This window comes from Bradyrhizobium sp. USDA 376, assembly GCF_054063675.1.
This window is the reverse complement of record NZ_JBSSGN010000001.1, coordinates 2,983,388-3,039,973: the sequence shown is the minus strand read 5'-3', so window position 1 is coordinate 3,039,973 and position 56,586 is coordinate 2,983,388. Positions and strand designations below refer to the sequence as shown.

52 protein-coding genes and 1 pseudogene (1 of these 53 running past the window's edge) are annotated in these 56,586 nt (G+C 65.2%); 29 read left to right on the top strand and 24 right to left on the bottom strand.

Features of this window, described 5'->3' with window-relative positions; genetic code table 11:
- Nucleotides 1–42: 42 nt before the first annotated feature.
- The 4 genes from ACVJ19_RS14325 to ACVJ19_RS14310 form a co-directional block, all read right to left on the bottom strand.
- The gene (locus ACVJ19_RS14325; protein ID WP_018644275.1) at nt 43–252 is read right to left on the bottom strand and encodes a hypothetical protein; all 210 of its coding nucleotides are present in this window, start codon (nt 250–252) and stop codon (nt 43–45) included.
- 217 nt (nt 253–469) lie between these two features.
- Complete coding sequence (locus tag ACVJ19_RS14320; RefSeq protein ID WP_453948585.1) at nt 470–727, bottom strand: TackOD1 domain-containing metal-binding protein; 258 nt, start codon at nt 725–727, stop codon at nt 470–472.
- 25 nt (nt 728–752) lie between these two features.
- Nucleotides 753–1,799 (bottom strand): HlyD family secretion protein, encoded by a 1,047-nt coding sequence (locus ACVJ19_RS14315; RefSeq protein ID WP_453948586.1) that lies wholly within the window; start codon nt 1,797–1,799, stop codon nt 753–755.
- The gene (locus ACVJ19_RS14310) at nt 1,796–3,061 is read right to left on the bottom strand and encodes a glycosyltransferase (protein WP_453948587.1); all 1,266 of its coding nucleotides are present in this window, start codon (nt 3,059–3,061) and stop codon (nt 1,796–1,798) included. The genes ACVJ19_RS14315 and ACVJ19_RS14310 overlap by 4 nt, the downstream gene beginning before the upstream one ends.
- A gap of 342 nt (nt 3,062–3,403) precedes the next feature.
- On the opposite strand from ACVJ19_RS14310, the gene ACVJ19_RS14305 reads away from it, so the two are divergent.
- The 5 genes from ACVJ19_RS14305 (at nt 3,404) to ACVJ19_RS14285 (ending at nt 11,282) form a co-directional block, all read left to right on the top strand.
- A complete protein-coding gene (locus ACVJ19_RS14305) occupies nt 3,404–4,534 on the top strand; it encodes a hypothetical protein (RefSeq protein WP_453948588.1) in 1,131 nt (376 codons plus the stop codon).
- Between the two features lie 183 nt (nt 4,535–4,717).
- Complete coding sequence (gene dinB, locus ACVJ19_RS14300; RefSeq protein WP_453948589.1) at nt 4,718–5,818, top strand: DNA polymerase IV; 1,101 nt, start codon at nt 4,718–4,720, stop codon at nt 5,816–5,818.
- Nucleotides 5,819–5,917: 99 nt separating this feature from the next.
- Nucleotides 5,918–7,330, top strand: coding sequence for a sensor histidine kinase (locus ACVJ19_RS14295; RefSeq protein WP_453948590.1), 1,413 nt, complete (start codon nt 5,918–5,920; stop codon nt 7,328–7,330).
- Nucleotides 7,331–7,650: 320 nt separating this feature from the next.
- Nucleotides 7,651–10,365 (top strand): bifunctional diguanylate cyclase/phosphodiesterase, encoded by a 2,715-nt coding sequence (locus tag ACVJ19_RS14290; RefSeq protein WP_453948591.1) that lies wholly within the window; start codon nt 7,651–7,653, stop codon nt 10,363–10,365.
- A complete protein-coding gene (locus ACVJ19_RS14285; protein ID WP_453948592.1) occupies nt 10,362–11,282 on the top strand; it encodes an amino acid ABC transporter substrate-binding protein in 921 nt (306 codons plus the stop codon). Before ACVJ19_RS14290 ends, ACVJ19_RS14285 begins: the two co-directional genes overlap by 4 nt.
- 150 nt (nt 11,283–11,432) lie before the next feature.
- On the opposite strand, the gene ACVJ19_RS14280 is transcribed toward ACVJ19_RS14285, so the two are convergent.
- Together ACVJ19_RS14280 and ACVJ19_RS14275 are read right to left on the bottom strand one after the other, a co-directional pair.
- Complete coding sequence (locus ACVJ19_RS14280; protein ID WP_453948593.1) at nt 11,433–11,726, bottom strand: hypothetical protein; 294 nt, start codon at nt 11,724–11,726, stop codon at nt 11,433–11,435.
- A gap of 228 nt (nt 11,727–11,954) precedes the next feature.
- A complete protein-coding gene (locus tag ACVJ19_RS14275; RefSeq protein WP_453955093.1) occupies nt 11,955–12,641 on the bottom strand; it encodes a DNA-3-methyladenine glycosylase I in 687 nt (228 codons plus the stop codon).
- 211 nt (nt 12,642–12,852) lie between these two features.
- Here ACVJ19_RS14275 and ACVJ19_RS14270 point away from each other — a divergent pair, with 211 nt between their 5' ends.
- Entirely contained in the window at nt 12,853–13,680 is an 828-nt protein-coding gene (locus tag ACVJ19_RS14270) for a metallophosphoesterase family protein (protein WP_453948594.1), read from the top strand.
- Here the strand turns inward: ACVJ19_RS14270 and ACVJ19_RS14265 are convergent.
- The 4 genes from ACVJ19_RS14265 to ACVJ19_RS14250 all read right to left on the bottom strand — a co-directional run bounded on the left by ACVJ19_RS14265 (nt 13,619) and on the right by ACVJ19_RS14250 (nt 16,016).
- Nucleotides 13,619–14,104, bottom strand: a complete 486-nt coding sequence (locus tag ACVJ19_RS14265) for a Crp/Fnr family transcriptional regulator (protein WP_453948595.1) — start codon at nt 14,102–14,104, stop codon at nt 13,619–13,621. The two genes, ACVJ19_RS14270 and ACVJ19_RS14265, sit on opposite strands and share 62 nt — an antisense overlap.
- Nucleotides 14,105–14,268: 164 nt before the next feature.
- Nucleotides 14,269–15,009 carry a di-trans,poly-cis-decaprenylcistransferase gene (locus tag ACVJ19_RS14260; RefSeq protein ID WP_453948596.1) on the bottom strand — a complete coding sequence of 247 codons (741 nt, stop codon included), beginning with the start codon at nt 15,007–15,009 and terminating at the stop codon, nt 14,269–14,271.
- A gap of 28 nt (nt 15,010–15,037) precedes the next feature.
- A complete protein-coding gene (locus ACVJ19_RS14255) occupies nt 15,038–15,412 on the bottom strand; it encodes a winged helix-turn-helix domain-containing protein (RefSeq protein WP_177234870.1) in 375 nt (124 codons plus the stop codon).
- On the bottom strand, nt 15,399–16,016 hold the full coding sequence (locus tag ACVJ19_RS14250) for a hypothetical protein (RefSeq protein WP_453948597.1): 618 nt from the start codon (nt 16,014–16,016) through the stop codon (nt 15,399–15,401). The genes ACVJ19_RS14255 and ACVJ19_RS14250 overlap by 14 nt, the downstream gene beginning before the upstream one ends.
- 199 nt (nt 16,017–16,215) lie before the next feature.
- Between ACVJ19_RS14250 and ACVJ19_RS14245 the strand changes: the two genes are divergently transcribed.
- The gene (locus ACVJ19_RS14245; RefSeq protein ID WP_453948598.1) at nt 16,216–17,460 is read left to right on the top strand and encodes a S1C family serine protease; all 1,245 of its coding nucleotides are present in this window, start codon (nt 16,216–16,218) and stop codon (nt 17,458–17,460) included.
- 180 nt (nt 17,461–17,640) lie between these two features.
- Here ACVJ19_RS14245 and ACVJ19_RS14240 read toward each other — a convergent pair whose 3' ends face one another.
- The 6 genes from ACVJ19_RS14240 to ACVJ19_RS14215 form a co-directional block, all read right to left on the bottom strand.
- Nucleotides 17,641–18,378 carry a DUF899 domain-containing protein gene (locus ACVJ19_RS14240; RefSeq protein WP_453948599.1) on the bottom strand — a complete coding sequence of 246 codons (738 nt, stop codon included), beginning with the start codon at nt 18,376–18,378 and terminating at the stop codon, nt 17,641–17,643.
- An 18-nt stretch (nt 18,379–18,396) separates the two neighbouring features.
- A complete protein-coding gene (locus tag ACVJ19_RS14235) occupies nt 18,397–18,741 on the bottom strand; it encodes an SRPBCC family protein (RefSeq protein WP_453948600.1) in 345 nt (114 codons plus the stop codon).
- A complete protein-coding gene (locus ACVJ19_RS14230; RefSeq protein WP_453948601.1) occupies nt 18,741–19,193 on the bottom strand; it encodes an ArsR/SmtB family transcription factor in 453 nt (150 codons plus the stop codon). The genes ACVJ19_RS14235 and ACVJ19_RS14230 overlap by 1 nt, the downstream gene beginning before the upstream one ends.
- 100 nt (nt 19,194–19,293) lie before the next feature.
- Complete coding sequence (locus ACVJ19_RS14225) at nt 19,294–19,548, bottom strand: DUF3551 domain-containing protein (RefSeq protein WP_453948602.1); 255 nt, start codon at nt 19,546–19,548, stop codon at nt 19,294–19,296.
- Nucleotides 19,549–19,661: 113 nt separating this feature from the next.
- Nucleotides 19,662–19,937 carry a DUF3551 domain-containing protein gene (locus ACVJ19_RS14220; protein WP_453948603.1) on the bottom strand — a complete coding sequence of 92 codons (276 nt, stop codon included), beginning with the start codon at nt 19,935–19,937 and terminating at the stop codon, nt 19,662–19,664.
- Nucleotides 19,938–20,086: 149 nt separating this feature from the next.
- Entirely contained in the window at nt 20,087–21,061 is a 975-nt protein-coding gene (locus ACVJ19_RS14215) for a Bug family tripartite tricarboxylate transporter substrate binding protein (RefSeq protein ID WP_453948604.1), read from the bottom strand.
- A 141-nt stretch (nt 21,062–21,202) separates the two neighbouring features.
- On the opposite strand from ACVJ19_RS14215, the gene ACVJ19_RS14210 reads away from it, so the two are divergent.
- Nucleotides 21,203–21,613 (top strand): VOC family protein, encoded by a 411-nt coding sequence (locus ACVJ19_RS14210; protein WP_453948605.1) that lies wholly within the window; start codon nt 21,203–21,205, stop codon nt 21,611–21,613.
- A gap of 216 nt (nt 21,614–21,829) precedes the next feature.
- A complete protein-coding gene (locus ACVJ19_RS14205; protein WP_453948606.1) occupies nt 21,830–23,410 on the top strand; it encodes an AMP-binding protein in 1,581 nt (526 codons plus the stop codon).
- Nucleotides 23,411–23,534: 124 nt separating this feature from the next.
- Here ACVJ19_RS14205 and ACVJ19_RS14200 read toward each other — a convergent pair whose 3' ends face one another.
- The gene (locus ACVJ19_RS14200) at nt 23,535–24,629 is read right to left on the bottom strand and encodes an HD-GYP domain-containing protein (protein WP_453948607.1); all 1,095 of its coding nucleotides are present in this window, start codon (nt 24,627–24,629) and stop codon (nt 23,535–23,537) included.
- A gap of 288 nt (nt 24,630–24,917) precedes the next feature.
- Here ACVJ19_RS14200 and ACVJ19_RS14195 point away from each other — a divergent pair, with 288 nt between their 5' ends.
- The 4 genes from ACVJ19_RS14195 (at nt 24,918) to ACVJ19_RS14180 (ending at nt 27,605) form a co-directional block, all read left to right on the top strand.
- Nucleotides 24,918–25,682, top strand: coding sequence for an alpha/beta fold hydrolase (locus ACVJ19_RS14195; protein WP_453948608.1), 765 nt, complete (start codon nt 24,918–24,920; stop codon nt 25,680–25,682).
- Nucleotides 25,683–25,705: 23 nt separating this feature from the next.
- Entirely contained in the window at nt 25,706–26,041 is a 336-nt protein-coding gene (locus ACVJ19_RS14190; protein ID WP_453948609.1) for a hypothetical protein, read from the top strand.
- A 163-nt stretch (nt 26,042–26,204) separates the two neighbouring features.
- Entirely contained in the window at nt 26,205–26,879 is a 675-nt protein-coding gene (locus ACVJ19_RS14185) for a dienelactone hydrolase family protein (protein ID WP_453948610.1), read from the top strand.
- A 243-nt stretch (nt 26,880–27,122) separates the two neighbouring features.
- On the top strand, nt 27,123–27,605 hold the full coding sequence (locus ACVJ19_RS14180) for a hypothetical protein (RefSeq protein WP_453948611.1): 483 nt from the start codon (nt 27,123–27,125) through the stop codon (nt 27,603–27,605).
- A gap of 139 nt (nt 27,606–27,744) precedes the next feature.
- Here the strand turns inward: ACVJ19_RS14180 and ACVJ19_RS14175 are convergent, their stop codons facing one another.
- The 3 genes from ACVJ19_RS14175 to ACVJ19_RS14165 all read right to left on the bottom strand — a co-directional run bounded on the left by ACVJ19_RS14175 (nt 27,745) and on the right by ACVJ19_RS14165 (nt 29,915).
- Complete coding sequence (locus ACVJ19_RS14175; RefSeq protein WP_453948612.1) at nt 27,745–28,491, bottom strand: polysaccharide biosynthesis/export family protein; 747 nt, start codon at nt 28,489–28,491, stop codon at nt 27,745–27,747.
- Between the two features lie 272 nt (nt 28,492–28,763).
- The gene (gene msrA, locus ACVJ19_RS14170) at nt 28,764–29,420 is read right to left on the bottom strand and encodes a peptide-methionine (S)-S-oxide reductase MsrA (protein ID WP_453948613.1); all 657 of its coding nucleotides are present in this window, start codon (nt 29,418–29,420) and stop codon (nt 28,764–28,766) included.
- Nucleotides 29,421–29,597: 177 nt separating this feature from the next.
- A complete protein-coding gene (locus tag ACVJ19_RS14165; protein ID WP_453948614.1) occupies nt 29,598–29,915 on the bottom strand; it encodes a hypothetical protein in 318 nt (105 codons plus the stop codon).
- A 372-nt stretch (nt 29,916–30,287) separates the two neighbouring features.
- Between ACVJ19_RS14165 and rpsT the strand changes: the two genes are divergently transcribed.
- From rpsT to ACVJ19_RS14105, 12 genes and pseudogenes are all read left to right on the top strand, one after another.
- Nucleotides 30,288–30,554: a 30S ribosomal protein S20 gene (gene rpsT / locus ACVJ19_RS14160; protein WP_035704405.1), complete on the top strand. Its 267-nt coding sequence runs from the start codon at nt 30,288–30,290 to the stop codon at nt 30,552–30,554.
- Nucleotides 30,555–31,833: 1,279 nt separating this feature from the next.
- On the top strand, nt 31,834–33,246 hold the full coding sequence (gene dnaA / locus ACVJ19_RS14155; RefSeq protein ID WP_211403469.1) for a chromosomal replication initiator protein DnaA: 1,413 nt from the start codon (nt 31,834–31,836) through the stop codon (nt 33,244–33,246).
- Between the two features lie 432 nt (nt 33,247–33,678).
- Nucleotides 33,679–34,797, top strand: a complete 1,119-nt coding sequence (gene dnaN / locus ACVJ19_RS14150; protein ID WP_271582895.1) for a DNA polymerase III subunit beta — start codon at nt 33,679–33,681, stop codon at nt 34,795–34,797.
- Nucleotides 34,798–34,999: 202 nt separating this feature from the next.
- Entirely contained in the window at nt 35,000–36,136 is a 1,137-nt protein-coding gene (recF, locus tag ACVJ19_RS14145; RefSeq protein WP_453948615.1) for a DNA replication/repair protein RecF, read from the top strand.
- Nucleotides 36,137–36,253: 117 nt separating this feature from the next.
- A complete protein-coding gene (locus ACVJ19_RS14140) occupies nt 36,254–36,997 on the top strand; it encodes a hypothetical protein (RefSeq protein WP_453948616.1) in 744 nt (247 codons plus the stop codon).
- Between the two features lie 159 nt (nt 36,998–37,156).
- Nucleotides 37,157–39,315: pseudogene (locus tag ACVJ19_RS14135) on the top strand (hypothetical protein).
- Nucleotides 39,316–39,435: 120 nt separating this feature from the next.
- Nucleotides 39,436–40,119, top strand: a complete 684-nt coding sequence (locus tag ACVJ19_RS14130) for a hypothetical protein (RefSeq protein WP_456739523.1) — start codon at nt 39,436–39,438, stop codon at nt 40,117–40,119.
- Nucleotides 40,120–40,402: 283 nt separating this feature from the next.
- Complete coding sequence (gyrB, locus tag ACVJ19_RS14125) at nt 40,403–42,838, top strand: DNA topoisomerase (ATP-hydrolyzing) subunit B (protein WP_453948618.1); 2,436 nt, start codon at nt 40,403–40,405, stop codon at nt 42,836–42,838.
- 314 nt (nt 42,839–43,152) lie between these two features.
- The gene (locus ACVJ19_RS14120; protein WP_453948619.1) at nt 43,153–43,620 is read left to right on the top strand and encodes a hypothetical protein; all 468 of its coding nucleotides are present in this window, start codon (nt 43,153–43,155) and stop codon (nt 43,618–43,620) included.
- 121 nt (nt 43,621–43,741) lie between these two features.
- On the top strand, nt 43,742–45,037 hold the full coding sequence (murA, locus tag ACVJ19_RS14115) for a UDP-N-acetylglucosamine 1-carboxyvinyltransferase (RefSeq protein WP_453948620.1): 1,296 nt from the start codon (nt 43,742–43,744) through the stop codon (nt 45,035–45,037).
- Between the two features lie 381 nt (nt 45,038–45,418).
- Entirely contained in the window at nt 45,419–46,813 is a 1,395-nt protein-coding gene (locus tag ACVJ19_RS14110; RefSeq protein WP_453948621.1) for an MATE family efflux transporter, read from the top strand.
- Nucleotides 46,810–47,298, top strand: coding sequence for a DUF2867 domain-containing protein (locus ACVJ19_RS14105; RefSeq protein WP_453948622.1), 489 nt, complete (start codon nt 46,810–46,812; stop codon nt 47,296–47,298). The genes ACVJ19_RS14110 and ACVJ19_RS14105 overlap by 4 nt, the downstream gene beginning before the upstream one ends.
- Before the next feature lie 42 nt (nt 47,299–47,340).
- Here the strand turns inward: ACVJ19_RS14105 and ACVJ19_RS14100 are convergent, their stop codons facing one another.
- Nucleotides 47,341–47,739, bottom strand: a complete 399-nt coding sequence (locus ACVJ19_RS14100) for a VOC family protein (protein WP_453948623.1) — start codon at nt 47,737–47,739, stop codon at nt 47,341–47,343.
- Nucleotides 47,740–47,793: 54 nt separating this feature from the next.
- Complete coding sequence (locus tag ACVJ19_RS14095) at nt 47,794–48,909, bottom strand: FUSC family protein (RefSeq protein ID WP_453948624.1); 1,116 nt, start codon at nt 48,907–48,909, stop codon at nt 47,794–47,796.
- A 124-nt stretch (nt 48,910–49,033) separates the two neighbouring features.
- On the opposite strand from ACVJ19_RS14095, the gene ACVJ19_RS14090 reads away from it, so the two are divergent.
- Nucleotides 49,034–50,401 (top strand): MmgE/PrpD family protein, encoded by a 1,368-nt coding sequence (locus ACVJ19_RS14090; RefSeq protein ID WP_453948625.1) that lies wholly within the window; start codon nt 49,034–49,036, stop codon nt 50,399–50,401.
- Between the two features lie 96 nt (nt 50,402–50,497).
- On the opposite strand, the gene ACVJ19_RS14085 is transcribed toward ACVJ19_RS14090, so the two are convergent.
- Both ACVJ19_RS14085 and ACVJ19_RS14080 read right to left on the bottom strand, forming a co-directional pair.
- Entirely contained in the window at nt 50,498–51,967 is a 1,470-nt protein-coding gene (locus ACVJ19_RS14085) for a serine hydrolase domain-containing protein (RefSeq protein ID WP_453948626.1), read from the bottom strand.
- 310 nt (nt 51,968–52,277) lie between these two features.
- Nucleotides 52,278–53,339 carry a helix-turn-helix domain-containing protein gene (locus tag ACVJ19_RS14080; RefSeq protein ID WP_453948627.1) on the bottom strand — a complete coding sequence of 354 codons (1,062 nt, stop codon included), beginning with the start codon at nt 53,337–53,339 and terminating at the stop codon, nt 52,278–52,280.
- A gap of 314 nt (nt 53,340–53,653) precedes the next feature.
- On the opposite strand from ACVJ19_RS14080, the gene ACVJ19_RS14075 reads away from it, so the two are divergent.
- From ACVJ19_RS14075 to ACVJ19_RS14065, 3 genes are all read left to right on the top strand, one after another.
- A complete protein-coding gene (locus ACVJ19_RS14075) occupies nt 53,654–54,571 on the top strand; it encodes a pirin family protein (RefSeq protein ID WP_453948628.1) in 918 nt (305 codons plus the stop codon).
- Nucleotides 54,572–54,634: 63 nt separating this feature from the next.
- On the top strand, nt 54,635–55,549 hold the full coding sequence (locus tag ACVJ19_RS14070; protein ID WP_453948629.1) for a phosphoribosylaminoimidazolesuccinocarboxamide synthase: 915 nt from the start codon (nt 54,635–54,637) through the stop codon (nt 55,547–55,549).
- A gap of 191 nt (nt 55,550–55,740) precedes the next feature.
- A protein-coding gene (locus ACVJ19_RS14065) for an IS110 family RNA-guided transposase (RefSeq protein ID WP_453948226.1) crosses the window boundary here: on the top strand, nt 55,741–56,586 show its 5' portion. The gene runs 195 nt beyond the window's last position; 846 of the gene's 1,041 nt are visible here — the first part of the coding sequence; the start codon lies at nt 55,741–55,743; its stop codon lies off the right edge, out of view.

Genomic DNA, 56,586 nt, shown 5'->3' with positions numbered 1-56,586 from the left:
GTGTCGGGTGCGCCAGTCTTGCCGCCGTCGTCACACAGGCATCTACGTCAGCATCGAGACGATCGCCTGGATCTGGTCGGAGGCGGACGCCACCAGCCCGTCATATGACGTCTGACCATGTGCGGCGGCCTTCAGGATGCATTCGGCGACGGCCGCTTTCAGGCCGAAGACCGACTGATGGGCCGGCACGCTCGCCATCACGGTCTCGAGTGCCTGGCGCATGGTCTGGATGAGCTCGGAGCTGTATTGCATGGGCTGTCCTCCGCAGACCCATATGGGACCACATCCCAGGCCTTGCCACTCACAAGCCTGAGATTGCTCTTTGAACCCGCCGAGGCTGAACGCCAAAATTCGAACGTCAGATGGCCGCATTGAGCAAGCCGGCAAACGCGATCCCGGCAACGACGAACGGCGACACCGGAAGCATTCGGCGTCCGCTCGGCGATGCCGCCTCCCCGCTGTGAGGGTTTCAGATCGAGCCCGCGACCGGCGACACGATCATCTCCTTGCCGCAGGCGCTGCACCGCGCGCTCGTGCCGACGACTTCGCAGGCCGGGTCGCCTGAGGCGATGCTGCGCCGGCATTTCGGACAGACATAGCCGTCCCCAGTCTCGACGAAATCGCTGGACGGCCCGACATAGGCGCAGATCATGTGATGCAGGATCCGGTCGAAGGCGAGGCGATTTCCGCAGACCGGACACATCGTTTCATCCGCGCTGATCTGCACCTTGGTTTCCTTTCGACCGGACGGCCTATTGCAGGCCCAGCAAGCGGACCAAAGCTGCGGCAAAGCGGGACGTCAGGCTCGTGTAGTACATGTGAACGTAAACCGTCGAATTCAGCGGGGGCGGAACGGCATCCTCAACGAAGCGAATGCGCGCGATCTGGGCTGCAGTGCGCTCGCGCGTCAGCGGTTGCCGGCCTGCGGCATACACGACCGAGACCGGGAGGATCTCCGCGATCGTTCCGGCGATGCGGCGGTTGCCGAACACCACGAGCACCTGATTGCCGATCCTGGGCTCGACCAGACGCGCATTCGGAATGTACCAATCGACGAAGATGTCGGTGGGATCGAGGATTTCGGCGATCGCCGTGCCCGCCACGAGCGATTGCCCGACATTGGCGAGATTGGTCGAAACGATACCGGCGACGGGCGCCAGCACCTGGCCGCCGGCGAAGTTGCGCTCCACGTCGTCGAGATGGTCGCGCAGTTGCTGGCCAAAATCGTTCAGGTCCGCCAGCTGGGTGATGGACTCCGCAATCTCGGCCTCCTGCGAAATGACGGACTTGCGCGCGAGGCCGCGCTCACGCAGCAGTTCGAGGCGGAACGCCAGGCTCGCCGCGCTCGACGCTTCGATCTGGTCGACGGCATCTTCCGTCAATGTCCTGTACGCTTTCGCCGCTTCGAGCGTTTCCTGCGCGACGCGCGCCCTGATGCGCAGCTCCGATCGCCGGCTCGCGATGTCGGCCAATGCGCGCATGTAGGTCGCCACGATGTTGTCGCGCTCGGGCGAGCGGATTTGCGCGATCCGGTCCCCGGCCTTGACCGTGGTGCCCGGCGTAACCATGACCTCTGCGACCTGCACCAGATAGGGAAGTGAAACGACGTGCGGTGGGGACGAGACCGTCCCCGGTCCGCTCAGATAGACCAGCGGCGCGCCAAAATAGACGACCAGGAAGGCGAGCACGCCGAAAACGGCCGTCGCATAGGTAAGGCGCACGAGCCGTCCCGCAGCGCTCCGACGGCTTTCGACGGGATCGGGGACATTCGGGTCCAGCCTGTTGATCGCGACATTCATCGGCGCGCTCCTTCCGGACCGGAAAATAGTGCGCGACGTACGCGCGGCGGCACGAAGTCATCGTTCCCAGACGCGGCGAAGATGATCTCGGAGGAGTAGGAGACCAGCCGGGCGCATTTCAGATAGACGCTCTGATAGATCGGGAAGACCAGCGCAGCCCCGAGATCGAGGATGCTCGGCGCGCGCTTGAACAGGGCGAAGGCGAGGCCGAGGTTGAAGAACGAAATCCACGTCAGCAGGACGTAGATCGCGGCGAGAAGCCAGAAGGCGTCGGAGCCGAGCAATGCCACGAGATAGACGAGGTAGAACGGAAAACTGAGCGTGGGGATCAGGTCGAACAGGATGAAATCCAGCCTCTGCAGCGTATCGGGCAGCCGCTCGAAGCGATGGAAGAACCGCAATTCGCCATACATGATGAGGCGGATTCGCAAGGCGTCGCGATCCCACCGCGCGCGCTGGCGCAGCAGACCAAGGCCGCTGGCGGGTCCTGCCGTTTCGGCCCACGCTTCGGGCACGAAGCGAACGAGATAGCCCAGCCGGCGCAGCCGCAGGCTGAACTCCAGATCCTCTCCCGGACCAACGTCGAGCCCGCCATGCCGCATGAAGACATCGCGACGGTACATGGAGCAGGCGCCGGACAGGCAGGCGATCGCATCGACGGTGTCGAGGATGGTCCTGCCGGCGCTGATCGACATCAAATATTCGATGCTTTGAAGCCGCGTCCAGATCGAGCTGGCCTCGTTGCTGATCGCGATGTTGCAGCTCGCGCCCGCGACGCGCGGATCCATGAATGTCGATGCGAGCCCGGCGACGGCCGTCGGTTCGAACAGCGTGTCGGCATCCACCGTCAGGAGCAGCTCGCCGCTGGCGAAGCGGGCGGCGGCGTTGATCGCAGCACTTCGGCCGCAGCGTGTGCCGTGGCAGATGACCATATCCACCAGCCCCGCCGCGCGCGCCCGCTCGGCAATGGCGCGCGTGTCATCGGTGGAGCCGTCATCGACGACGATGATCTCGAGCGGCGCCAGGGTCTGCCGACGCAGCGATTCGATCGAACGAAGCAGGCCGGGCCCGCCGTTGAAAGCGGGCACGATCACGCTGACCGATCCGCCGATCGGTGCTTGCCGTTGCGACAGCGCTCCGGCCAGACCGAGCAGGGAGAGCGACAGCATTGAAAGCGTATAGCGGGGAATATCGAAGATGATGACCGCGAGCGCGAGCTGAATCCAATTCGCGTCGGCGATCAACTGCAATGCCTCGAGCATGCTGACCTACCCTCCCCGGACAGCGAGCCGTGCCAGATCCGCACCTGGACGAAGACAAGCCAGCGACTCGCGCGAGACCGAGGAAATACTGGTGGAGCGCCCTCCTTCGTCTGCGTCAATTCCGAAGACAGGGCCGTCAACTCGGAGTTTAGCATATCCCTTTGCAGCAACCGGGCGAAGGGCTTTGCGAAGAGCGACCGCGCGGGAACCCGATCGGTTAGAATTCGCGAAAAATCCGTAAGGATGTGAAGTCAGGCCACGGCACGCGGCGAGCGCCGCGGCGCATGCGCCAGGTGCGAAATCCAGCTGCAGTTTGGAGAACCGGACAGGAAAGAGGGCTCCATGCAGTCAAGTCGAACGATCGTTGCCGGATTGCTTGGATTGTTGATGGCCGGGACTGCATCTGCCGGTGAACCAACCGAATGCGACCGGCTGGCCGGCTCGCCCACCAACCCAAACCGGGCCGGCGCGGGAATTGGCCTGTACGGGATCGAACCGGCCGAGGCCATCGTGGCTTGCGAAAAGGCATCGGCTGCCGATCCGAACAATCCGCGCCTCCTTTTCAATCTCGGTCGGGCGCATGACGCGAGCAGCCTCGTCGACAAGCGGCCCGACCAAAAGGCGCAGGCCGGACGGAATTTCAAGGCCGCGGCGGACCAGGGTTATCCCGCGGCGCAAGTCGCACTGGCGGCTTTCTATTGGTACGGCTGGGGTGGCTTCCAGCGGGACACGGGACAGGCCATGCGTCTTCTGGCAAAGGCGATGGCGTCGGACGCCAAGGAGGCCAACGCGCAACGCCAGAACCTGTTTGGAGACACGACCTTCAATCCTGACGCCAACGAAGCGCAAATTCGCATCATCAAGGAGGCCGCCGATGCCGGCGATGCCGACGCGCTCTATGCGCTCAGCCTGCCGTTGAACTTAAGCGGGAGCCCAGTCGCGCAAGCAGAACTTGCTCGCCTCCTGCACAAGGCGGCGGCGCACGGCAGCGCCCCCGCGGCTCGCGATCTCGCAAGACTATATTTCCGGGGCAGTCACGGACTGGCGAAGAACCCGGACGAATCCTTACGCCTTTTTCAACAAGCCGTGGCCGGCGACGATCCCGAGGTGTGGGCATCGGTCGCGGTGCTCTATGAACGGGGCAATTTCGGCCTGCCGAAGGACGAAAAGCAGGCAGCCCGGCTCTACGCGCAGGCAAGCAACGAGGGCAATGCATCCGCGCAAAACGACCTCGCGAGGTTCTACGAGGAGGGCAAGGGTGGACTGCCCCGGGATGCGCGTGAAGCGGCGCGCCTCTACCAACTTGCAGCCGATCAGGGCAACAGCGATGCAGTCCTCGCGCTCGCGCGCTACATGGCAGAGGGGCGCGGAGGCTTTGAGGCGAGCAAGGCCCGGGCGGTCGAATATCTGAGGCGTGCCGCACGGTGGAGCACGCGGGCGAAGGACGAATTGGCGAGGATGGGCGCACAATAACCCAGGGCTGCCACTCACAAGGCCGAGATTGCTCCTTGAACCCGTCGAGGCTGAACGCCTCGATTCAAACGTCAGATGGCCGCATTGAGCACGCCGGCAAACGCGACTTCGGCGACGACGAACAACGACAACCGAAGCATCCATCACCTCGCGCTTCGCCTTGCGCGATTGTATCATCTTGGCATGAGCGATTCAGACACGGTGACGGGCGAAGCCTCGCCCGTGCGCAAGATCATCCATATCGACATGGATGCTTTCTATGCGTCCGTGGAACAGCGCGACAATCCGGAGCTGCGCGGCAAGCCGGTCGCGGTCGGAGGCTCCGCGGAACGCGGCGTCGTTGCGGCCGCGAGCTACGAGGCCCGCAGGTTCGGCGTCCGCTCCGCGATGCCCTCGGTCACTGCGAAGCGGCTATGCCCCGATCTGATCTTCGTCAAGCCGCGCTTCGAGGTCTACAAGGCGATCTCCAGGCAGATCCGCGAGATCTTTGCCGAGCACACGCCTGTCATCGAGCCGCTGTCGCTCGACGAGGCCTATCTCGACGTGACCGAAAACCTGCAAGGCATCCCGCTGGCGCGGGACATCGCCTTGCTGATCCGCGGGAAGATCAAGGCCGAGACGGGCCTCAACGCCTCGGCCGGCGTCTCCTACAACAAGTTTCTGGCCAAGCTTGCCTCCGATCATCGCAAGCCCAACGGCCAGTTCGTGATCTCGCCGGAGATGGGACCGGCCTTCGTCGAGACGCTGCCTGTCGGCAAATTCCATGGCATCGGTCCGGCGACGGCTGCGAAGATGAACGCACTCGGCCTGTTCACCGGCCTCGACATCCGCAACCAGACGCTGGAGTTCATGAACGCGAATTTCGGCAAGTCGGGTGCGTATTACTACTGGATCTCGCGCGGCGTCGACGAGCGGCCGGTCCGGGCCAACCGGATCCGCAAGTCGATCGGCGCGGAGACCACGTTCTCGGCCGACCTCGACGCATTCGAGCCGCTGGTCGCCGAGCTCAAGCCTCTCGTCGACAAGGTCTGGCGCCATTGCGAGACGACCGGCAACCGCGGCCGCACCGTCACCCTGAAGATCAAGTTCGCCGACTTCGAGATCATCACGCGCAGCAGGTCGGTCACGGCGGCGGTTGCTGGCCGGGACGAACTGGATCGGCTGGCCTGCGGCCTGCTTGAAGCCGAAATGCCCCTGCCCAAGCGCGTCAGGCTGCTGGGCGTGTCGCTGTCCTCCCTCCAGGACGGGGACGATGCGGAGCCGCAGCTCACTCTGGGCATCTGAGCCAGGCCAGCCCTCGGCAAACGCGACATCTTTATCCGCGACGCGGCTGCCGACCTGTCGTAGAGACACCGGATACGCCTTTTTGCCTTTGATGCTGGAATGCTTGCCTTATTGATACGCTTGGGACTGCGCTTCGAAGACCGGATCGAGGAGCGACGGTTTGTCGACCAATACATCCGCGGCAGCCTCGGATGGACGCAGATCGCGATGCTGCTCGGCGCCGCCACTTATGCCGGCTACACGCTGTGGGATTGGGTGCTCTACCCCGAGGTGGTCCCGACCACGCTCGCCATCCGTGGCGGTACGGCTCTGTTCATTCTGCTGCCGCTGACCGCGCTGCTGTCACGGCGATGGATGAAGCCGTGGGCGGAGCCGATCTTCCTCGTCTATTGCGTCATTCCCGGCTGCATTCTGCCGAGCATCTACCTGGTCCTGCCGTCGGGCTTCACCTTCGCCGCGCCCGGCATGATGATGATCATCCTGTTCGTCTCGACCATGCTGCCATTGCGGATCGGCTCGCTGGCGATCTTCTGCCTGCTGTCCTGGGTGGCACTGATCGTCGCCGAGACGTTCGCGCCGACGCTGCCGATGGGCCTGCGATTCATCAATCACTCCCTCGTCGGCAACGCTTATGCGCTATCGCTCTATGCCGTCGCGGCGCGCGAGTATCGGGCACGAAAGCAGTTCCGGACGTCCGAGGCGCTGCAACGGGAAAAGGAGCGTTCGGAGAAATCGCTGCGCGATCTGCGCGCGACCCAGGAGCACCTCGTGCAGGCCGAAAAACTCGCCTCGCTCGGTCAATTGGTGGCAGGTGTCGCGCACGAGGTCAGCACCCCGCTCGGCCTGGCGCTGACGACCTCGACGACCATGCAGACCGATCTGCAGGCAATGGCGGAAGCCTTGAACGGAACGTCGGTGCGGCGATCCGATCTCACCAAGGGAATTGACCGGCTCAGGCAGGGGCTCGAGCTGACCTTCGACAATCTGCACCGCGCATCCGAAATGGTGCACAGCTTCAGGCAGGTCGCAGTCAACCAGGCCGACGAGGACCGGCGCACGTTCGAACTCAGGGACTGGCTGTCGGAGTTGATGTCGAGGCTCGGGCCGTTGCTGTCGCACCATTCCCTGGCGGTCGATGTCCAGTGCCCGGCGGGAATCAGGCTCAACAGCTACCCCGGCGCGCTGGCGCAGGTGATCAGCAATCTCGCACTCAATACGGCCGGGCACGCCTATCCCGACAAGAGAGGCGGCAGGTTTGCGATCACGGTCAGCCAGCCCGAACCGAAATCGGTCCGCCTCGTCTGCACCGATGACGGCGTCGGCATTCCCGACGAATTGCAGGCGCACGTCTTCGACCCCTTCGTCACGACGGGGCGCGAGCGGGGCAATGCCGGCCTCGGCCTGCACATCGCGTTCAATCTGGTGGCGTCATCGCTCAACGGGCGCCTGCGGCTCGAGAGCAAGACCGGTCCGGGCACTCAGATCGCCATCGAGATTCCGGTCGAAGCGTGACGGTGACGGGCCGTTCAAGCTCGTCACCAACGAGAATTGGCGAGAATGGGCGCACAATAATTGCGCAGGACCCGGTAGAACTACCGGGAAACACGCGGGCCGAGGCCGTATTCCCTCGCATCGTCTGCAGTGACGTAACACGCACGTAACCGTATTCGAGTTTGCGGCACCGGCGAGCCGCCGGCTTTAACCTCATTCCAAATACCCGAAGCCTAGCGTGTTCCCCCGAAGACCGACCGTCGCAGGGAGCAACGTTGCTGGCCGCTCGCGCACATAAGGGTTTGTTGGCGGGGTTCGCGCAGGAGGGACAGCCACCTCCCATGCGCCGGATCGGCTCGACGCGTCCGGTCAAGATCCTGATGCTGTGCGGCGGATTCCTGATCGCGCTCGTCATTTGCACCATCGCGCTCATCCTGTCCAACCTGCGCTATCACGCGATCGAGGAGAGCAAGCAGCAGCTGCTTGCAACCGCCACCGTGCTGGCCAATCAGGCGGCGCGCGATTTCGACGCCGCCAATCTGATCGAGGCGAGCCTGATCGAGCACATGCAGACGCTCGCGGTCGTGTCCGACGAGGTTTACGCGCGCGCCATGGCGAGCCGCGACATCCAGCTCATGCTGGAAGACAAGATCGGCGGCTTCCCGCATATCGAAGCCGTGATGCTGGTCGGCGCCGACGGCAAGGTGATCAACTCGTCGGTGGCGTGGCCGACCCCACCCCTCAATGTCGCGGATCGGGATTACTTCCAGGCGCTCAAGACCGATCCCGCCCTGAGCACGAAGCTGGGCCGGCTGGAGCAGGATCCGCGCAGCGGCGCCTGGACGATCCCGCTGGCCCGGAAATTCATGGGATCCGACGGAGAATTCCTTGGCCTCGTGGTCGGCACCATCAAGTCTCAATATTTCGAGGAGCTGTACCGGACGCTGGTCCGCGGCCCCGATGAATCCATCACTCTGCTTCGCCAGGACGGCACGATGCTGGCGAGCTATCCGCATGCCGATACCGCGATCCCCAACTCCCCGTCCGAGGGCCGGCTGAACGAGATCACGCGATCCGGCGGCGGCGTGGTCCGGTGGCGCGACGGGGCCAGCGGCTCCGAGCGCCTGATCGCGGCCGCGCACCTTGCCGGCCTTCCGGTGCTGCTGACCACCAGCACCACGGTGTCCGCCGCACTGGCAGGCTGGTGGACCGAGGCCCTGTTCCTGATCGGGCTCACGATCGTGCTGGTCGTCGCCATCGGCGGCACCGGAGCCGTCGTCGTCCAGTATTTCCGCAAGCAGAGCATCCAGCTCGACGCCACGCTGAACAATCAGTCGCAGGGCGTGTGCATGTACGATGCGCACCACCGCCTGATCGTGTGCAATGACCGCTACGCGGAGATGTTTCATCTCCCCGGCGAGCTCACGCGGCCTGGGACCACGCTGCGGCAGATCTTCGACCATCAGATCTCGCAAGGCCTCCATTCCCAAAGCGGCGCCGAGAACCATATCCGCGGGCTGATGACCATCGTGACGGCCAACAAGCCGGCGAGCATCGTCGCGGAGCTGTCGGACGGACGTGCCGTCGTGATCGTATTCCGGCCGGTGCCGGGCGGCGGCTTCGTGATGACGGTCGAGGACATCACCGAGCAGAAGCGCGCGGAGAAGCGGATCGCGCATATCGCACATCACGATGCGCTGACAGGCCTGCACAACCGCGCCTCGTTCTCCGAATATCTCGCGACGACGGTGGACGAGGCGATCCGGGCCGGCGAGACGTTCGCAATCCTGTGCCTCGATCTCGACCGCTTCAAGGAGATCAACGACCTGCATGGCCATCTCGTCGGTGACGCCTTGCTGCGCGAGGTGGCGCGGCGCCTGCAAGAGGTCGCAGGGGACGTCTTTCTGGCACGGGTCGGCGGCGACGAGTTCATCGTGGTCCTGCTCGGCGAAGCGCAGGCCGAGGCGGCTGGTCAGCTGGCGGAGCGGCTGCGGACGGCCCTCGTCGGCGACATCGAGCTTGCCGGCCGGCAGGTGCGCATCGGATTGAGCGTCGGCATCGCGTGCGCGCCGGCCGACGGAAACGACCCGACCACGCTGCTGGCCAATGCCGACATCGCGCTCTACCGCGCCAAGGCGGAAGGACGCAACGCGATCCGTTTCTTCGAACCGGAGATGGGGGCGCAGCTGCGCGACCGCAGCGAGTTGCAGCACGATCTTCAGTCTGCCGTCGCGAATGGCGAGTTGCGCCTCGATTACCAGCCCCTGGTGCGGATCTGCGGCGAGATCGTCGGCTTCGAAGCATTGGTCCGCTGGCATCACCCCCGTCGCGGCCTCGTCCCGCCCGGCACCTTCATTCCGCTCGCCGAAGAGAGCGGGCTGATCGTCGCGATGGGAGAATGGATCCTGCGCGAAGCCTGCCGCGAGGCCGCGTCCTGGCCGAACGAATTGAAGATTTCCGTCAACCTGTCGCCGGTACAGTGCCGCAACGACGACATCGTGCGCCTCGTCCACGAGACCCTGATCACCAGCGGATTGCGTCCGCACCGGCTCGAGCTCGAGATCACGGAAGGCGTGCTGATCGACGACTTCTCAGGCGCGGTCTCGATCCTGCGCAGGCTCAAGGCGCTCGGCGTGCGCATCGCGCTCGACGATTTCGGCACCGGCTATTCGTCGATGTCCTATCTCCAGGCCTTCCCCTTCGACATGATCAAGATCGACCGCAGCTTCATTTCGAACCTCGATCACGCGCAATCGAAGGCGATCCTGCGCGGCGTCATCGGGCTGGCGCGCGGGCTCGAGCTTCCGGTCACCGCGGAGGGCGTGGAGACGCAGGCTCAGCTCGACGTGCTCTCCCACGCAGGCTGCGACTATGCACAGGGCTTCCTGATCGGACGGCCGGCCGCGATCAGGCAATACGCGCGGATCGTCGGCCGGCCGGACCGCTTCGATCGGCCCGAGGCCTGGGCCAGTCTTGCATCCACGGCTTCAGCGGACGGCATGATCGATCCGCTCCAGATACGATTTGTCGATCTCCAACGAAGGGCTGGAACATGACCATCAGGATGATCCTGGCCGCGGCGGCGCTGAGCATCGCGGCCCAGGCGGCGACGGCCGAGGAGCTCACCGGCGTACTGGACAAGATACGGCGCACCGGCACCATTTCGCTCGGCCACCGCGAATCGTCGATCCCGTTCTCGTACTACGACGAGAACGAAAAGGTCGTCGGTTACGCCATGGACCTCTGCTACGTCGCCGTCGACGCAGTGAAGGCGCGGCTCGGCCTGCCGAAGCTCGACGTCAAGCTCGTGCCGGTCACGCCATCGGGCCGCATTCCGTCGGTCCTCAGCGGAGCGATCGATCTCGAATGCGGAACGACCACCAACAATCTCGAGCGGCAGAAGGTGGTGTCGTTCTCGACGACCTATTTCGTCGCCGCGAACCGCTTCGCCGCCAGGGCGGCCGCCAAGCTCCGGACGCTGGATGACCTCAAGGGCAAGGTCGTCGTATCCACCATCGGATCCACCAACATCAAGCAGATCAGCGACCTCAACGGACGGCAGAACCTCAATCTCACGATCCTCGCCGCGAAGGACAATGGCGAAGCATTCCGGATGCTGGAGTCAAACCGCGCCGATGCCTTCGTGATGGACGACATCCTGCTCTACAGCCGGGTGGCGGATTCGGCGAATCCCGGCGACTACACCGTGTCTGACGAGGCGCTGTCGATCGAGCCGTACGGCATCATGATGCGCCGTGACGATCCGGCGCTCAAGAAGGTGGTCGACGACGCGATCGCCGCCGTCTATCGCAGCGGCGAGATCGAAAAGATCTATGCCAAATGGTTCCAGGCTCCGACGCTGCCGAAGGGCATCAATCTCAACGTTCCGATGAGCGCACCGCTCAAACGCGCGATCGAGAATCTGATCGACAGTGGCGATCCCGACGCCTATCGGGCAGGCGGCACGCACTAAGGCCGAGGACCAGACGTTGCGCTCCGGCCACGACAGGCCGGAGCGCCCTGGCACGTCTGGACCTGGGGTCAGCGAACTGCACGCCAGCTTGGACTGCTGTCCTCGGGATCAACGGCCATGACCGGTCAGTCCGGGCCGCGGCGCCCGCTTTCAATGTTTCATCTGCTCGAACACCACGATCACGCCGGTCGGCTCGGGCTCGTGCGCCATCAGGCGCGTCAGGTCCGAATCGCTCCAATCGGCGAGACTGACCACTTCGCCGCTCTGGCGGTCTGCTCCGAGTGACGGGGTGGGTTCGAGCACCTTGAGGCCCATCTCGTCGACGAAGAAGGTGTGCTCCCCGAACATGCTGTTGAGCTGCGGCATCGCGGGATGCTCGTCGGGCAGCACCTGGGCGCCGAGTTGATGAATGGTCTGCTTCACCTGTTCGGTTGTTAGCTTCATGCGCTGCTCCGTTATTGTCGTGTCCGGGTTCATCGGCTTGGGCCAGAGCGGGCGTTCCCTGCGCCTGTGCCGCCTGGCTCAGACTCCCGAACGAGTGCTGCGCACAAATGTTCCTTCGAAATGCATTTCGTGATCATGCGTTGCATCTGCCGCGCTTGCGGCACGAGATCGCCACACGATGCACACGATCCGGTGCGGACGGCACCAATCGTCGGCTTCAGTAACCTGCTACTCGCTCCGGTTCTCGCCGACCGACAGCGCGCAGATGCGCGACAGATATGTGTAGGGCAGTCCGGTCTCCGCCGCCCAGGCGTTGAACTGCGCCTGCACCTTGGCGAGGTCGCCCTTGGACTTGACCTCTTCGGCGATGTCGAGGCCGGCATCGCGCAGGCACACGACGACGTCCTTGGAGGTGACGAAACCGTCCCAGCCGACGATGCGCAGCAGCATCTGGCCGGTGTTGCCGCCCAGTCGGCTGCCGCGCTTGGTGAGCAGATCGAGCAGGCCGACCTCGTTCGACGGCGGCCACTTCGCCAGAAACTTGCCGAAGCTGCCGTGCTCCTTCGCAATCTCCTGCACGAAGTCGGCGTTGTCGCGCACCGACATGATCTTGGCGCCGTTGCGCACGATGCGCGCATCGCGCAGCAAGTCTTCCCAATAGTCCTCGGGCTGGAAGCTCAGCTTGGCCGGCTGGAAATGCAGGAAGGCGTCTTCAAAGCCGTCCCATTTCGCATCGATCACGCTCCAGGCAAAGCCGGCGCAAAACACCCGCCTGGTCATCTCGGCGAGGATGCGGTCGTCGCCGAGCCTGGCCAGACGCTTCAGGTCGGGCTTGTCGGGCATCAGCTTGTCCAGCGCCTTGGGGCCGCCCTTGCGCTTCTCAGCGCGGGCACGAATGGTCTTGAAGGAGGTCATGTGGACACAGGTGTTGAGGGCAGGCCACGACACCAGAATTCGGCGATCCGGTCCAGCCCTCGCGTTGCCGGCCCCCTTGCGCTCAGCGGCGCGCCGCAGCATGCTGTCGCTCGTTGGATTGACGCGAAGGAGCGGCCGGGCTGGTCTGCTTCTTGCTTTATGCCGTTTTGGAATTCCCTGACATTTTTGATCTCTCGCCGACGGATTTTCCATGCGTTGCCTGGTCGTGGCCGACCTGCACTACTCGCTGCCGCAGCTCGACTGGCTGGTCAGCGCGGCGCCGCAATTCGACCTCTTGATCTTCGCCGGCGATGCGCTCGACATCGGCTCGATGGTGGATTTTCGCGCGCAGATCGTGGTGGTGAAGAAATACCTCGCGCTGCTCGCGGCAAGGACCCGCGTGATCCTCTGCTCCGGCAATCACGACCTCGACGAGCGCAATGCGGAGGGCGAAAAGATCTCGCGCTGGATCTCGGAGGTGCGCGAGCTCGGCGTTGCCTGCGACGGCGACAGCCTCACCATCGGCGACATCCTGTTCACGGTGTGCCCGTGGTGGGACGGGCCGCTGGTCAAGCAGCGCCTCGTCGAGCAGTTGCGCGATGCCGCCGCCGGCCGGCCGCAGCGCTGGATCTGGGCGCATCATGCGCCGCCGGCGGATTCACCGACGAGCTGGGGCGGCAAGCGCTTCTTCGGCGATGTCGAGCTGGTGCAGTGGATCATGCAGTATCAGCCGTCGATGGTGATCTCGGGCCATGTGCATCAATCGCCCTTCATCACCAATGGATCGTGGTTCGACCGGCTGGGACAGACCTGGGTCTTCAACACCGGCCTGCAACCCGGTCGCCCCCCGACCTACATCGTGCTGGATTTCGATGCGGACAAGGCGTTCTGGCTGGCGGCCGGCGCAGCGCAGTGGATCGACCTCGCCGCGCCGCTGAAGCGGCCCGCCGCACCGATCGAGGCGCCGCCCGACTGGCTCACATTCTTGGATCAGATTGCCGATCCGAGCCTGGCGAGACCTCAAGCGGCGGCAGGTTGATCATGCTCTGCAGCACCTCGCCGACCATGGCCAGGTGCGTGCCGTGGCCGGCATATTGCCGCTTGAGATCGGCAAGATAGGTGTTGGCGACGTTGAGCCGCTGCGCCAGCATCTTTGCGATCAGCAACGCGATGCCCGGCTCCTGCTTGAGGAACGAGGCGGCGTCCTCGAACTCATAGACGACGGCATCGGAGCAGGCCCGCACGGTTGCGGTGTGCGGCAGGCCCAGGAGCACGGACATTTCGCCGAGAATCGCGCCGGGCTCTGTGACGGTGGCGACCACCATCTCGCCCTTGAGCACCTCGAGCTTGCCTTGCATCAGCACGTAGAGATGGCCGCTGGTGCCACCCTCGGTGACGACGAGCGTGCCGGCTGCAACCTGTCGTTCCGTTCCGCCGGTGCAATAATCCAGGACTGCGCGCATCTTGCGAAAGCTCCCATCGCTGGGGATACCCCACCCGATACTAGAGCACGATCCGTGCCACGCGGCAAATCAACGCGCCCTAGCCGAGACCGCCTGCCAGCGGCTTGGACATCACTGCCAATCTTGCGGCCGAAAACGAACAGCTCGTTTCCCCGTGCCGGACGTCACACCCGCGAGAGCGAGGGCACCTCTTCGGGCAGGATGGCCTGCAGGCCGCCAAAGCGGCGCTCGCGGTTGTGGAAAGCGGCGAGTGCGTCAGCGAGATCGCCCGCCTCGAATTCGGGCCACATCCGCTCGGTGAAGTGCAGCTCGGCATAGGCGCCTTCCCAGAGCAGGAAGTCCGACAGCCGCTTCTCGCCCGAGGTGCGGATGATGAGATCGACGTCGCGAAGGCCGGCCTCGCCGGTGACGAGCTGCGAGAACGCTTCGCGGGTGAGGCTGGTCAGCGCCGCTGCTTTGGCCGCCGCGTTGAGGATGGCATCGCGCGCGGAATAATCGACGGCGATACGCAGATGCAGCGTGCTGCCGCGGGCGGTCGCCTCCTCAGCGCGCGCGGTCGCGTTGGCGATGCCGTCAGGCAACCGGTCGCGGCGGCCGATCACGGTGAGACGCACGCCGTTCCTGACGAGGCTCTGCACTTCGTTGGCAAGATAGAAGCGCAGCAGGGTCATCAGCGCGGCGACCTCGGCCTTCGGCCGCCGCCAATTGTCGGTGGAGAACGCATAGAGCGTCAGCGTGCCGATGCCCTGCTTGGGTGCCGCCTCGACGATGCGGCGGATGGTCTCGACGCCGGCCTCGTGGCCGCGCACGCGCGACAGGCCGCGCCGCGTGGCCCATCTGCCGTTGCCGTCCATGATGATGCCGACATGAAGCTTCTCGTTGCGGGACGTGATTTCACTTTGCATTGCAAAGTCTCCGGTCAAAAAAGGGGGATCAGGTCGAGACGATACCGAGGCGGCCGAGCGGCGGCGCCTCGCGGCCGGCGGCTTTTGCCGCGTCGCGCACCAGGCGTTCGAGCACGGCGAGATAGTCGAGGAAGCGACGGCGACCGGCCCTGGTCAGGCGGCAGGTGGTATGCGGACGATTGCCCTCATAGCCCTTGGTCACCTCGACGAGGCCGGCTTCCTGGAGCACCGCCAGATGCCGGCTGAGATTGCCGTCGGTCAGGCCGCAGAGCTGCTTGAGGTCGGCGAACGCCAGACCCTTGGGATGCGCCATCAGCGAGGTCAGGAGCCCGAGCCTCGCTTTCTCGTGGATCACGCGGTCGAGCCCTTCATAGGAAAAGGGTGCGCTGTCAGTCTTCGACATCGTTGTCTCCGGACGCGAAATACAGAATGCCCGCCATCACCGACTGCCCGATCACGAAAGGCAGCCCCATGGTCCATGGCGACAGCGTATGGGTTTGGCTCGCGAGCACCACGACCGCGAAGCCCGAAACGAAATACCAGGCCCCGGCGAGCGCGACGGTGCGCGGCAGCGAACGGACCGAGGCGAAGATGCCGAGCGACACCAGGATCTGCCACAGCCCCGGCAACAGCCACAGCGTCTCGCTCGCGAACTTCCACATCACCACCGCGAGCAGCACGCCGGCAACGCCGGCAGGCAGAAACTGCTCGACCGCCTGGTGGATCATGGCATCGGCAAGACCGGAATGATGACGACGCGAGCGCGCGCGCATCTCGATCCCGATCATCAGGCCGGACAGCACGGCGGCGATGAGCCAGCCGAGGAAGAAGCCGACCGGCTCGCTGGTCGGATCACCAAGCAGCCAGAATTGCAGGATCGCGGTGATCAGCGCGACGGCGCCCGTTGCCGCAATCGTGGCCGGGCCATAGCCGCGAAACGCGGTGCCTGCCGCGATCTGGCTGCGGATCGCCACGATGTCGGCCAGTGCCTTGTCGAGATCGCGCATCGGCAACGCCAAAACCTCGCTCCGCCCGGGTTTGCAAGGGCGAACGCCCTCCTACTTTGCATTGCAAAGTATATAGGATCGCAAAGTAATGGCAAGCCTGAAAGTCGCGGCAGGGGATTCGATCCGCGCGAACAACTGCCGGTTGCGCAGCACCCGTCCCCGCAGATAAGATGCGTGCAAAAGCGTTCGGGGGGCTGGCATGTGGCTTAAGTCGTTGATCGTTGCGTCTGTGTTGCAGGTGGGCGTCGGCGCGGCGAACGCGGCGGGGCCGTTCGGCTCCGTCAATGTCGGCAACTGGATCGGCGGCGCCTTCAGCAACGACGAAACGGGCGCCTTCTCGCATTGTGCGGCGACGACGCCCTACGCCAACGGCGTCATTCTCGTGGTGGGCTACAATGCCGCCGGCACCTGGTCGCTGGCCTTTGCGAGTCCCAGCTACCGCTTCAAACAGGGCGAGAACGCCGCAATCGACGTCATCTTCGACGGCCAGGAGCAGGCAAGGCTGTTTGCCACCGCCAATCAGCCGAACATGCTCACGGCCGTCATGCCCGCCAATGTCGTGCGAACGTTTCAGAAGGCCAGCCTGATGGTCGCGACGAGCGGCCGCACGGTCTTGAATTTCGACCTGACCTCGACCGGACCCGTGATCGCGGCCCTGTCCAATTGCGTCACCAGGGTGAAAGCCGACGGGCTGAGCAAGGCGGGCGATTTTACCAAGGGTGCAGCCAAGCCGGCGGCTACGGCGGAGAAGCAGGCGTCGCCGCCGGCCGGCAGCAAAGTTGCCAGGGCCAAGAGCGGCACCGGCTTCGTGGTCAGCGCGAACGGGCACATCGTCACCAACAACCATGTGATCGACGGCTGCGTCGGCGACATCAAGGGCAACCTCACCGGCGAGGCCTCGATGGTGCTGCGCGTCGTATCGAGCGATGCGAACAACGATCTCGCTCTCTTGCAGGCGCCGTCGACGACGACATTCAAGGACTTTGCGCGCATCCGCGACCGTTCGATCCGCTCCGGCGATGCTGTCATCGCAATCGGCTTTCCCTTCCATGGCCTTCTAAGCTCGGATTTCACCGTGACCACCGGGATCGTCAGCTCGCTCAGCGGCATGCGCAACGATTCGCGTTTCCTGCAGATCAGTGCACCCATACAGCCCGGCAACAGCGGCGGGCCGCTGTTCGACACCACCGGTCAGATCGTGGGCGTGGTCACCGGAAAGATCCCGGCATTGCGTATCGCCGCTGCCACCGGCAACATTCCTGAAAACATCAACTTCGCCATCAAGACCGGCGTGCTGCGCGACTTCCTCGACAACTCCGTGGTGTCCTATCAGACCGCCGAGCCGAAGAGCGAACTCAAGACCACCGACATCGCCGGCAACGCCCGGCCCTATACGATGCTGATCTCGTGCAACGCGACGGAGCAGGCGGACGCGAAGCGGTGAAGGCGGGTACTGTCCGCGCCTTATCTCCGACGTCGTCCTGGCGAAAGCCAGGACCCATTACCCCAAGAAGGGGTTTGGCGAAGATTGGTCGTTCGGTACGACAACCGAGCGCCATCGATAGATTCCGCGGCATGGGTCCTGGCTTTCGCCAGGACGACATCGCGAAACGAGCCGCCCCCCTCACCCGTGGCAGCACGCCGCCTTCGCCGCCTGCGGCTCGTACTGGTCGCGCAGGCGCACCCAGTCCATCGGATAGGGCAGGCCGTCCTCGTGACGGCCGAGCGGGGTGAGATCGAGATATTGATAGGCGGCGTTCATCATGTCGAGGCCGCGGGCGAAGCAGGAATAGGTGTGGAAGATCTCGCCGGCCTCGTTGCGGTAGAACACGCTGATGCCGGGCAACTCGGGGCCGTAGATCGGCGTGGTCCCGAAATTGTACATCGGCTTGCCGGTCGCGATCTCGTCCGGCGAGAACGTCACGCCGTAGTCGCGGTTGAAATCGTTGTCGCCTGAGGAGACCCAGTCGAAGGTCCAGCCCATCCGCTTCTTGAAGGCCTCGAGCTTTGCGCTCGGTGCCAGCGAGACCGCGGCCATGGACGTGTCGCGCGCGGCCAGATGCGGCACCATGCGCTCGAACCCGTCGGCCCAGAACGAACAGCTCTTGCAGGCGGCGTCCCAGTCGGGCGCGAACATCACGTGCTGGACGACGAGCTGCGGGCGGCCCTTGAAGAGGTCGGACAGCGTGACCTCGCCGTTCGGCCCGGTGAAGACGTAGGTCGTGTCCACCTTCACCCAGGGGAGCTGGCGGCGCTCGTCGGCAAGCCGCTCGCGGGCCTGCGTCAACTCCTTCTCATGCGCCAGAAGGGTCTTGCGCGCCGCAATCCATTGCTCGCGCGAAACGATCGGATGTTGCTGCATGGCATCCTCCTTTGGAATTCAGGCGACGAAGGCATCGAGCTTGTCGAGGAACGAGCTCCAGCCGCGCAGGTGATTGTCGCGCGCGGTCTCGTCGGCGAACTGGGCGTGGTGGAACACCATCAGGGTGCCTGCACTGTCCGGCTTCAACGAGATCGTGACCAGCGATTCGCGCTCCGGCGTCGAATGCCAGGCCCAGGTGAAGACCAGGCGCTCGTTCGGTACAACCTCGCGATAGATGCCGCCGGCCTCGAAATATTCGCCGTCCTCGCGAGTGAAGCTGATGCGAAAGCGGCCGCCAGCGCGGACGTCGAGCTCGGCTTGCAGCGTCGCCGGCTTCATGTTCGGCGGCCCGAACCATTGCACTAGCTGCTCGGCTTGCGTCCAGGCGGCGAAGACTTTTTCCGGCCGCGCGCGGAGCCGGCGCGTGAGCGTGAGGCTTGGACGCTCGGCGCTGCGGGAATCGGCGTTGACGGCTGTGCTGGCCATGTCTCTTCCTCCACAAAGGCGGCAAGACGGTCGAACTTGTCGGACCAGAACTGGGCGTAGCGATTGAGCCAGTTCATCGCCTGTTCCATCGGCTGCGCGGTGAGCCGGCAGGAGACCGTGCGCCCGGTCTTCTCGCGCACGATCAGGCCAGCATCCGTGAGCACATCGAGATGCTTCATGATCGCCGGCAGCGACACCGGAAACGGCGCGGCCAGCTCGCTCACCGACAGGCCGTCCTGTTCGCCGAGGCGCGCGAGCAATGCGCGCCGCGTCGGATCGGAGAGCGCCGCAAAGGTCCGGTCCAGTGCCTCGTCCTGATACTTAACCATATGGTTTAGTATAGGCGCAAGCAAAAATGCGTCAAGCAGGAACCCGCGCCCGCGGGTCTGCACGACTGCGTGATCAGGCGGACGCGAGCGAGAGGCGCCGCTAATTGGGCGGAGCGCGCCGGGTTCGCAGAGCCGGCTGAGGTGGCGCTCGCGTGACCAGGGCAGGATTCTGACCGCAAAAGCCCTTGCGGCCGGAGGCGCTCAGCAGACACTGCTCGCGGGTTTGATAGGAGCAGTCGCCGGGATAGCCGTATTCCGAATCCTGGATGCACCACGCGTAGTCCGCGCGCGCCGGGCCCCCGCCAGCGAGCCATACGATGACTATGGTGCCCAGCACAAATTGCGCCCTGCGCATGACCGATCTCCATGTTCGCCGCGCGACATGCGACCTCACAGAGAGAAAGGCTGGCGGAGCCAGTTTATTCCAGAGCGGTCGCGCGAAAATGCGCCGCTCCGGGTTGCGCGCGGCTAGTAAGGCGCGACGGGCCGCGTGCGCCGCGGCTGGCGAGGCGGCACCTGCTGCTGGCCGTACGCAAAGAGAGGATTACGGCCGCAATACAGCAAGCGGCCGGAGACGCTGGCCAGGCACTGCTCATAGGTGCTGTAGGCGCATTCGCCGGGATAGTCGTATTCACCGCCCTGGGCGCACCAGGGATAATCGCGTGCCGCCGCCGGCGTGGTGGTGACGAAGCCGGCAAGGACCGTCGCGCACAGCGTCAGCAGTGCCAATTGCGTCTTGCGCATGATCCGAACTCCATTGCTCACGGCGCGAGCTACGCGCCATCTATCATCAGGTTTCGCCGCAGCGTTTTATTCCAGATCAACGAAACAACGCGCGCAAGAAAAAAGCCCTGCCGAACGGCAGGGCTCCCTCTCCAGTCATCACAAGATCGCTACTCGACCTTCAGGCCGGCGAACTCGACCACCTTCTTCCACTTCTCGGTCTCGGCCTTGATTTCCTCGCCGAACGCCTCCGGCGTCTGCACCCGCGGCTCGCCGCCGAGCTCGACCAGGCGCTTGGTCATGTCGGGCTCCTTCATCAGCGTGTTGATCTCGCTGTTGAGCTTGGCGATGATCTCCTTCGGCGTGTTCTTAGGTGCCCCAATGCCGAACAGCGCGCTGGCCTCATAGCCCTTGACGGTGTCGGCGATCGGCTGCACGTCGGGCAATTGCGGCGAACGTTCCGTGGTGGTGACGCCGATCGCGCGCAGCGAGCCGGAGCGGATGTGCTGGATGATCGAGGGCATGTTGTCGAAGATCACCTGCACCTGGCCGCCGAGCATGTCGGTGATCGCGGGCGCCGCGCCGCGATAGGGCACGTGCTGCATCTTGCAGCCGGTCATCGCCATGAACATCTCGCCGGAGAGATGCACCGAGGTGCCGTTGCCGGACGAGGCCATGTTGACCTTGCCGGGGTTGGCCTTCACATATTCGATGAACTCGGCGACGTTCTTGGCCGGCACGTCCTTGTTGACGGTCATCACGTTCGGCACGCGCTGGAACGAGGCGATCGGCGCGATGTCGCGCACGAAGTTGAACTTGAGGTTGGTGTACAGCGAGGCGTTGATGTAGTTGGCCGGATTGACCATTTGCAGCGTGTAACCGTCGGGCTCGGCGTTGATGACCGATTCGGTGGCGATATTGTTGCCGGCGCCCGGCTTGTTCTCGATCACGAATTGCTGGCCGAGCTTTTCCGACAGCCGCTGTCCGATCAACCGTGCCAGGATGTCGGTGGCGCCGCCCGGCGGATAGCCGACCACCCATTTCACCGGACGGGCCGGATAATCGGCGGCAAGGGCCTTCGACAGCGGGGTGGCTGCAAGCGGACTGGCGGCGAGCAGGCCCAGCGCGGTACGGCGAGTGATCATCTCAAGGGTTCTCCCAGTGTTGTTCTTGAAGGGCCGTTGTTCTTGAAAGCCGGATAGCTTGAAAGTGGCGTCGGCGCGGTTGTAACAAAGCTTGCCGCGGGCGGAAAGTGCGCGGGGCGCATCACGACGAAAGGATAAGGCATGCCGGTCAAGGTCGAAGCCCTGGATCATCTCGTGATCAACGTCGCCGATGTCGCGGTGACCGCCGAGTGGTACCGCAAGATTCTCGGCATGGAAGTCAAGGTATTCGACCCCGGCGGCGGCAAAGCGCCGCGGACTTCCCTTCAATTCGGTAACCAGAAGATCAACGTCCGGCCGCGCGATGCGGACAAGGTGGAGTGGTTCACCGCCGACCATCAGACCGCCGGCAGCGAGGATCTGTGCTTCCTCACCTCCTCCGCTCCGGACGAGGTGGTGGCGCATTTGAAGGCACATGGCGTCGCGATCGAGGAAGGCCCGGGCCCCAGGCAGGGCGCCCGCGGCACGCTGCGCTCGGTCTATTGCCGGGATCCGGATGGGAGCTTGATCGAGATCTCGTCGTACGAAAACTAGACTCGTCATTCCGGGGCGGTGCGCAGCACTGAACCCGGAATCTCGAGATTCCGGGTCTGGTCCTTCGGACCATCCCGGAATGACGACGGAGAGAGCGAGCGCGCGGTCACTGGCGCATACGCACCCCCGATTTGCTCCCCGCGTCATCCAATGGCAGGAAGACGCAATAATCAAAAGGCAGCCGCCAGCAAGATGCAGGCTGCACGGGAGGTCGCCATGCCTGTTCAACACACCGCAGCCGGAATCGTGGGTCCGTTCGACGGGCTCGACGTGCCCTGGCTGCTGAGGCTGCGCGCCGAGGTCCGGCGTGATCATCCGTTCCTGATCTGGGCGCCGTTCGATGCGCCGGCGCGGCGCTGGAGCTATGGCGAGTTTCACGAGCGGGTCGGCGCGCTCGCGGCGGGGCTGGCGAAGCGCGGCGTGAAGCCCGGCGAATATGTGCTCATTCACCTCGACAATTGCATCGAGGCGATGCTGGCCTGGTTTGCCTGCGTCGAGCTGGGGGCCATCGCAGTCACCACCAACACGCGCTCGGCGCCGGCGGAGATCGCGTATTTCGCCGATCATTGCGGCGCGGTCGCCGCGATCACGCAGCCGGCCTATGCGGAGATCGTCGCGCAGAACTGCCGCAACATCCGCTGGATGGCGGTGACGTCGCATGATGCGGGTGCGACGGCTGCACAGGCGGTCTCGCGCGGCGACAGTTTTGAATCGCTGTTCGCCGACAGCGCCGACCGTCCGGGGCGCGCGACCGATCCGCTGGCGCCGTGCAGCGTGCAGTACACCTCCGGCACGACGTCGCGCCCCAAAGCAGTGCTATGGACTCACGCCAACGCGCTGTGGGGCGCCAAGATCAACGCCGGGCATGAGGATCTCCATGCGGGCGACGTGCATCAGGCCTATCTGCCGCTGTTCCACACCAATGCGCTGGCCTACTCCATGCTGGCGACGCTGTGGGTCGGGGCCACCTGCGTGATCCAGCCGCGCTTCTCCGCGAGCCGGTTCTGGGGCGTCGCGCGCGAACACGGTTCGACCTGGACCTCGACCATTCCGTTCTGCATGAAGGCGCTGCTCGAGCAGGAGATCCCGAAGAACCACACATTCCGCCTGTGGGGCACCGCGATCAACGAACCGCCCGCCTTTGCCGCCTTCGGCGTCAAGATGATCGGCTGGTGGGGCATGACCGAGACCATCACCCACGGCATCGTCGGCGAGGTCGACCAGCCCAACATACCGATGTCGATCGGCCGCGCCGCGCCCGAGTATCAGATCCGCATCACCGACGATGACGGCCGGCCGACCGAGGTCGGCGACACCGGCAATCTCGCGATCAAGGGCATTCCCGGCCTGTCGCTGTTCGCCGAATACCTCCACAACGAGAAAGCCACGCGCGAAAGCTTCGACGCGCACGGCTTCTTCCTCACCGGTGACCGCGTCGAGCGACTGGAAAACGGCTTCATCAAGTTCGGCGACCGCGCCAAGGACATGCTGAAGGTCGGCGGCGAGAACGTCGCGGCCTCCGAGATCGAGCAGGTGATCGCGCTCGTCCCGGGCGTGCACGAGGCGGCGGTGGTGGCGAAGAAGCATCCGATGCTGGACGAGGTGCCGGTCGTCTTCATCATCCCGCATGGCGGCGTCGCGGCTGCGCCACTCGATTTCCATGACCGCGTGATGGCCGCCTGCCGCAAGGGCCTCGCCGACTTCAAGCTGCCGCGCGAGATCAGGCTGGTCGACGACATGCCGCGCTCGACGCTGGAGAAGGTGGCGAAGGCGGAGCTCAGGAAGATGGTGGGGTAGCGCGACGCCGCCAAACGGAAAACTGCCGTAGGGTGGGCAAAAGCGCGTCAGCGCCGTGCCCACGTTCTTGGAAGTGGTGGGCACGCTTCGCTTTGCCCACCCTACGGCAGCTACGGCATCTCGCCTAAAACGACCCCAGCGCCACCGGGCGGAACGCCTGGAGCAGCTGCTGGTCGAGCTTGCCGCCCATGCCTTCCATCATGGTGAAGGCGCGGGAGTGGGTGAACGGCATGCGGTAGGCACGCTTTTCCACCAGGGCGGCATAGATGTCGACGATGGTCGTCAGCCGCACGATGTCGCTGATCTGGTTCGACGACAGGCCGTTGGGATAGCCGCTGCCGTCGAGGAATTCGTGGTGATGCAGCACGACATCCAGCATCTCCGGCGGGAAGCCGCCCTGGGCTGCGAGCGCGTCATAGCCGCGGCGCGGATGCTGGCGGACCTCGGCCATCTCCTCGTCGGTGAGCTTGCCGGGCTTGTCGAGCAGCACGGAGGGAACGAAGGCCTTGCCGACGTCGTGCAGCAGCGCGGCGCGGGTCAGGCGGCGCTGGTCGTCCTCGCGCATGCCGAGATGCTGCGCGAAGGCGACCGCAAAGCCGGTGACGAACAGGCAGTGGCGATAGCTGCCGACGTGATGGCAGCCGACCGTGGTGAGCCATTCGCGCAGCGAGGAGTGCTTGATCGCCTTCAGGATCTTGCTCTCGGCGGCGATGACGTCGTCGAAGGTCAGGGGCACGCCGAGCGGCAGCTTCTCGAACATTTTTGCGAGCACCGCATGCGCCGCCTCGACACCGCGGTTGAGGGTCTTGCCGCGATCGGTCGCGTCATAGGTGGCCGTGTCGGGAAACGCGGCGCGGATGCGCTGCAGGATGGCGTCGGGCTGCAGCGGACGCGAGATCGTGTCGGTCGCTCCAAGCGCCCACGCCTGCATGGTGCCGTGATGCAGGGCGTCCGCGAGCACGAACAGCCGCGGCATCGAGCGATAGGCATCGCCGCGCAGCTTGTTGCGCACCCGCTGCACGCTCTCGGGCGAGCGCAAATTGATGTCGACCACGAGGCCGGAGAGATCGCGCGACGGCTGCTCGGGGATGTCCTGGGTGGTCACCGTCGAAACCTCGCCGACCGCCTTCAAAATGCTGGCGAGCTCGGTGCTCTCGTCGCTCCGGTCGGAGGCGAGCAGAAGCCGGCGTTTGGCGGCGGTTTTGGCTGGCGCGTTCATGGCTTCCCCAAAGACACGGGACGGGATTTGGCGTCAGCCTAAGCCGGATCAGGTTCTCCGGGCCTTAAGAGGCGTGCTCAATGGAACCCTGCAGTTTTGGGAGCAATTTTAGGGAATCCGGGTTCCGGGGCCGGAACTGAAGAGCGGCGAAAACAACCCCATGCACAGTAGGACGGCCATTGTAAATGCTGGGCTTTTTCGAGCGCAAAGATCTCATGCGCAAGGGCATGTCGCGCGATCGAAATGATCCCGGCTAGAATGAACGAGAAACAAGATGGGCAGGAAACCATGCCAAAGATCGATCGGGACGGCGTCGGGATCTACTATGAGGTTCACGGCGAGGGCCCGCCGTTGCTGCTCACCCACGGCTACTCCTCGACCTCGGCGATGTGGCATGGACAGGTCGATGCGCTCGCGATGAACCACAAGCTGATCTTGTGGGACATGCGCGGCCACGGCCAGTCCGATTACCCTGACGATCCCGAGGCCTACAGCGAAGCGCTCACGGTCGGCGACATGGCCGCGATCCTCGACGCCGTCGGCGCGGAGCGCGCCATCATCGGCGGTCTCTCGCTGGGCGGCTACATGTCGCTCGCGTTCTACCGCGCCCATCCGGAGCGCGCCCGCGCGCTCTTGATCATCGACACCGGCCCCGGCTTCAAGAAGGACGACGCGCGCGAGGCCTGGAACGTGCGTGCGCTCGCGACCGCCGACAGGCTCGACCGCGAAGGCCTCGACGTGCTGAAGCAGGCGACGCGCGAGCGCGCCACGGCCAGCCATCGCAACGCCAGGGGGCTGGCGCTTGCCGCGCGCGGCATGATGACCCAGCGCGATGCGCGCGTGATCGAGCTGCTCCCTGATATCAAGGTGCCGTCGCTGATCGTGGTCGGCGCCGACGACACCCCGTTCCTCGCCGCGTCCGACTACATGGCGGCAAAAATCCCCGGCGCACAAAAGGTCGTGATCCCCGCCGCCGGACACGCCGTCAATATCGATCAGCCCCAGGCTTTTGTTGACGCGGTCGAGCCTTTCCTGAAGAACTTGCCCGGGTAGGCCGGCCAGAAGGATATTAGGCAATGAAGCGGGCGATGGTGGTTGCGGGCGCAATGTTGCTGTCGATGTCTGCGCAGGCCGAGCCGTTCGGCGCCGTGCCGCCGCGCCAGCCTTTCGTCACCACATTGTCGAACAACACGCCTCTCGCCTTCGGCATGGACGCCGAGCAGACCGCGCGCGCCCTCGGACAGCCGCTGCAATATGTGCGCGGGCGACCCGGCAACGAGGTCTATCTCGCGCTCCGCAACATCGGCGGCAGCGGGCTGATCCCCTATCGCCACCGCCTGTTCCTGCAATTCCGCCATGGACGGCTGGCGGGATGGAAGGAGGACTACGGCGAGAACTGGATGTGGGAGTGAGGTGCTGCCCCTCATCCTGAGGAGCTTGCGCAGCAAGCGTCTCGAAGGATGATGGCCCCGCTGCTGCATCTCGGCCTTTCATCCTTCGAGACGCGCGCGAAGGGCGCGCTCCTCAGGATGAGGGGAGAGACTGAGTTCGTAGTAACCAAGAAGGACAACCCGCGTGGGACAGGACATCAAACTGACGGCTTCCGATAATTTCCAGTTCGGCGCCTATCGCGCCGATCCCACAGGCAGCCCAAAGGGCGCAATCGTGGTGATCCAGGAGATTTTTGGCGTCAACCATCACATCCGCTCGGTCTGCGATCGCCTGGCCAAAGAGGGCTATGTCGCGATCGCGCCATCGATCTTCGACCGGACCACGCCGAACTTCCAGTCCGGCTATACGCCCGACGAGATCGCGGAAGCACGCAAGTTCGTCGCCAATCCGGACTGGGCTGCGATGCTGCGCGACACGCAAGCTGCGATCGATGCGGTGAAGTCTGTCGGCCCGGTCGGCATCATCGGATTCTGTCTCGGTGGCAGCATCGCCTTCGTCGCGGCGACGCGGCTGTCGGGACTGAAGGCCGCGGTCGGCTATTACGGCGGCGCGGTCGTGCGCTTCGCCGATGAGACGCCGAAGGCGCCAACGCAGCTGCATTTCGGCGAGAAGGATGCCGGCATTCCGCTGACCGATGTCGCGACGATCAAGACCAGGCGGCCGGACGTCGAGGTCTTCATCTATCCCGGCGCGCAGCACGGCTTCCATTGCGACGAGCGGCCGAGCTACGACAAGGCGAGTTCCGACATCGCCTGGCCGCGCAGCCTGGAATTTTTCGCGAAGCATTTGGCGAAGTAGCGCCCGTCCCTCTCCTCTTGTCATTCCGGGGCGCGACGAAGTCGCGAGCTATGGTGCGCAATTGCGCACCTGAGAATCCATAACCCCAGTTCGTGGTTATGGATTCCGGGCCTGCACCGCTTCGCGGCGCATCCCGGAATGACGAAGCAGAGAGTTGTGCCATCCCTCAAAGCAGGAATCGGGTGGCTGCATCATGGCGCACGGCGATAGAGCTGGCCGATCAACTCACGCCGGGAGATCGCCATGCAGCAGGCCAATACGAACCTCGTCATCCGCAATCCGTTCGGAACCATGGACGTCCCTGCGCCCAGTGATTCCGAGGTGATGGACTACGCCGTTTCCGCCACGCTTGCCGGCGATGCCGCGGACGTCAACGCGGCGCAATGGGCATCCATCGGCGCATCATCCGATCCACTCGAAGGCATCTGGGCGAGCCGCTGGAACGGTGGCGCCGATCCGACCATTGCGGGTGATACGCCGGACAAATGGAAAGAGGGGCGCGCCGAAGTTCGGGTTGCGGGCGGGCGCATCTATCTGCGGTTCGACTGGGACCATGGCCGCCGGCACGGGCTGATCGATGCCGCGCGCGACGACACCGGCCGGCTGATCGGCAAGTACATCAACCTCACCAATCCCGCGATCATGCGGCCGTGGGTCGGGCGCGTGGTCGACGCCGGCAGGATCGATGGATGTTTTCCGAACGGACGGCTGGATTTTCGGAGGTGAACTCCTGGCGGAGCGCGCTTTTCTATCCCCCGTCATTCCGGGGCGCGCGAAGCGCGAACTCTGGTGCGCACTTGCGCACCTGAGAAGCTCGAGATTCCGGGTTCGATGCTGGCGCATCGCCCCGGAATGACGGCGGGTTTCAGAACCAGCGCTCGCCGACGAACACGGTGTCGCCGGGCGCAAGCGGCGTGCCGAGCGGCACCACGGCGCGCATGGCGCCGCCGTTCTCGCTGTGCGTCACGGTGACCACGTCGCGCTTGGCGCGCGGCGAGAAACCGCCGGCGATGGCGACGGCGCTTTCGACCGTCATGTTCGGCACATAGGGATATTGGCCGGGCGCGGAGACTTCGCCGAGGATGAAGAACGGGCGATAGGTGTCGATCTCGACGGCAACCGAGGGTTCGCGGATGTAGCCGTTGCGCAGGCGCGCCCCGATCTCGCCGGCGAGGCCTGCGGTGGTGCGGCCGCGCGCAGGCACCGCGCCGATCAGCGGCATGGTGATGGAGCCGCCGGCATCGATGGCGTAGCTGTTGGTGAGACCTTCCTGGCCGTAGACCACGACGCGGAGCTTGTCGCCGGCGTCGAGATGATAGGAAGCGTCGTAGCGTCCTGGTGCCGCCATCGGCGCGGCGTAGCCGACCGGCATGGGCGCGGGCGCGGAGGCGAAGGAGTTGCGCAGCGCGCCGATGGCGCCGCCGCCGTCGGCGACGACGACCGGCTGCGGCGCGCTGTAGGGCTGGCCATAGGCCATCGAATCGAGATCGGGCCGGGGCTGCACCATCGCGACGGGGCCGGCGGTCTGCATGCAGCCGCCAAGGGCAAGCGCGGCGGACGCTGCCAGGGCCACTGCCGAGATCGACCATCGAAACGCGCGTGCAACCGGCACCGGACCTGTCCCTCGAAACGAGATGGCTCCAGTGATGCACCGGTTATGGTTAATAAAGCGTTGAGGGGCGGCGACGGTGCGATCGTGCCTGCTACGCAGACGGTGCGCCCCCTCTCCCGCTTGCGGGAGAGGGTTGGGGAGAGGGTGTCTCCACACAGAGACTCCCCAAGAGGAGAGAGCCCTCTCCCGCATTGCATCTCACGATGCAATGCGACCTCCCCCGCAAGCGGGGGAGGTGCAGCGAGCCCGGAGCAGGCTTCCGCGACTTAAAACTACACGCTCACGCCGACGCCGATCGGGCAGGACACGCCGGTGCCCCCTAAGCCACAATAGCCGGCGGGATTCTTCGCCAGATATTGCTGGTGGTAGTCCTCGGCGAAATAGAATTCGCCGGCGGGGGCGATCTCGGTGGTGATGGCGCCGAGACCTTTTGCGGCAAGCGCCTTCTGGTAGAGCGCCTTGGACTCGTCGGCCGCTTGCTCCTGCGCATCCGAGTGAGTGTAGATCGCGCTTCGGTACTGCGTGCCGACGTCGTTGCCCTGGCGCATGCCCTGCGTCGGGTTGTGGCTCTCCCAGAACGTCTTCAACAGGCGCTCGTAAGAGATCTTGCTCGGATCGAACACGACCAGCACCACTTCGGTGTGGGCGGTGCGGCCCGAGCAGACTTCTTCATAGGTCGGGTTCGGCGTGTGGCCGCCGGCATAGCCGACGGCGGTGGTGTAAATGCCGTCGCCGAGCTCCCAGAATTTGCGCTCGGCGCCCCAGAAGCAGCCGAGCCCGAACACCGCCTGCTCGAGGCCGGCGGGATAAGGCGGCTGCAATTTGCTGCCGTTGACGAAATGAGTGGTCGCAGTCGGGATGGCTTGCGCACGGCCCGGCAGCGCTTCAGCTGCGCTCGGCAATGCGGTGGTCTTGCGCATGAACAGCATGATCGGATCTCCGAAACGAGCTGTCCGTCGCGTGAGCCAGATGCTCAGGCGGCGTGCTCGCGATCAGGTGGGAATATAGGTGTTTACGCACGAAGGGGCAGCGTTGTTACGCCACGCCCCAAGAGGTGCTCAATCCCGGCGGGAATTGAGAGATCAATCCCGGCGGGAATTGAAAGATCAATCCCGGGTATAGCCGATCAGCGGCTTGCGCGGCCGGAACAGGACCATCAGCAGGATGCCCAGAATGCCGAGGACGGCGAAGACCGGCTGGTCCAGCACGAGGCGGACCACCGAGGTCCAGAGCCAGGGCGCCTTGGCCTCGACCCAGGTCCGGAATGCGGTCTGGCTGGCCTGGTTGATGTCGTTCCAGAACTGGCCAAACCGGGTGAACCGCAGGGTCTGGTCGGCGACCCAGCGGGCGCCGTCATAGACCATGAAGATGAACCCACCGGCGAGCAGCAACAGCCCAATCAGTCGGAAAAAGCCGCGGATCATGCCTCACCCTATACGGTCGTCCGATCGGACGAGCCCTGGAAACGCCGATGAAATGCCGCCAGCCAATAGCCGGAGGACGGCAGAAATTCAACCTCTTCAGGGCGTTACGGCCCCCGTCTGGCCCGTCTGAGGCCTGTTTTCCAGCCCGGAAAGCGTTGACGGTGCCACAGACCCTCTCTATAAGGGCGCCAACTGGCGGCGGGCGCAATCCTGCCGCCGCTGTTCTTTGAGCAGTTGCAGGCTCTTTAGGCCTCATGTTCCGGGAACGGCCCAGCAACCGAACACCCTAAATCCGAGCGTCGATTCCGCGGTCAAGCAAGCCGGCGCTACCCGACCAAGACGCGACCGGTACCCGCAAAGGATATTGAGACAATGGCCAATACCACTTCCGCCAAGAAAGCGACGCGCAAGATCGCCCGCCGCACCGCCGTCAACAAGTCGCGCCGCACCCAGATGCGCGGCGCCGTGCGCACTGTCGAGGAAGCCATCAAGACCGGCGATCGCGCCGCCGCCGTGAAGGCGCTGGCGACTGCCGAGCCCGCCCTGATGCGCGCCGCGCAGCGCAACATCATTCACAAGAACAACGCCAGCCGCAAAGTCTCGCGCCTCACCGCGCAGATCGCCAAGCTCGCCAAGTGAACTTGCAAGTAAGCTCGCAGGTGAGCTTGCGACATCATCCGATCGGTTGATCCGATCAGCACGACAAAGAGCCCGGCATCGCGCCGGGCTTTTTCGTTGCCTGTCATATTCACGCAAGCGGTCACGCGCCTCGCAATCTCCGCGTGGGAGATTTGCATCGTCCGCATTATGATGCGTTCCGCAGTTCTACCTGCGGGTGATGTTGCAGCAGCGGAAAACTTTCACCGCGCTGCGAAAGACCCTTGTGAGAAACCCTTGCGAGGCAGGCGCAAGTTGAATTCCCGCGCGCAACAGTTCTCAACACCGTAGTTTCACTGGAACACGTTTCGCGATGGGTTACCCTGCGAAACGAGACTCAAAAAACGGTGTCTCGATAATCACTTATCGACATAGCGCGCACAACCATTTGGAAAATTCGTTCGCGCGGCGCACGCGTGACGTTTTTGTAAAAATTTTTTGGCGATGGCGGAGAATTGTCACATGACGCGCGCGTCGTTCGATTCTGCGCGCTGATTCAAACTCTTGGTCTCGAGCCTGTGCACAAGTCCCGCGCGGCGTTAACGCTGGTCAAGTTTTTAGTTGTCTCAACTCTGAATCAATTCGATTGCGAGTCTTTCCGCTTAGTGTATTCCTTAAGTCGTTCGCGGCGCCCACGATCTTGAGACCAGCGCGGTATCGGAAACGGGGCGAGCGTGCAAATCGGCGGCGGTGTGCACGTTGGCGACGCTTCAACAAGCGATTGTCGGTTCAAAACCCATAGCAATGTGGGAACGGTAGCTCTTTGTCTGAATGTCTCCAAGCGGGATCTCAAATATCTCGCTCGCGCCAGGCGCACATGAGAGACATCTTGCAGCTACCCCGACATTCGTGATGGCGAAGCCGAACGGACGATAGTGCAGACGGGCAGGCATCCGCGACAGGAATACGGCGCGGTTGTCTTTTACGCAGGACCTTGCCGTGAGCAATCACGGCAGGACGGGGAGGGTATCATGTCCTACGGATTCAACGCGGTATTGACTCAAGTTCCATCGTTCGACGATGCCGTTTCCGATCCGTCCTGCGTTCAGCCTCCTACATGCACGGGCGCGTCGAGTACGCGCTGACCTCGCGACCCCTCCATCAAAGACATCGCTGATCTGACCCGCGGCGCTTTGCGCCGAACGGTCGAGCCATGCCTGACGATGGACTCGCTCGAGGTCGCGTCATTTGCGGGGATTTCGGCAGGAACCCTGCATGGCGCTCACAAATTCAATCTGAGCTCTCAAGAGAAGTTTTGACGATGAACACATCGGAACAGGATCGCTGGTCACGCGTGAAGGGTCGGCTGCGCTCGAGCGTTGGCGAAGACGTCTATACGAGCTGGTTTGCACGCATGGATCTCGAAGGCGTGCAGGAAGAGAGCGTGCGGCTCTCGGTGCCGACCCGCTTCCTGAAGAGCTGGATCCAGGCCCATTATGCCGAGCGCGTGCTGTCGTGCTGGCAGGCCGAGATGCCGGAAGTGCATCGCATCGACCTCACCGTTCGCTCCGCCGTGCGCCCGGTGGCGCCGCCGAAGGAAGCGCCCGCGCCGGTCGAAGCACGCCGTGCGCCCGCGCCCGAGCTGCGCTCGACCGCGACCGCGCCGGTCTCGGCCAATCATGACGCGCTCGGCGGCTCGCCGCTCGATCCGCGCCTTACCTTTGCAAGCTTCGTCGTCGGCCGCTCCAACACGCTGGCCCATGCGGCCGCGCGCCAGGTTGCCGAGGGACGCCGCGGCGATCCCGTGATGTTCAACCCGCTCTACATCCATGCCGGCGTCGGCCTCGGCAAGACGCATCTGCTCCAGGCGGTGACCTGGGCCGGCAATTCCGGCAACGAGCGCAAGGTGCTGTATCTCACCGCCGAAAAATTCATGTACGGCTTCGTCGCCGCGCTGAAGACGCAGACGGCGCTGGCCTTCAAGGAAGCGCTGCGCGGCATCGACGTGCTCGTGATCGACGATCTGCAGTTCCTGCAGGGCAAGTCGACGCAGGCCGAGTTCTGTCACACGCTGAACGCGCTGATCGACGCCGGCCGTCAGGTCGTGATCGCGGCCGACCGTCCGCCGTCCGATCTCGAAAGCCTCGACGATCGCGTGCGTTCGCGGCTTGCCGGCGGCCTCGTGGTCGAGATGGGCTCGCTCGGCGAGGAGCTGCGCCACGGCATTCTCAAGTCGCGCGTCGCCGCTGCCCGCGCCCATCACGCGACCTTCGACGTGCCGGAGGAGGTGCTGCATTATCTCGCACGCACCATCACCCATAACGGCCGCGACCTCGAAGGCGCGATCAACCGCCTCCTGGCGCACTCCAAGCTCAACAACCAGCCGGTGACGCTGGAGATGGCCGAGCGCGAGGTGCGCGACCTGGTCCGGCCGCAGGAGCCGAAGCGGATCAAGATCGAGGACATCCAGCGCGTGGTGGCCCGGCAGTACAATGTCAGCCGCTCCGACCTGCTCTCCTCGCGCCGCACCGCCAACGTGGTCCGCCCGCGCCAGGTGGCGATGTACCTCGCCAAAACGCTGACCCTGCGCTCGCTGCCCGAGATCGGCCGCCGCTTCGGCGGACGCGACCACACCACGGTGCTGCACGCCGTACGCAAGATCGAGGCACTGGTTTCCAAGGACACCGCGCTGTCGGAGGAAGTGGAGTCGCTGAAGCGCCAGCTTCAGGAATAAAGGCCTATTTCTTTCACCTCTCCCCATTTCCTTCACCTCTCCCCGCTCCTGTCCGCCGAAGCCTTGGCGAAGGCGGATGCGGGGAGAGGTCGAATTCGATCGCAGATCGAATTCGGGTGAGGGGGTACAGGTCCCTCGACATGGTCATACGCGGAGAGAGGCCCCTCACCCCAACCCTCTCCCCGTAAGAACGGGGCGAGGGAGCGCACCTGTGTCTGGGCGACGGTTACGCTTCTGCCTGTAAATCGTGGGGGAACTGCCCCCGATCTCTTGAATCCGGGGGCCATCCGAGCCACCTTGCGCGACCCGGACGGCTTTGGTCATATCGGCTGGATGACCCCGGCCTGCCGGGGGTCTTCGGTGCCGTGGTGCGCGTCCCGCCGCCCGGCCTTCTCAACGCTGTGTTTTCTTGGGGATCGGGCGAGTAGTGCAATGAAGGTTACGGTCGAACGCGCGCAACTCCTGAAGTCACTGGGCCATGTCCACCGCGTGGTCGAGCGCCGCAACACGATCCCGATCCTCGGCAACGTGCTGGTCCGAGCCGAGAACGCCAAATTGTCGCTGAAGGCGACCGACCTCGACCTGGAGGTGACGGAAACGCTGGCCGCGGAAACCGCCACCGCCGGCTCCACCACCGTGCCGGCGCACATGTTCTACGACATCGTGCGCAAGCTGCCTGACGGCTCGCAGATCGTGCTGGAAGCCGACGGCGACCGCGCCGTGCTGGCGATCCGCGCCGGCCGCTCGCGCTTCACGCTGCAGACGCTGCCGGAGAATGATTTCCCGGATCTGGCCGCCGGCGACATGTCGCATTCCTTCTCGCTCGCCGCCAAGGACGTCAAGCGGCTGATCGACCGCACCCAGTTCGCGATCTCGACGGAGGAGACGCGCTACTATCTCAACGGCATCTATCTGCACGCCGCCGGCACGGCCAAGGCCGCGACCCTGCGCGGCGTTGCCACCGACGGCCACCGCCTCGCCCAGCTCGACCTGGTGCAGCCCAAGGGCGCCGAGGGCATGCCCGGCGTGATCGTGCCGCGCAAGACGGTCGGCGAGGTACAGCGCCTGATCGAGGACACCGACGCCGAGATGACGATCGAGCTGTCGCAGGCCAAGATCCGCTTCACCATCGGCAACGTCGTGCTGACCTCGAAGCTGATCGACGGCACCTTCCCCGACTATGGCCGCGTCATTCCGCAAGGCAACGACAAGGAGCTCGTCGTCGACAAGAAGGACTTTGAGAACGCGGTCGACCGCGTCTCCACCATCTCCAGCGAACGTGGGCGCGCGGTCAAACTGTCGCTGTCGGCGGGCAAGCTGGTGCTGTCGGTGACCAACCCGGATTCCGGCAGCGCGACCGAAGAGCTCGAGGTCGAATACGCCTCCGACGCCCTCGATATCGGCTTCAACTCCCGCTATTTGCTCGACATCGCCGCCCAGATCGAAGGCGAGGTCGCAACGCTCAGGCTCGCCGACCCCGGCTCGCCCACCCTGGTCCAGGACCGCGACGACAAGAGCGCACTGTACGTGCTGATGCCGATGCGGGTGTGAGGGGCGCTCTCTCGACCATCCATCGGAGCCGTAGGGTGGGCAAAGCTTCCGCCGTAGCTCGAAGAGCGAAGGCGAAAGCGTGCCCACCATGCAACGGCACGTATCGCGGCGAAACGTGGGCATGGTGCGCGCAGAGCGCGCCTTTGCCCACCCTACGGCATGCTCCCGCAAAGGGAGAGCGCGCGCCCATGACGAATAGAACATGACCCCCTCCCGCATTCATCGGCTGACGCTGACGCATTTTCGGAATTACCGGGCGGCGGGGCTCGAGACGGCGGCTGACATGGTGGCGCTGGTCGGGCCAAACGGGGCGGGCAAGACCAATTGCATCGAGGCGATCTCGTTCCTGTCGCCGGGCCGGGGCCTCCGGCGCGCCACGCTGGAGGACGTCGCCGACAACCAGGGCGACGGCTCATGGGCGGTGTCGGCGCAGGTCGAGGGCGCGCTGGGGCTCGCGACGCTCGGCACCGGCATCGATGCGCCGCGTGCAGACAGCCCGGTCAGCCGGCGCTGCCGCATCGACCGCGAGCCGGTGGGTTCGGCCACCAGCTTCGGCGACCACATCCGCATGGTGTGGCTGACGCCGGCGATGGACGGGCTGTTCATGGGCGCGGCCTCCGAGCGGCGGCGCTTCTTCGATCGCCTCGTGCTCGCCATCGACAGCGAGCATTCCAGCCGCATCAACGCGCTGGAACGCTCTCTCCGCTCGCGCAACCGCCTGCTCGAGACGCGCAATTACGACGACCATTGGTGCGATGCGATCGAGCGCGAGACCGCCGAGCTCGCCGTCGCGGTCGCCGCCACGCGCGGCCAGACCGCGGCGCGGCTGACCGGCATGCTCAACACACGCGCACAGCAATCCGCATTCCCGTCGGCGCAGATCGCGCTCGACGGCTGGATGGAGAATGCGCTGCTCCAGGAGACCGCGACGTCGGTCGAGGACCGCTACCGCCAGATCCTGCGCGACAACCGTCCACGCGATGCGATTGCCGGCCGCACCACCGACGGCCCGCATCTCACCGACCTCCAGGTGATCTATGCGCCGAAGAGCATGCCCGCGCGCGACGCATCCACGGGCGAGCAGAAGGCGCTCCTGATCGGCCTCGTGCTGGCGCACGCCACGCTGGTCGCCGAGATGACCGGCATCGTGCCGCTGCTGCTGCTCGACGAGGTCGTCGCCCATCTCGATCCGAACCGGCGCGCCGCGCTGTTCGACGAGCTGCGCAAGCTCGGCGCGCAGGTCTGGCTGACCGGCGCGGACCCGGCCGCCTTCGTCGAGATTGGCGCCGGCGGCGAGGTGTTTGACGTCGAGAGCGGACGCGTATCGGCCCGGCGCTAGACTCCGCATTGAACCCGCTCGGTTCCGTCAGCGACTAGCTCTGCGAGGCCGCGCCGACGGTGTCGCAGCCGTTGCAATCGCGCAATGACATCACGCGCGATATCTCTGGAGAGAAAGATGCGGACGGTAAGGACCGGGGCGCACGCCCCGGCACGATGGCGGGCGTTTGCGTGCGGCCTCGTTTTCCTCGCGATCTGCATGCTCGCGGCAAGCACCAGCGCGTGGGCACCGCATCTGTCGACATTGCTCTCGGCCGAGCTCACGCCGGATCCCGAGGCCAAGCTGCCCGCGCCGACCCGCTACAGCTACAGAGGAATCCACACCACCGTGGTGAGCGGCATCGATGCCCCGCTCCGCACCAGGCTGGAGGCCACCGTGCCCGCCGAACTCGGCGACGTGCTCGCCTTCTATCGCACCGAGCTCGGCAAGCTCGGCTGGCACGAAAAGCCCGACGGCGCGGTGATCGCCGCCGATCACGTGCAGCTCACCTTCGCCTCCCCGCTGGGACCGGCGCGGCTGGCGCTCCACCGCAAGGACAACAGCACCGCGGTCGAGCTCGTGCAGAAGAATTCGGACACGGCGACCAGGGCGAACGTCATGCCCGAACCCGGCCAGGCCAAGGTGGTGTTCGCCAATATCGCCGAGACGGACGCCGTGCTCACGATCGACGCGCGGACCATCACGCGCGCCCGCGGCGCCAACGCCGTCGCGCTGGATCTGCCGCCGGGCAAATATCCTTACGAAGTGAACGTGCCGGGCCACGCGGCCCATACCAACACCCTCGTCATCGCGGCCGGCGATACCTGGGAGCTCACGGTCGGACGCGACGGCGACGCGTGGTCACCGCTCCATCTGTATTGAGCCTGTCGCCTCTCGGTCAGCCCTTCGCGCCCGCTACCAGAATACCCGGTTGAACCTGCCCGGTTCCTGCCGCGACTTCTCATCCGAGGCCGCGCCGACGGTGTCGCTGCCTGCAATTGCGCGAGGGGTCGACCCGCGCGAAATCCAGGAGTTTTGGCGATGTCGATGATCAAGCGCGGGACGCAGGTCCCGGCACGCTGGCGGCTGCTTGCCTGCGGCCTTCTGCTCACGGCGGGCGCTTCGCTGCCGGCGCGCGCCGACGACGGCATCGTCGACGTCCACGCGCTGCCGCAGCTCGAGGGTGCGGTGGAGGATACCTCGCGCCCCGATCGCTACCGCGTCGAATATCGCATGCCGACGCCGGAAGCCGTGACATCGCCGGCGGTGAAGAAGCTTCTCAGCGCGGCCGGCTGGGTGCCCTATGTGCGCCCGCTGGAGGAGAAGAGCACCACGCTGAATTTCAAGAAAGGACGGCAGGGCCTGTCCGTTCATTTCACGCAGGCGCTCGGCCGGCCCGACCAGTCCGTGGTCTACTACTCGACCGACCGGATCTACGGCAACGTGCCGTTCCCCGACGGCGCCAGCGACATCATGTTCGACGGCACGAGACCCTATCTCGGCTGCATCGCGCCCAGCGCGCTCGAGGCAACATCGGACTTCTACAAGAGCCAGATGGATGCGATCGGCTGGCGCAAGCTCACGCCGAAAACGGCGGCGCGCTGGACGACCAGCCTGGACGAGACCGTCCCGAACGGCGTGCGCGCGTTCTACGAGCATGCCGACAGCGAGGCCACCGGCTTCTACAAGCAGAAGCCGGTCATGCTGACGCTGACGCGCCGCGACGACGGCCGCACCAATGTCGACATCCGCGTCGCGCCGTTCGCCTTGCCCAGCGAGCTCAAGGCCGATGGCGATCTTGCCGGCCTGCCGCGGCCGAATCCGACCAAGACGGCCAAAAGCCTCGGCAGCGCAAGCTCCAACAAGCGCGAGATGTCGGCGGCCGCGATGGCCGAGCTGCCCGCCGTGCTCGCCTTCTATCACCGCGAGCTCGCCGCGCGCGGCTGGCAGGAGGACGGCAGCGCGCCGCTCGCACCCGGCGACGAGGTCGCGATCAAGATCTCCAACACTGATGAAACCGGCGTGCTGCGGCTCGGCCGCAAATACGATTTCACCATGGTCAGCCTGACCGCGCAGGTGAAGGACTCCGCGCTCGCCGCCCGCGCCAAGGCGAAGAAGGAAGCCGACGAGAAATTCCTTGGGGATGCGCTGGGTGCGGCCAAGCAGCTCATCGCCGCCGACGAAGCGCAGCGCAAGGTGCAGGCGGCCGCGCTGTCCGATGCGCCGCTCAATGCGCTCGCCGACAGCAAGACGCCGGTGCCGTTGCCTGAGAACGCCGAAGGCGTGAAGTTCGAAGGCGGCGACGGCCGGCTCGAATTCTCCTCCACATCGAGCGTGAAGGCGCTCGGCACCTTCTACCGCGCTTCGTTGAAGAATGCGGGCTGGAAGGAGCAGCCCTCCGTCATCAACCAGCCCAACATGGCGGTGATGACGTTCTCGAAGGCCGGCAAGTCGATCTCGATGACCGTGATGCAGATGGGCCCGAAGGTGAATGTCAGCGCCAACGGCTCCGGCCTCATGGTGGCCGCCGCCAAGCCCGCGGCCGCCCCGGAGGTGCAGGCCAAGTCGTCCGAGCCGCTCAAGCCCGATCCCGAATCCCAGCTTCCCGTGCCGACGCAGCGGTCGTCGACCTCGCTCGCAACCACAAAACTGCCGGGCACGGAGACGCCGTTCCGCCGCGAGCTGGAAGCGAGCATTCCAGCCCCGCTCGGCGACGTGCTGGCGTTCTACCGCACCGAGCTTGGCAAGCTCGGCTGGCAGGAAAAGACCGAGGGCGCGACCGTGTCCGCGGAGCGCGCGCAGATCGACTTCACCTCGCCGCAAGGCCCGGCCGTGCTCAAGCTCGGCCGCGCCAGGGGCGAGACCACAGTCAATCTGGCGCAGAAGAATCCGGATGCCGCGACCAAGGCGGACATCATGCCCAGGCCGGGCCAGGCCAGGCCAGGCTGATGATCGGCAATATGGGCGACAAGGAAGCATCGCTCACGATCAACAAGCAGACCGTCAAGATCGCGGCCGGCGCCGGCGGCCCGCAATCGCCGAAAGGCCCGATGCTGGATCTGGCGCCCGGGACATACCAGTACGCGCTGCGGATGCCGGGGCGCCCGGCCCGCACCGAGACCCTCACGGTTGCCGCAGGCGATGCCTGGGGCCTCATGGTGGGTCCGACCGGCGAGGTGCTTCCGCTGCAGATGTATTGAGCCCGCCGCCTGAACCTATCGGGTTCGCGGGGCGACTAGTCATCGAGAAGCGGCGGCGACCGGGTCGCAGCCGCTGCATCGCGCGAAGATCACGACGCGCGATATCCCTGGAGAGTGGGCATGACGACGGTAAGGCGCGGGGCGAAAGTCCCGGCACGATGGCGGCTGCTGGTGTGCGCCCTCACTCTTCTCGCAGGCTGTTCGAAGGAGCCGCTGACGGCAGATCCCGCCGTCGAGATGCCGGCACCGAAGCAAAGCAGCTTCAGCCAATTCCACACCACGCAGGCGCATGGCGCCGAGGCCCCGTTCCGGCGCGAGATCGAAGCGCGCGTGCCCGCGGAGCTCAGCGAGGTACTCGCCTTCTACCGTAGAGAGTTCGGACAGCGCGGCTGGCAGGAGAAGCCGGATGACGCGGTGATCGCCGCCGATCGCGTGCAACTCGCCTTCGTCTCCCCGAAGGGCCCGGCCACCCTGAAGCTTGGCCGCGCCAAGGGCGAGACCACGGTCAGCCTGGCGCAAAGGAATCCGGAGGCCGCGGCCAAGGCCAATGTCCTGCCGACATCAGGACAGGCGCGGCTGATATTCGGCTATCTAAGGCCAGACGTGGCTTCGCTTGTGATCAACGATCAAACCATTGAGATCGCGGGCGGCGAAAACCATCCACAAGTGCTGGATCTGCCGCCCGGCACGTATTCCTACCAGCTGCGCGCGTGGGGCCTTCTACTGCGCACCGATACCATCACCGTGGCCTCAGGCGAGGCCTGGAGCCTCAGCGACGATAAGAAACCGTCCCAGATCTACTGAACCCCAGAGGCCTGTTCGGGCGCGCCGCCGCGCCTCGGAACACGCTCCTCACCCCCGCAAAATCCACGCCTTCAAGGGCCAAAAACAGGGTCTCGAATCGGGCTTTTCGTGGGCCTCGGAATCGGCCTTCTAACGCCTTGAAAACCGGCCCAAAAACTCTATCTGCTCAAAGGGTTGCCGGAAGATACTTTGCGCTAGGCGCAAGCGGTCTTTCATGGCACAAATAGCTCGCAAATCAGCGCCTTTTGCGCCGCTGATTCGGGCGACATTTCGAAGGCCTCTCATGACAGAACCTGCTCGGCAGCCCGCTGCCGAAAACGAGCCCTCCAATCCGAGCGAATACGGTGCGGAATCGATCCGCGTGCTCAAGGGTCTCGATGCCGTCCGCAAGCGCCCCGGCATGTATATCGGCGACACCGACGACGGCTCGGGCCTGCACCACATGGTGTACGAGGTCGTCGACAACGCGATCGACGAGGCGCTCGCGGGCCACGCCTCGCGCGTCGACGTGATCCTCAACGCCGACAATTCCGTCACCGTGCGCGACGACGGCCGCGGCATTCCCGTCGACATCCACAAGGGCGAAGGCATCTCGGCGGCCGAGGTCATCATGACCCAGCTGCACGCCGGCGGTAAGTTCGACCAGAACTCCTACAAGGTCTCCGGCGGCCTGCACGGCGTCGGCGTCTCCGTCGTCAACGCGCTGTCGAGCAAGCTCGGCCTGCGCATCTGGCGCGACGACAAGGAGCATTACATCGAGTTCGCCCATGGCGATGCGGTCGCACCGCTCAAGGTGGTCGGCGATGCGCCGGGCAAGCGCGGCACCGAGGTGACGTTCCTTGCCTCGACCGAGACGTTCAAGAACATCGAATATGATTTCGCCACGCTCGAGCACCGCCTGCGCGAGCTCGCCTTCCTCAATTCCGGCGTCAACATCGCCCTCTCCGACATGCGCCATGCGGTCGAGAAGCGCGAGGAGATGCACTATTCCGGCGGCGTCGAGGAATTCGTCAAATATCTCGACCGCAACAAGAAGGCGCTGGTGCCGACGCCCATCATGGTGCGCTCGGAAGCCAACGGCATCGGCGTCGAGGCCGCTTTGTGGTGGAACGACAGCTACCACGAGAACGTGCTGTGCTTCACCAACAACATCCCGCAACGCGACGGCGGCACGCATCTGGCCGGTTTCCGCGGCGCGCTGACGCGCCAGGTCAACGGCTATGCCGAGGCCAACGCGAAGAAGGAAAAGATCGCGCTCACCGGCGACGACTGCCGCGAAGGCTTGACGGCCGTGCTGTCGGTGAAGGTGCCTGATCCGAAATTCTCGTCGCAGACCAAGGACAAGCTGGTGTCCTCGGAAGTGCGTCCCGTGGTCGAGAACGTCCTCAACGAGGCGCTCCAGGCCTGGTTCGAGGAGCACCCGTCCGAAGCCAAGATGATCGTCGGCAAGGTGATCCAGGCCGCCGCCGCCCGCGAAGCCGCGCGAAAGGCGCGCGAGCTGACGCGCAAGAGCCCGCTCTCGGTCTCCTCCCTGCCCGGCAAGCTCGCCGACTGCCAGGAAAAGGATCCGGCCAAGTCCGAGCTCTTCATCGTCGAGGGTGACTCGGCAGGCGGCAGCGCCAAGCAGGGCCGCAACCGCGAGTTCCAGGCGGTGCTGCCGCTGCGCGGCAAGATCCTCAACGTGGAACGCGTCCGCCCCGACAAGATGCTGTCGAGCGAGCAGATCGGCACGCTGATCACCGCGCTCGGCACCGGCATCAGCGACGACTTCTCGGTCGAGAAGCTGCGCTATCACAAGATCATCGTGATGACGGACGCCGACGTCGACGGCGCGCACATCCGCACGCTGCTGCTGACGTTCTTCTACCGGCAGATGCGCGACATCATCGACGGCGGCTATCTCTATATCGCCCAGCCGCCGCTCTATAAGGTTTCGCGCGGCAAGTCCGAGCAGTATTTGAAGGACGAGCGGGCGCTGGAAGACTATCTGATCGACGCCGGGCTCGATGACTGCGTGTACATCCCCGGCACGGGCGGCGACCGTTCCGGCCGCGATCTGCGCGCGCTGGTCGACGACGCCCGCGTGGTCCGCAGCATCCTGCGCAATCTGCACAGCCGCTATAATCGCAAGGTGGTCGAGCAGGCCGCCATCACCGGCGTGCTGAACAAGTCGATCTACGGCAATCCCGAGAACGCGGCCGCGGCCGCGCAATACATCGCGAGCAGACTCGATAATCAGGCTGAAGAGGTCGAGCGCGGCTGGGTCGGGCAATTCGTCGAGGGCCAGGGTTTCCTGTTCGAGCGCACCGTGCGCGGCGTCAAGGAAGCGGCCATCATCGACGACGCGCTGCTCGGCTCCGCCGAGGCCCGCAAGCTCGACGAGTACACGACCAAGCTCCAGGACGTTTACGCCCGCTCCGGCAAGCTGCGGCGCAAGGACATCGAGCACGTGGTGCACGGCCCGTCCGACCTGTTCGAGGCGGTGACCGATTCCGGGCGCAAGGGCATCACGCTGCAGCGCTATAAAGGTCTCGGCGAGATGAACCCGGAGCAGCTCTGGGAGACCACGCTCGACACCGAGGTGCGCTCGCTGCTGCAGGTGAAGGTCAAGGAGGTCGACGAGGCCGACGACATCTTCACCAAGCTGATGGGCGACGTGGTCGAGCCGCGCCGCGATTTCATTCAGGAACATTCGCTCAGCGCGACGATCGATATCTGAGGCGGATGGCTTTGGATTTGATCTGCTAGCCAAGCATTCGCTGCACCTCTCCCGCTTGCGGGAGAGGTCGACGCGCCCCGGGCGATGCGAAGCATCGTCCCGCGCGCGGCGGGTGAGGGCTCTTTCCACCCGGGGACTATCTCGTTCGCGGCGATACCCTCTCCCCAGCCCTCCCCCGCAAGCGGGGGAGGGAGCACACCGAATTCGTGGCAGAAGCATCTGCTCCCATTGCCGCCTCCCTGAACCTCACGACCCACCATTACGACCAAGTGGCATGAACCCGTTGGCCAATTCCGGCCGGGAAGTGTCACGCCATGATCGCCTCAGCGACAACCAGTTCCGCCGCGTCATCACGCCGCCTCGGCATCATCGGCAGCATCGTCGGCGTGCTGGCGCTGATCGCGGCCGTTTTGCCGCGCTGGGTCGTGCCGATCGTGTTCCCGCCGCCGCCGGCGGACCAGGTCATCGTCGACACCGGCCATCGCATCAAGGACCGCGTGATCGCGAAGGTGAAGGGCGTGGAGTACCAGGCGCCCAAGGTCGAGAAATCGGCCGGACGAAGCTGGAGCGAAGCGGCTTCAGCCACAGCAATCTCGCTCGGCCTGCTTGCCATCCTGCTCTCTGTGCTCTCGCTGATCTTCCGGGAGGAGCGGCTTCTTGCCGCCGTCGCCGCCACGCTCGGTACCAGCGCCATCGCGATCGAAATCTCCTTCGTCCTGATCGGCGCGCTGATCCTGATCGCGATCCTTTATGTGGTCGGGAATATCATCGGGCTGTTCTGAGGCCCCGCTGAGGGCGCTCGACAAGCCCCGAACCGCGACCAGCGCAATTGCTACCGCGCTCAAATCTCTGTAGTTTCCGCCCGAAACAGCCCGCCCACCCAACAGGACAGCGAGACTCCATTTGGCGCCCATCCAGTACATCGTCGAGGGCGGTCACCGGCTCTCGGGCTCGATCGAGCCGTCCGGCAACAAGAATTCGGCGCTGCCGATCATCGCCGCCGCCCTGCTCACCGAGCATCCGGTGACGCTTCAGAACGTGCCGCGGATCCGCGACACCGAGACGCTGGTCGAGCTGATCCGCTCGGTCGGCGCGTCCGCCGAATGGACCGAACGCAACACGCTTCACATCCACGCCAAGAGCATTCGTGCTGCCGACCTCGACCCCGAGCTGTGCGTCCGCATCCGCGCCTCGATCCTGCTCGCCGGTCCCCTGCTCGCCCGCTGCGGCGAAGTGATGCTGCCGCCACCCGGCGGCGACGTCATCGGCCGGCGCCGGCTCGACACCCATGTGCTGGCGCTCGAACAGCTCGGCGCGAAGGTCACCGCGACCGACCGGCTCGAATTCCGCGCGGCCAAGCTCGCCGGTGCCGACGTGTTCCTGGACGAGCCGAGCGTCACCGCGACCGAGAACGCGCTGGTGGCGGCGGTCGCCGCGGACGGCGTCACCATCTTGCGCAATGCGGCCTCCGAGCCGCATGTGCAGGACCTCGCCAACTTCCTGGTCGCGCTCGGCGCGAAGATCGATGGCATCGGCACCAACACCATGGTCATCCATGGTCCGGCGACGCTGGGGGAATCGACCTACCGGATCCAGCCCGACCATATCGAGGTCGGCTCGCTGATCGGCCTTGCCGCCGTGACGCGCTCACAGCTGCGTATCGTGCGATCGGGCGTCGAGCATCTGCGCTCGATCCGCATGGGGTTCGAGCGACTCGGCATCGTCTGCCGGGTCGAAGGCGACGACCTGATCGTGCCCTCCAATCAGACATTGAAGATCCAGGACGATTTCGGCGGCCATGTGCCGAAGCTCGAGGACCAGCCCTGGCCGGCCTTCCCCGCCGATTTGATGTCGATCGCGATCGTCACCGCCACGCAATGCGAGGGCGTGATCCTGATGTTCGAGAAGATGTTCGAATCCAGGATGTTCTTCGTCGACAAGCTGATTGCGATGGGCGCGCGCATCGTGCTGTGCGACCCGCACCGCGCCATCATCGCAGGCCCCAGCCGCCTGCGCGGCGCCTCGATGATCTCGCCCGACATCCGCGCCGGCATGGCCATGCTGCTGGCCGCGGTCTGCGCCGAGGGCACGTCCACGATCAACAACGCCGACCAGATCGAGCGCGGCTATGAGCGCATCGAGGAACGCCTGAACGCACTGGGCGCGAAGATCAAGCGCGTGCCGGAAAGGAAGAGCTGAGGCGTTTTTCTTCTATTGTGGGAGAAACTCTCCGCGACGACAGTATCGTAGGGTGGGCAAAGCGCAGCGTGCCCACCATTTCTCTCTAAATCATTGATAGATGGTGGGCACGGCGCAAGCGCGCCTTTGCCCACCCTACGAGTCCGAGCTAGCGGATAGAGACCCCTCACCCGTCTCGCCGATCTTCGCCTCTCCCCGCCTGCGGGGAGAGGCCGGATTGCATCGCAGATGCAATCCGGGTGAGGGGGACTCTCCGCGAGTCCAACTGCCAGCTTTTCAGCGGAAACAGCCCCTCACCCCAACCCTCTCCCCGTAAGAACGGGGAGAGGGAGAAGAAGCACGGGCCATGTTTTCGACGTGTGGCTGTGCTAATGAGCCGCCATGCTCGACACCGTCCAACATCATGCGCAGCCGCAAGCCGGCGTGCCGCAAAGTCATCTCGCTGCGGAATTCATCGAGACGCTGCGGCTGGCCGTGCCGATGATGCTGACGCAGCTCGGGCAGATCGCGATGATCACGACCGATCTTGCGCTGATCGGGCGGCTCGGCGAGGGTGCGGTGGCCGCCGCGGCGCTGGCGCACACGGTCTATTTCGTCAGCTTCACCTTCGGGCTCGGCCTGATGTCTGCGGTGTCACCGCTGGCGGCGCAGGCATTCGGCGCCGGCGATGTCAGGCGCATCCGCCGCTCCTTGCGCGTCGGGCTGTGGGCCGCGCTGCTGATCTCGCTGCCGATGATGGCCTCGCCGCTCTATGGCGAGCAGATCCTGCTCGCGCTCGGTCAGGTGCCGCAATCCGCCGCGCTCGCCCAGCGCTACCTGAATGGTCTCGCTTGGGGCATCGCGCCGGCGCTCGGCTTCATCGCGCTGCGCAGCATGATGAGCGCAGTGAACCGGCCGCAGGCGCCGCTGTGGATCACAGTCGTGGCGATCCCGATCAATGCGGCGCTGGTCTACGCCTTGATCCACGGCCTGTTCGGCCTGCCGGAGCTCGGCCTGTTCGGCGCGGGGCTTGCGACCACGCTGGTCAATCTCGGCACCTTCCTCGCCGCGCTCGCCATTGCCGGGCTGCGCAAGCCGTTCGCGGACTATCATCCGCTCGCCCGTCTCTGGCGGATCGACTGGCCCTTGATGCGCCAGCTCGTCGCGCTCGGCGCGCCGATCTCGTTCTCCCTGCTGCTGGAATATGGATTGTTCTCCTCGGCCGCGCTGCTGATGGGATTGATCTCGACCACGGCGCTCGCCGCGCACCAGATCGCGCTCCAGGTCACCGCCGTGCTGTTTATGGTGCCGCTGGGCATCGGCATGGCGGCAACGGTGCGCGTCGGCCATGCCTTCGGCCGCGACGACATGGTCGCGGTGAGGCGCGCGGGTCTGGTCGCAGCGGTGCTCGGGATCGCGTTCGTCTCCGCCCTGACCGTTGCGATCATTCTCGGCCGCTACGAGCTTGGACGGCTGTTCTTCGGCCGCAGCGAGGCCAGCGCGGCAACGGTCGAGCTGACGGCGACGCTGCTGCTGGTCGGCGCGAGCTTCTTCATCGCCGACGGCCTCCAGACCATCATGGGCGGTGCGCTGCGCGGCATCAATGACACCAGGATGACGCTGGTGTTCGCGGCGATCGGCTATTGGTGCGTCGCCTTTCCTATCGCCTGGGTGCTTGCTTTCCACGCGGGACTGGGCGCGGTCGGCGTCTGGATCGGGCTCTCGATCGGCTCGTTCGTCTATGCCGCCCTGTTGATCTTGCGCTTCCGGATGCTGGCGCGCAAACTGGCGGGATGATCGGGACGGTCCGCGAAGTCACCCCCAACGTCGATGCCGGCGCGGTGCTGGCTGGCGCGCAGTTCATCGATGCGTTTCGCGTCGAGATCGGCGCGACGCCGGTCGATGCGCGCGAGGCCTGCGTGCGGATGGTGCTGCACGGCCCGCGCTGGATCGACGTGCTGCTGCGCCTGCGCAACATCCTGGTGACGCCGTTCGGGCTGAAGACATCGGGCGAAGGCGCGCCGGCGCCGCACGGCCTGATCGGCCTGTTTCCGGTGGTGAGCGAGACGCCGGAGCGGCTGGTCGCCGGCTTCAACGATTCCCATCTCGACTTCCGCCTCGTCGTCGATGTGGCGGGCGGTGCCGCCAGCCGCCAGGTGACCTCGACCACGCTGGTGCGCACACACAATCTGCTCGGCCGCAGCTACCTCACCCTCATCATGCCCTTCCACAAGCTCGTGGTCCGCGGCATGATGGGGCGGATCGTGGAGACGGCCCGATGACCCCGTCCGTCGACCTGTTCTTTTCCTTCCGCAGCTATGAGTTCACACCGGCTGCCCGATCCCCAGCAAGTTACCTTCGCTGTCGCGAAACCACGCACCCCGCTCTCCAGTACCTTTGCTGGGATAATTCCCGGCAATCTCCGCGATGCCATCAACCGTCTTCAGGCCGGGCAGATCGTACTCCTCGAATTCGACTCCGCGCGCGCGAAGCTCGCGCACCGTTGCCTCGATGTCCTCGACTTGCCAGCCCATCTGTGTGTGCGTGCCGGATTGCATTCCGGCCGAGATAAATATCGCAAACTCGCCTCCCGCGCAGACATAGCGGAGCCCGCCCTCGCGCTCTTCAATCGGCTCGAGCCCGAGCTTCTCGGAGTAGAATGCCCGCGCGCGGTTTAGGTCTTTGGCCGGAAGCCGGGTTGCCACCTTTGCGTTCCCTAACATGCTCTCTCCTTCCTCTTTCTTGCTGTCCCGCAAGCACGGTACGCACGCGCTAACTCATTCGGCCACACGCACGGACTTGTCTGCCGCTGCCTCCGACCATTCGCCGACGACGCGGTCGAGATCGCAGAGATTCTGGTGCATCTGCTCCAGCGAGAAGCCGAGCGCGAAGAATCGCTCGGCGGTGTCGCCGGGATGGCCGCGGAGCAGGCCGTCCTGGCGCACGGCGGCGACCGCCTCGGCGTAGTGCTGAAGCGCGAGATGCACGGGATGGATCGGCGGCGCGCCGGCGCCTTCGCGCAAGGCCGCGGCGGCCGACCGCAGGAAGCGCGCGATCACGGTCGAGACCTCAGTCAAGGGGGCTGCGAGCCGCATCTGCACCTCGACCGGCAGCGGCACCACGGTAGCGCGGCCGATCATCACGACGTCATGGCGCAGCCGCAGCACGGTGCGCAGCAGCGGGCCGGTGTCGGGCCCGCTCGACAGCCGCGCGGCGCGCTCGCGCTCGGCCTCGGCGCCGATCGCATTCATGCCGACCATCGCCGTGCCGATGCCGTCCTGGATCAGGTGCAGCGCATCGTTGTCGCGGCCGCGCGTGAGGCCCGCCAGCAGTTCCGTGAAGGCGTCGGCGATCAGCTCGAGCAGCTTTGCCGCGCTGGCGCGGATCTGCCGCACCGCGCGCGAGGGCAGCACCAGGAACGAGACCAGGAGGCCCGTAATGGCGCCGACGCCGACCTCGCTGACGCGGTCGATCGCCGAGGTCATGGGATCGGAATGATGCATGGTCGGAACCAGCAGCACGATCACGGCGGTGACCGTGGCGGCGCTCAGGCTCGGATTGATCGCGGCGATGAAGGCGAGCGGGGCAACCGAGAGCACCAGCAGGCCGAGGAGGCCCGCCTCGCTGGAATAAGGGATCATGATCGCAATCGCGCCGCCATAGATCGCGCCGCCGATGGTGCCGAGCACGTAGTCGCGCGTCGCCTTCAGCGAGCGGCCGACGCTCATCTGGGTCACGATCAGCGAGGTCAGCACCGCCCACAGCGGCAACAACAGATGCAGCGCGGTGGCGATGGCATAGGCCGCGGTCGCGGCCACCGTGACCCGGATCGCGAGCCCCAGTTGCGTGCGCCGCGACCGGATCCGGTCGAACACCTTCCCTGCGAATGCCATGCTCGACTATCCCGGTCCGATCCTCATACGCCCAAGCAAAAGCATAGCTGATGCCCGCGGCCGCAAGGCCGCTTGAAAGGCCAAATCAGCCCGCCTAACTTGCCCGCCAAAACGAGGAAACAACATGGCCCACGAAACCGCAACGCTCGCCGCCTACGTCTTCAATCTGAAATACCAGGATATTCCGGCGGAGGTGCTGGAGCGCGCCAAGGTGCTGACGCTGGACTTCCTCGGCAGCGCGATCCGGGCCCGCAGCGAGGCGGAATCGACCCCGTCGATGCTGAAAATGCTGGAGGCGCTCGCGCTCGACACCAAAGGCGAGTCCACCGTGTTCGGCGATGCCAAGACCTGGACGCCGGCGGTCGCGGCGCTGCTCAACGGCGCGCTCGGCCATTCCCTCGACTTCGACGATACCCACGCCGATTCCTCGCTGCATCCGAGCGCGCCGGTGGTTCCGGCCGCCTTCGCCGTCGGCGAGATGGTCGGCGCCTCCGGACGCGACGTGCTGACCGCGATCGTCGCGGGCTACGAGGTCTGCTGCCGGCTCGGCAATGCGCTCGACCCGACCTCGCATTATGCGCGCGGCTTCCACCCGACCGCGACCGCCGGCACCTACGGCGCCGCCGCGGCGGCCGGCAAGCTGTTCGGCCTCAGCGAGAAGCAGCTGATCGCCGCGTTCGGCGTCTCCGGCAGCCAGGCCGCGGGCTCGCTACAGTTCCTGATGAACGGCGCCTGGAACAAGCGCTACCAGGTCGGCGCCGCCGCGATGAACGGCGTGATCGCCGCGACGCTGGCGCGCAACGATTTCGTCGGCGCGACCGAGTCGGTCGAGGGCAAGCACGGCCTGCTCGCCGGCTACACCGACGATGCGCATCCGGGCAAAGCCGTGGCCGAGCTCGGCAAGACCTACGAGACGATGAAGATCGGCGTAAAACCTTATCCGAGCTGCCGCTACACCCATGCCGCGATCGACGCGCTGATCGCGATGCGGCGCGAGCACAATCTGACGCCCGACCAGGTCAAGCGCGTCGAGATCGGCCTGCATCGCAACGGCATCACGCTGACCGGCGATGCCGCGACCAAGCGGCACCCGCGCTCGATCGTCGGCGGCCAGTTCTCGATGTTCTTCACCGGCGCGCTCGCGCTCGACCAAGGCTCGTTCGGCTGGGACGATTACAACCGCCTCGGCGACGCCGCGATCGACGCGCTCGCCGACAAGTTCGACGTGGTGCAGGACGACCGTCTCGAGGTCGGCCGCACCCATCCCTTCGGCGCACGCGTGAGCATCACCACGGACGATGGCGTGCATGAGCGGCTCTATGCCGATCCCTCGGGAGAGCCGACGTCGTTTCCGGATACGCAGGCGATGCAGCAGAAGTTTCTGACGCTGGCGCGCCCGGTGCTGAACGCCCGCGCGGAGAAGTTTGCCGATGCGATCATGACGCTGGAGCGGTTCGATCGCGTGGCCAAGGCGACGGAATTGGGGAGGTAGCAGGCGTTTCTTCGTCTCTCCCCGCTTGCGGGGAGAGGCCGGAATCCAAGCGCAGCTTGGATTCCGGGTGAGGGGGACTCTCCGCGAATCTAACTCTCACCTCCCTTGCAGAGACTCCCCCTCACCCCAACCCTCTCCCCGCAAGCGGGGAGAGGGAGAAGAGGTGGCGCGCGTCGCCGCCACCACGTCGCGCACGAGATCGAACACGCCATCCGCTTGCGGCGGCCAGTTCGGTGAGCGGCCGAGGCGCACGATCACCAGCTTCTCCGACGGGATCACGATGGTGTACTGCCCGATCGTACCCTTGGCGAAGAAGGCATCGCGCGGCCAGCCGTGTGTGATGCGAAAGGTTGCGCCAAAGCTGTCGCCCTGGTTGGTCCAGAAGCCGGCGCCGATGCCGACCCACGCATTCGGCGTTGCCGTCGCAGAATAGTTCACCCAGCCCTCGGGCAGGATGCGCTTGCCTCCGGCGACGCCGTCATTGAGATAGAGCTGGCCGAAGCGCGCCCAGTCGCGCGCGGATGCGAGCATCTCGCTCGACCCTTCGATCGTGCCGGAGCCGTCGAGCTGGAGCACGACATGGCGCATGCCGAGCGGGGCGAACAATTCGCGGCGCGCGAAGCGCAGCGCGTCTGCGGGACTGCCGCCGGCCGCATTGCGGATCAGATGCGAGAGAATGAGGCTATTGCCGTCGTGATAGTTCCACGCGGTGCCGGGCGCGGTCTCGAGCGGGATCGTCTCGGCATAGGCGGCCATGTCGGTCTCCATGAACTTCATCCGGTTCACCGGCTCGAAGGCGGAGCCGAGCGAGGCTTCCAGCGAGCTGCCGAGCGCAAGGCCGGCGGTGTGACGCAGCAGCTGATCGACGGTGATGGCATGGCGCGGATCATCGGGATCTTTCCAGGCCGCGACCGGCGCGGGGCCGTCGAGCTTCAGCTTGCCCTGTCGCACCAGCACGCCGATCAGCGCGGACACCACCGATTTCGTCATGGAGAAGCCGAGCAACGGCGTCTCAGGCCCGATGCCGTCGGCGTAGCGCTCGGCGATGACGCGGCCGGCCTTCATCACGACAACCGCGCGGGTGCGGCGGTAAGGCGGCTGCGTGGGTTCGGTGAAGGCATGGTCGAGCGCGGCGGCCAGTTCGGGACTCTGCGGCGGCACGATCGAGGGTGCGGCGATCTCGGGCAACAACGCCGGCTGCCTGTCGTCCGCCGGCGGCTCGACAGCGGCAATTCCAGCGCCGTGCTCGAGCGTGCAGCCGAGGCCCTCGCGATAGACCGCATGGCTGCGGCCGATGCCGAACAGCGTCACCGTGACGTCCTTGCGGTCGCGATCGATCCTATAGTCCATCGCCCAGGTGATCAGGCCGGTGCCGGGCATGGCGTCGGTGGTCGCGGTGAAATTGCGTTGGGGATCGAGGCCGGAGACGAACGTCTCGGAGCAGAGGATGTCGGCGACGAAGCCGGTCGCAACCTTCGGGACGTCGCGGGCCCGGGCGGCGCCGAGCGCGAGGCCGGCAACGGCGATGGTCGTGGTGAGGAGGATGATCTTGCGGCGGCGGGTCACGGGCTTTCTCCGGCTTGGGGCGTATGGCGGGAGGAAGCGGGATGCGGACGTTGGGTGCTCGCCGGATTTGGAAAATGGGCTGGCCGGAATTTGGACGGGGCTGGCCGATTTTGGAATAAGTGAGCTATCTCAGTGCAATACGAAGAGGCGACCGCAACGGTGGTCAGCCCCCTCGCCCCGTTCTTACGGGGAGAGGGTTGGGGTGAGGGGCCTCTCTCCGCGTATGAGATCGCCGTGGGACCTGTACCCCCTCACCCGGATTGCTTCGCAATCCGACCTCTCCCCGCAGGCGGGGAGAGGTTAAGAGCGCTCACGCCGCGTTCACCTTCAGCCGCCGATATTCCGTCGGCGTTACACCCGTCACCGCCTTGAAGGCGCGGTTGAACGGCCCCAGCGACTGGAAGCCGGCGTCCATCGCGATGGTGATGACGGGGACCTCGGCCTGGGCGGGATCGGCGAGCGCGGCCTTGGCTTCCTCGATGCGGTGGTTGTTCAGGAACACATTGAAGTTGCGGTAGCCGAGCCGCTGGTTGATCAGCCGGCGCAACCGGTATTCGGGAATTTTCAGGCGGCCCGCCAGGACGCCGATGGTGATGTTCTCCTGGCGATAGATCCGCTCGTCCGCCATCAGCCGCATCAGGGCATCGATGAGTTTCTGGTCGGCGGCGTCCTCGGTCACAGGCTGACTGAAAATAACAGGCGGTGCCGGCTCCGCCGCGGCCGGAAACAGATCCGCCCCGTCGACCCGCATCATGGCATAGACGATCGCCGCGACGATGCAGGCGAGCACGCCGGCATTGATGGTTTCGGCGACAGCGCCGACGTGGTGGCCGGCGACGGCGATCTGGAGCACCGCGTTCAGCCCGCCATAGAGCGCGGTTGCGCAGACGATGAAGACGCGAACGCGGCGGCGGCGTTCGACCAGATCGGCTGGCCAGGAGGCGATCATCTGCCCGACCGCAAGCGCGATGAAACCGAGCACGATCAGATTGACCACCGTCACCGAGAACCGCACATGGCCGCTGGGCGCAATCCAGACGCAGCCTGCGAAGCTGAAGGCCGTCGCCAGCGCCCAGACCCATCCGTGCCACCGGCGGAGGCGAAACTCGTCGTCGAACAGGGAGCGTGTGAACAGCCAGAACACCACGATGCCGCCGGTCGACAAGGCGATCAGCGGTGCATGCAGGAGCGGGATCGGTGACGTGACATCCACCGAATAGCTCGCCGCATGCGCGGCCGAGCCGAGTGCGAAGGCCGCACCGAGCCGGGCCGCGAGCACGTTGCGGAAGTCGGCGACAAGCGACGCCGCCAGCACGAGCAGCAGCGCCACGGACGCGGCGCGAAAGGCAAGCTCGGTTGCGGCAAGGGTCATCGGGCGATGCGATCGGGCGCGGTTGAAATCAGCCGAACATCGTTCGTTGCGCCGGCTTTTTCAAGGACCATCCACACAACAACTGTCATCGCCCGGCTTGAACACTTGACCGGGCGATCCAGTACGCCGAGACAGCGGTGATTCAATCGAAAGGCCGCGGCGTACTGGATGCCCCGCCTGCGCGGGGCATGACGGCGGAGTATGTGGAGGCACCGCCCGTAGCGTCTGGCACGGGCTTTGTCGCGACGACGGTGTCAAATCCTGCTATGATTGAGCCCAAGAGAACCAAGAAGAAAGTCAAAAGGAGCCCACCCATGAGCTGGATGCCCGACAACGATCCCGTGCTCGGCGACCCCAAATCCTGCGATGCGCTCGATCTCGTCATCGTGCCGCGCACGCGCGACCTCGGCGACGGTTTTGCCGTGCGCCGCGCGCTGCCGCACGGCAAGCGGCAGATGGTCGGACCTTTCATCTTCTTCGATCATTTCGGCCCGGTGCAGTTCGTCTCCGGCAAGGGCATGGACGTGCGGCCGCATCCGCATATCGGCCTTGCCACCGTCACCTACCTGTTCGACGGCGCGATCATGCATCGCGACAGCGAGGGCAATGTCCAGGAGATCGCGCCCGGCGCGATGAATCTCATGACCGCCGGGCGCGGCATCGCCCATTCCGAGCGCACGCCCGACGTGCAGCGCGCCTCGGGCCAGAAGATGTTGGGACTGCAAAGCTGGATCGCGCTGCCGGCCGGGTCCGAGGAAATCGCGCCGTCGTTTCAGCATTACGCCGCAGGCGATCTGCCGATGATCTCCGAGCGCGATTTCACGGCGCGCGTGATCGCGGGCTCGTCCTTCGGCATCACCTCTCCGGTGTCGATGGTCTCGCCCTGGTTCTATACCGAGGTCACGGCCGCGGAGGGCGCGAGCGTGCCGCTCGACCCCGATCATGAGGAGCGCGCGATCTACCTCGTCGACGGCGAGGTCGAGATTGCGAACGAGCGCTATGAGGGGCCGCGGCTGCTGATCTTCCGGCCCGGCGACCGCATCACCGTGAAGGCACTCATGGCGACGCGGATGATGTTTCTCGGCGGCGATGCATTGGAGGGCCCGCGCCACATCTGGTGGAATTTCGTCTCCTCCAGCAAGGAGCGGATCGAGCAGGCCAAGCAGGACTGGAAAACCGGCCGCTTCGCAGCGGTTCCGCAGGAACATGAGTTCATTCCGCTGCCGGAATAAGCTAATCCAGTCTCCGGCCGCGCCATCAGGGGCGACCGGATTTCCTGCCCGAAAGATTTGCCGATGACCGCCATGCTCTCCAGCGACCTGCCACTGACCAAGATCGGGCGCGGCAAGGTGCGCGATATCTACGCCGTCGACGACGACCGCCTGCTGCTGCTCACCACGGACCGCATCAGCGCCTTCGACGTCGTGATGGGCGAGACCATTCCGATGAAGGGCGCCGTGCTCACGCAGATCAGCGCGTTCTGGTTTGGCAAGCTCGAAGGCGTGGTGCCGCATCACATGATCAGCGCCGATACCGACGAGATCATCGCGGCCGTGCCGGCCTTGAAGCCGCACCGCGCCGAGATCCTCGGCCGCGCCATGCTGTCCCGCCGCACCACCGTGTTTCCGATCGAATGCGTGATCCGCGGCTATCTCTCGGGTTCCGCCTGGAAGGAATATGCGGCCTCAGGCACGCTCGCGGGCGAGAAGCTGAAAGCCGGCCTCGTCGAAAGCGAGAAGCTGGAGCCTTCGATCTTCAGCCCGGCCACCAAGGCCGAGACCGGGCACGACGAGAACATCACCATCGCGAAGATGCGCGAAGTGGTCGGCGACGAGGTCGCCTACACGCTCGAGAGCATGACGCGCGCGATCTACACGCTTGGCGAGGAGCTGGCGCGCGAGCAGGGCATCATCATCGCCGACACCAAGTTCGAGTTCGGCCGCGACAAGAACGGCCGCATCATCCTGATCGACGAGGTGATGACGCCGGACAGTTCGCGCTTCTGGGCGGTCGATGCCTATAAGCCCGGCCAGCCGCAGGCCAGCTTCGACAAGCAGCCCTTGCGCGACTATCTCGATATCGAGCGCCGCGCCGGCCGCTGGAACGGCGACGCCCCGCCGCCGCCCCTGCCGGCCAGCGTGGTGGAGGCGACCAGCAAAAGATATCTGGAAGCGTATCGGCGGGTGACGGGGACGGAGTTGAAGATTTAGGCTTCGCACTTACTGTCGTCCCGGCCGAAAGCCGGGACCCATACCGCGAGGTCCATCGATTGCGGATGGTAGAGGTACCGAACTGCTGATCTTCGTCAAACTTCTCCCTGTGGTTGATGGGGTGGACGGCCCCCTACGGCATCAGTGTGCCAGAATGAGGTTGTTGCAAATCTCAGACAAGGGAGCCGTCCGTGAGCGAGATTATCCGAATTGGGATCGATACGTCGAAGCATATTTTTCAACTGCATGGGGTGGACGCGGCGGAGCGGCCAGTGCTGCGCAAGCGGCTGACGCGCAAGCAGATGCTGGAGTTTTTTGCCAAGCTGCCGGCGACGCAGGTGGGGATGGAGGCCTGCGGCGCGGCGCATTACTGGGCGCGGGAGCTGGGCAAGCTGGGCCACGAAGTGAAGTTGATGGCGCCACAGCACGTGAAGCCCTATGTCAAGCGCAACAAGAACGACGGGCGCGACGCTGAGGCCCTGTGCGAGGCGATGAGCCGGCCGACGATGCGGTTCGTGCTGGTGAAGAGTGCCGAGCAGCAGGCCGCGTTGATGCTGACGGGCTTGCGCGAGCAGATGATCGCCCGGCGCACCCAGCTTAGCAACATGATCCGCGGCTATGCGGCTGAGTTCGGGATCACGGCGGCCAAGGGGCTCAGCCAGGTCGAGCCGCTGTTGGCGCAGATCGCGCAAGACGAAAGCGTGCCGGAACTGGCGCGCGATCTGTTGGCGCAGCAGGGCCGCCAGTACGCGCAGTTACAGGAGGAACTGAAGACAATCGAAGCCAGGCTGAAGGCCTGGCACCGTGCCAACCCGGACAGCCGGCGCCTTGCAGAGATTCAAGGGATCGGGCCGATCGGTGCGCCTGAGCTGATCATGAAGACGCCGGATCCGCACGCGTTCAGCTCCGCAAGGCATTATGCGGCCTGGATTGGGCTGACTCCGAAAGACCATTCCACTGCCGGCAAAACCCGTCTCGGCAAGATCACCCGTGCTGGAGACGAGCGGCTGCGCAGCGTCCTGGTGGCGGGAGCGACC

Coding starts and splice junctions, on each gene's coding strand:
- ACVJ19_RS14230 (WP_453948601.1), bottom strand. CDS start 19,193: ATGGTTAAGTATCAGGACGAGGCACTGGACCGGACCTTTGCGGCGCTC.
- dinB (WP_453948589.1), top strand. CDS start 4,718: ATGAGCGATTCAGACACGGTGACGGGCGAAGCCTCGCCCGTGCGCAAG.
- ACVJ19_RS14110 (WP_453948621.1), top strand. CDS start 45,419: ATGCTCGACACCGTCCAACATCATGCGCAGCCGCAAGCCGGCGTGCCG.
- ACVJ19_RS14095 (WP_453948624.1), bottom strand. CDS start 48,909: ATGGCATTCGCAGGGAAGGTGTTCGACCGGATCCGGTCGCGGCGCACG.
- ACVJ19_RS14265 (WP_453948595.1), bottom strand. CDS start 14,104: ATGCGCGCAGTCCTGGATTATTGCACCGGCGGAACGGAACGACAGGTT.
- ACVJ19_RS14140 (WP_453948616.1), top strand. CDS start 36,254: ATGCGGACGGTAAGGACCGGGGCGCACGCCCCGGCACGATGGCGGGCG.
- ACVJ19_RS14305 (WP_453948588.1), top strand. CDS start 3,404: ATGCAGTCAAGTCGAACGATCGTTGCCGGATTGCTTGGATTGTTGATG.
- ACVJ19_RS14075 (WP_453948628.1), top strand. CDS start 53,654: ATGAGCTGGATGCCCGACAACGATCCCGTGCTCGGCGACCCCAAATCC.
- ACVJ19_RS14120 (WP_453948619.1), top strand. CDS start 43,153: ATGATCGCCTCAGCGACAACCAGTTCCGCCGCGTCATCACGCCGCCTC.
- ACVJ19_RS14200 (WP_453948607.1), bottom strand. CDS start 24,629: ATGAACGCGCCAGCCAAAACCGCCGCCAAACGCCGGCTTCTGCTCGCC.
- ACVJ19_RS14215 (WP_453948604.1), bottom strand. CDS start 21,061: ATGATCACTCGCCGTACCGCGCTGGGCCTGCTCGCCGCCAGTCCGCTT.
- ACVJ19_RS14245 (WP_453948598.1), top strand. CDS start 16,216: ATGTGGCTTAAGTCGTTGATCGTTGCGTCTGTGTTGCAGGTGGGCGTC.
- ACVJ19_RS14275 (WP_453955093.1), bottom strand. CDS start 12,641: ATGACCTCCTTCAAGACCATTCGTGCCCGCGCTGAGAAGCGCAAGGGC.
- ACVJ19_RS14100 (WP_453948623.1), bottom strand. CDS start 47,739: ATGTTAGGGAACGCAAAGGTGGCAACCCGGCTTCCGGCCAAAGACCTA.
- ACVJ19_RS14295 (WP_453948590.1), top strand. CDS start 5,918: ATGCTTGCCTTATTGATACGCTTGGGACTGCGCTTCGAAGACCGGATC.
- ACVJ19_RS14255 (WP_177234870.1), bottom strand. CDS start 15,412: ATGTCGAAGACTGACAGCGCACCCTTTTCCTATGAAGGGCTCGACCGC.
- ACVJ19_RS14080 (WP_453948627.1), bottom strand. CDS start 53,339: ATGACCCTTGCCGCAACCGAGCTTGCCTTTCGCGCCGCGTCCGTGGCG.
- ACVJ19_RS14190 (WP_453948609.1), top strand. CDS start 25,706: ATGAAGCGGGCGATGGTGGTTGCGGGCGCAATGTTGCTGTCGATGTCT.
- ACVJ19_RS14070 (WP_453948629.1), top strand. CDS start 54,635: ATGACCGCCATGCTCTCCAGCGACCTGCCACTGACCAAGATCGGGCGC.
- ACVJ19_RS14205 (WP_453948606.1), top strand. CDS start 21,830: ATGCCTGTTCAACACACCGCAGCCGGAATCGTGGGTCCGTTCGACGGG.
- dnaA (WP_211403469.1), top strand. CDS start 31,834: ATGAACACATCGGAACAGGATCGCTGGTCACGCGTGAAGGGTCGGCTG.
- ACVJ19_RS14285 (WP_453948592.1), top strand. CDS start 10,362: ATGACCATCAGGATGATCCTGGCCGCGGCGGCGCTGAGCATCGCGGCC.
- ACVJ19_RS14325 (WP_018644275.1), bottom strand. CDS start 252: ATGCAATACAGCTCCGAGCTCATCCAGACCATGCGCCAGGCACTCGAG.
- ACVJ19_RS14315 (WP_453948586.1), bottom strand. CDS start 1,799: ATGAATGTCGCGATCAACAGGCTGGACCCGAATGTCCCCGATCCCGTC.
- ACVJ19_RS14220 (WP_453948603.1), bottom strand. CDS start 19,937: ATGCGCAAGACGCAATTGGCACTGCTGACGCTGTGCGCGACGGTCCTT.
- ACVJ19_RS14105 (WP_453948622.1), top strand. CDS start 46,810: ATGATCGGGACGGTCCGCGAAGTCACCCCCAACGTCGATGCCGGCGCG.
- ACVJ19_RS14225 (WP_453948602.1), bottom strand. CDS start 19,548: ATGCGCAGGGCGCAATTTGTGCTGGGCACCATAGTCATCGTATGGCTC.
- ACVJ19_RS14250 (WP_453948597.1), bottom strand. CDS start 16,016: ATGCGCGATCTCGACAAGGCACTGGCCGACATCGTGGCGATCCGCAGC.
- ACVJ19_RS14130 (WP_456739523.1), top strand. CDS start 39,436: ATGACGACGGTAAGGCGCGGGGCGAAAGTCCCGGCACGATGGCGGCTG.
- ACVJ19_RS14090 (WP_453948625.1), top strand. CDS start 49,034: ATGGCCCACGAAACCGCAACGCTCGCCGCCTACGTCTTCAATCTGAAA.
- dnaN (WP_271582895.1), top strand. CDS start 33,679: ATGAAGGTTACGGTCGAACGCGCGCAACTCCTGAAGTCACTGGGCCAT.
- msrA (WP_453948613.1), bottom strand. CDS start 29,420: ATGCTGTTCATGCGCAAGACCACCGCATTGCCGAGCGCAGCTGAAGCG.
- ACVJ19_RS14310 (WP_453948587.1), bottom strand. CDS start 3,061: ATGCTCGAGGCATTGCAGTTGATCGCCGACGCGAATTGGATTCAGCTC.
- ACVJ19_RS14195 (WP_453948608.1), top strand. CDS start 24,918: ATGCCAAAGATCGATCGGGACGGCGTCGGGATCTACTATGAGGTTCAC.
- ACVJ19_RS14240 (WP_453948599.1), bottom strand. CDS start 18,378: ATGCAGCAACATCCGATCGTTTCGCGCGAGCAATGGATTGCGGCGCGC.
- gyrB (WP_453948618.1), top strand. CDS start 40,403: ATGACAGAACCTGCTCGGCAGCCCGCTGCCGAAAACGAGCCCTCCAAT.
- ACVJ19_RS14270 (WP_453948594.1), top strand. CDS start 12,853: ATGCGTTGCCTGGTCGTGGCCGACCTGCACTACTCGCTGCCGCAGCTC.
- ACVJ19_RS14165 (WP_453948614.1), bottom strand. CDS start 29,915: ATGATCCGCGGCTTTTTCCGACTGATTGGGCTGTTGCTGCTCGCCGGT.
- ACVJ19_RS14260 (WP_453948596.1), bottom strand. CDS start 15,009: ATGCAAAGTGAAATCACGTCCCGCAACGAGAAGCTTCATGTCGGCATC.
- ACVJ19_RS14210 (WP_453948605.1), top strand. CDS start 21,203: ATGCCGGTCAAGGTCGAAGCCCTGGATCATCTCGTGATCAACGTCGCC.
- ACVJ19_RS14290 (WP_453948591.1), top strand. CDS start 7,651: ATGCGCCGGATCGGCTCGACGCGTCCGGTCAAGATCCTGATGCTGTGC.
- recF (WP_453948615.1), top strand. CDS start 35,000: ATGACCCCCTCCCGCATTCATCGGCTGACGCTGACGCATTTTCGGAAT.
- rpsT (WP_035704405.1), top strand. CDS start 30,288: ATGGCCAATACCACTTCCGCCAAGAAAGCGACGCGCAAGATCGCCCGC.
- ACVJ19_RS14280 (WP_453948593.1), bottom strand. CDS start 11,726: ATGAAGCTAACAACCGAACAGGTGAAGCAGACCATTCATCAACTCGGC.
- ACVJ19_RS14180 (WP_453948611.1), top strand. CDS start 27,123: ATGCAGCAGGCCAATACGAACCTCGTCATCCGCAATCCGTTCGGAACC.